General features: G+C 62.0%; 58 protein-coding genes (2 of these 58 cut by a window edge). 29 read left to right on the forward strand and 29 right to left on the reverse strand.

Going from position 1 to position 54802, the window contains the following annotated elements:
• The 3 genes in view from deoC to AC2FNL_RS17360 are tightly spaced (at most 26 nt apart) and all read left to right on the forward strand, a layout consistent with a single transcriptional unit that may run on beyond the window.
• On the forward strand, positions 1–162 hold the final stretch of the coding sequence (gene deoC / locus AC2FNL_RS17350) for a deoxyribose-phosphate aldolase (protein ID WP_496834488.1). The gene continues 837 nt to the left of window position 1, outside the view; 162 of the gene's 999 nt are visible here — the last part of the coding sequence; its start codon lies beyond the left edge, outside the window; it ends in the stop codon at positions 160–162.
• An 11-nt stretch (positions 163–173) separates the two neighbouring features.
• Positions 174–2507: an aldehyde dehydrogenase family protein gene (locus AC2FNL_RS17355; protein ID WP_496834489.1), complete on the forward strand. Its 2334-nt coding sequence runs from the start codon at positions 174–176 to the stop codon at positions 2505–2507.
• Between the two features lie 26 nt (positions 2508–2533).
• Positions 2534–3343, forward strand: coding sequence for an SDR family oxidoreductase (locus tag AC2FNL_RS17360; protein WP_496834490.1), 810 nt, complete (start codon positions 2534–2536; stop codon positions 3341–3343).
• 69 nt (positions 3344–3412) lie between these two features.
• Here the strand turns inward: AC2FNL_RS17360 and AC2FNL_RS17365 are convergent, their stop codons facing one another.
• Positions 3413–5962, reverse strand: coding sequence for an AsmA family protein (locus AC2FNL_RS17365; protein WP_496834491.1), 2550 nt, complete (start codon positions 5960–5962; stop codon positions 3413–3415).
• Positions 5963–6306: 344 nt separating this feature from the next.
• On the opposite strand from AC2FNL_RS17365, the gene AC2FNL_RS17370 reads away from it, so the two are divergent.
• The 4 genes from AC2FNL_RS17370 to AC2FNL_RS17385 all read left to right on the forward strand — a co-directional run bounded on the left by AC2FNL_RS17370 (position 6307) and on the right by AC2FNL_RS17385 (position 9886).
• Positions 6307–6576, forward strand: coding sequence for a potassium channel family protein (locus AC2FNL_RS17370; RefSeq protein WP_315901678.1), 270 nt, complete (start codon positions 6307–6309; stop codon positions 6574–6576).
• Positions 6577–6739: 163 nt separating this feature from the next.
• Positions 6740–7819, forward strand: coding sequence for an AI-2E family transporter (locus AC2FNL_RS17375; protein WP_170600250.1), 1080 nt, complete (start codon positions 6740–6742; stop codon positions 7817–7819).
• The gene (locus AC2FNL_RS17380) at positions 7816–8880 is read left to right on the forward strand and encodes an HlyD family secretion protein (protein ID WP_170369118.1); all 1065 of its coding nucleotides are present in this window, start codon (positions 7816–7818) and stop codon (positions 8878–8880) included. The genes AC2FNL_RS17375 and AC2FNL_RS17380 overlap by 4 nt, the downstream gene beginning before the upstream one ends.
• Positions 8870–9886 (forward strand): DUF2955 domain-containing protein, encoded by a 1017-nt coding sequence (locus tag AC2FNL_RS17385; protein WP_496834492.1) that lies wholly within the window; start codon positions 8870–8872, stop codon positions 9884–9886. The genes AC2FNL_RS17380 and AC2FNL_RS17385 overlap by 11 nt, the downstream gene beginning before the upstream one ends.
• A gap of 42 nt (positions 9887–9928) precedes the next feature.
• On the opposite strand, the gene AC2FNL_RS17390 is transcribed toward AC2FNL_RS17385, so the two are convergent.
• The 8 genes from AC2FNL_RS17390 to AC2FNL_RS17425 all read right to left on the reverse strand — a co-directional run bounded on the left by AC2FNL_RS17390 (position 9929) and on the right by AC2FNL_RS17425 (position 19114).
• Entirely contained in the window at positions 9929–10393 is a 465-nt protein-coding gene (locus AC2FNL_RS17390; protein WP_496834493.1) for a cupin domain-containing protein, read from the reverse strand.
• 252 nt (positions 10394–10645) lie between these two features.
• Positions 10646–11956 carry a M16 family metallopeptidase gene (locus AC2FNL_RS17395; RefSeq protein WP_496834494.1) on the reverse strand — a complete coding sequence of 437 codons (1311 nt, stop codon included), beginning with the start codon at positions 11954–11956 and terminating at the stop codon, positions 10646–10648.
• A complete protein-coding gene (locus AC2FNL_RS17400; protein ID WP_496834495.1) occupies positions 11953–13293 on the reverse strand; it encodes a M16 family metallopeptidase in 1341 nt (446 codons plus the stop codon). The genes AC2FNL_RS17395 and AC2FNL_RS17400 overlap by 4 nt, the downstream gene beginning before the upstream one ends.
• Before the next feature lie 80 nt (positions 13294–13373).
• Entirely contained in the window at positions 13374–13889 is a 516-nt protein-coding gene (locus AC2FNL_RS17405) for a DUF3035 domain-containing protein (protein WP_093964150.1), read from the reverse strand.
• 50 nt (positions 13890–13939) lie between these two features.
• Complete coding sequence (gene lspA, locus AC2FNL_RS17410; RefSeq protein ID WP_222457671.1) at positions 13940–14416, reverse strand: signal peptidase II; 477 nt, start codon at positions 14414–14416, stop codon at positions 13940–13942.
• Positions 14416–16005: a bifunctional phosphoribosylaminoimidazolecarboxamide formyltransferase/IMP cyclohydrolase gene (gene purH / locus AC2FNL_RS17415; RefSeq protein WP_496834496.1), complete on the reverse strand. Its 1590-nt coding sequence runs from the start codon at positions 16003–16005 to the stop codon at positions 14416–14418. The genes lspA and purH overlap by 1 nt, the downstream gene beginning before the upstream one ends.
• A gap of 21 nt (positions 16006–16026) precedes the next feature.
• Positions 16027–17766, reverse strand: a complete 1740-nt coding sequence (locus AC2FNL_RS17420; protein WP_496834497.1) for a heparinase II/III family protein — start codon at positions 17764–17766, stop codon at positions 16027–16029.
• Between the two features lie 88 nt (positions 17767–17854).
• A complete protein-coding gene (locus tag AC2FNL_RS17425; RefSeq protein ID WP_496834498.1) occupies positions 17855–19114 on the reverse strand; it encodes an RsmB/NOP family class I SAM-dependent RNA methyltransferase in 1260 nt (419 codons plus the stop codon).
• A gap of 88 nt (positions 19115–19202) precedes the next feature.
• On the opposite strand from AC2FNL_RS17425, the gene AC2FNL_RS17430 reads away from it, so the two are divergent.
• Positions 19203–19385, forward strand: a complete 183-nt coding sequence (locus tag AC2FNL_RS17430; RefSeq protein ID WP_093964397.1) for a DUF1674 domain-containing protein — start codon at positions 19203–19205, stop codon at positions 19383–19385.
• 4 nt (positions 19386–19389) lie between these two features.
• Here the strand turns inward: AC2FNL_RS17430 and AC2FNL_RS17435 are convergent, their stop codons facing one another.
• A complete protein-coding gene (locus tag AC2FNL_RS17435) occupies positions 19390–20250 on the reverse strand; it encodes a LysR family transcriptional regulator (protein WP_496834499.1) in 861 nt (286 codons plus the stop codon).
• Positions 20251–20348: 98 nt separating this feature from the next.
• Between AC2FNL_RS17435 and tmpA the strand changes: the two genes are divergently transcribed.
• Together tmpA and tmpB are read left to right on the forward strand one after the other, a co-directional pair.
• A complete protein-coding gene (gene tmpA / locus AC2FNL_RS17440; protein WP_496834500.1) occupies positions 20349–21485 on the forward strand; it encodes a 2-trimethylaminoethylphosphonate dioxygenase in 1137 nt (378 codons plus the stop codon).
• Entirely contained in the window at positions 21482–22072 is a 591-nt protein-coding gene (gene tmpB, locus AC2FNL_RS17445; RefSeq protein ID WP_496834501.1) for a (R)-1-hydroxy-2-trimethylaminoethylphosphonate oxygenase, read from the forward strand. Before tmpA ends, tmpB begins: the two co-directional genes overlap by 4 nt.
• Here tmpB and dapB read toward each other — a convergent pair.
• Positions 22069–22878 carry a 4-hydroxy-tetrahydrodipicolinate reductase gene (dapB, locus tag AC2FNL_RS17450; RefSeq protein ID WP_005980258.1) on the reverse strand — a complete coding sequence of 270 codons (810 nt, stop codon included), beginning with the start codon at positions 22876–22878 and terminating at the stop codon, positions 22069–22071. The genes tmpB and dapB overlap by 4 nt on opposite strands.
• Before the next feature lie 92 nt (positions 22879–22970).
• On the opposite strand from dapB, the gene rbfA reads away from it, so the two are divergent.
• From rbfA to rpsO, 6 genes are all read left to right on the forward strand, one after another.
• A complete protein-coding gene (gene rbfA, locus AC2FNL_RS17455) occupies positions 22971–23366 on the forward strand; it encodes a 30S ribosome-binding factor RbfA (RefSeq protein WP_093964142.1) in 396 nt (131 codons plus the stop codon).
• Positions 23363–24106, forward strand: coding sequence for a phosphodiester glycosidase family protein (locus tag AC2FNL_RS17460; protein ID WP_496834502.1), 744 nt, complete (start codon positions 23363–23365; stop codon positions 24104–24106). The genes rbfA and AC2FNL_RS17460 overlap by 4 nt, the downstream gene beginning before the upstream one ends.
• A gap of 54 nt (positions 24107–24160) precedes the next feature.
• The gene (truB, locus tag AC2FNL_RS17465; RefSeq protein WP_496834503.1) at positions 24161–25066 is read left to right on the forward strand and encodes a tRNA pseudouridine(55) synthase TruB; all 906 of its coding nucleotides are present in this window, start codon (positions 24161–24163) and stop codon (positions 25064–25066) included.
• 22 nt (positions 25067–25088) lie between these two features.
• Positions 25089–25598, forward strand: a complete 510-nt coding sequence (locus tag AC2FNL_RS17470; RefSeq protein WP_496834504.1) for a DUF1643 domain-containing protein — start codon at positions 25089–25091, stop codon at positions 25596–25598.
• A gap of 95 nt (positions 25599–25693) precedes the next feature.
• On the forward strand, positions 25694–26707 hold the full coding sequence (locus tag AC2FNL_RS17475; RefSeq protein WP_496834505.1) for a calcium-binding protein: 1014 nt from the start codon (positions 25694–25696) through the stop codon (positions 26705–26707).
• A 144-nt stretch (positions 26708–26851) separates the two neighbouring features.
• On the forward strand, positions 26852–27121 hold the full coding sequence (gene rpsO / locus AC2FNL_RS17480; protein ID WP_005980247.1) for a 30S ribosomal protein S15: 270 nt from the start codon (positions 26852–26854) through the stop codon (positions 27119–27121).
• 224 nt (positions 27122–27345) lie between these two features.
• Here the strand turns inward: rpsO and AC2FNL_RS17485 are convergent, their stop codons facing one another.
• On the reverse strand, positions 27346–27867 hold the full coding sequence (locus AC2FNL_RS17485; RefSeq protein ID WP_496834506.1) for an amidohydrolase family protein: 522 nt from the start codon (positions 27865–27867) through the stop codon (positions 27346–27348).
• 110 nt (positions 27868–27977) lie between these two features.
• Positions 27978–28517: an amidohydrolase family protein gene (locus AC2FNL_RS17490; protein WP_496834507.1), complete on the reverse strand. Its 540-nt coding sequence runs from the start codon at positions 28515–28517 to the stop codon at positions 27978–27980.
• 117 nt (positions 28518–28634) lie between these two features.
• Here AC2FNL_RS17490 and AC2FNL_RS17495 point away from each other — a divergent pair, with 117 nt between their 5' ends.
• A complete protein-coding gene (locus tag AC2FNL_RS17495; protein ID WP_093964136.1) occupies positions 28635–28958 on the forward strand; it encodes a potassium channel family protein in 324 nt (107 codons plus the stop codon).
• 102 nt (positions 28959–29060) lie between these two features.
• Here the strand turns inward: AC2FNL_RS17495 and AC2FNL_RS17500 are convergent, their stop codons facing one another.
• Positions 29061–30662, reverse strand: a complete 1602-nt coding sequence (locus tag AC2FNL_RS17500) for a BCCT family transporter (protein WP_093964135.1) — start codon at positions 30660–30662, stop codon at positions 29061–29063.
• Between the two features lie 610 nt (positions 30663–31272).
• Here AC2FNL_RS17500 and pnp point away from each other — a divergent pair.
• Entirely contained in the window at positions 31273–33423 is a 2151-nt protein-coding gene (gene pnp / locus AC2FNL_RS17505; RefSeq protein WP_496834508.1) for a polyribonucleotide nucleotidyltransferase, read from the forward strand.
• Between the two features lie 91 nt (positions 33424–33514).
• Positions 33515–34246, forward strand: coding sequence for a glycosyltransferase family 25 protein (locus tag AC2FNL_RS17510; RefSeq protein ID WP_496834509.1), 732 nt, complete (start codon positions 33515–33517; stop codon positions 34244–34246).
• Here AC2FNL_RS17510 and AC2FNL_RS17515 read toward each other — a convergent pair.
• Positions 34243–35130 carry a LysR family transcriptional regulator gene (locus AC2FNL_RS17515; RefSeq protein ID WP_496834510.1) on the reverse strand — a complete coding sequence of 296 codons (888 nt, stop codon included), beginning with the start codon at positions 35128–35130 and terminating at the stop codon, positions 34243–34245. The genes AC2FNL_RS17510 and AC2FNL_RS17515 overlap by 4 nt on opposite strands.
• 133 nt (positions 35131–35263) lie before the next feature.
• Here AC2FNL_RS17515 and AC2FNL_RS17520 point away from each other — a divergent pair, with 133 nt between their 5' ends.
• Positions 35264–35959 (forward strand): type 1 glutamine amidotransferase domain-containing protein, encoded by a 696-nt coding sequence (locus tag AC2FNL_RS17520; RefSeq protein WP_496834511.1) that lies wholly within the window; start codon positions 35264–35266, stop codon positions 35957–35959.
• A gap of 54 nt (positions 35960–36013) precedes the next feature.
• Here AC2FNL_RS17520 and AC2FNL_RS17525 read toward each other — a convergent pair whose 3' ends face one another.
• Positions 36014–36664 carry a peroxiredoxin gene (locus AC2FNL_RS17525; protein ID WP_093964131.1) on the reverse strand — a complete coding sequence of 217 codons (651 nt, stop codon included), beginning with the start codon at positions 36662–36664 and terminating at the stop codon, positions 36014–36016.
• Between the two features lie 217 nt (positions 36665–36881).
• Here AC2FNL_RS17525 and AC2FNL_RS17530 point away from each other — a divergent pair, with 217 nt between their 5' ends.
• Positions 36882–38321: an aldehyde dehydrogenase family protein gene (locus tag AC2FNL_RS17530; RefSeq protein ID WP_496834512.1), complete on the forward strand. Its 1440-nt coding sequence runs from the start codon at positions 36882–36884 to the stop codon at positions 38319–38321.
• A gap of 62 nt (positions 38322–38383) precedes the next feature.
• Here AC2FNL_RS17530 and AC2FNL_RS17535 read toward each other — a convergent pair whose 3' ends face one another.
• A complete protein-coding gene (locus AC2FNL_RS17535) occupies positions 38384–38818 on the reverse strand; it encodes a glyoxalase superfamily protein (RefSeq protein WP_496834513.1) in 435 nt (144 codons plus the stop codon).
• Positions 38819–38995: 177 nt separating this feature from the next.
• Positions 38996–39847, reverse strand: a complete 852-nt coding sequence (locus tag AC2FNL_RS17540; RefSeq protein ID WP_496834514.1) for a methylated-DNA--[protein]-cysteine S-methyltransferase — start codon at positions 39845–39847, stop codon at positions 38996–38998.
• Positions 39848–39979: 132 nt separating this feature from the next.
• On the opposite strand from AC2FNL_RS17540, the gene nth reads away from it, so the two are divergent.
• From nth to AC2FNL_RS17560, 4 genes are all read left to right on the forward strand, one after another.
• Positions 39980–40624: an endonuclease III gene (gene nth, locus AC2FNL_RS17545; protein WP_040633580.1), complete on the forward strand. Its 645-nt coding sequence runs from the start codon at positions 39980–39982 to the stop codon at positions 40622–40624.
• A complete protein-coding gene (locus tag AC2FNL_RS17550) occupies positions 40621–41610 on the forward strand; it encodes an adenosine kinase (protein WP_093964127.1) in 990 nt (329 codons plus the stop codon). Before nth ends, AC2FNL_RS17550 begins: the two co-directional genes overlap by 4 nt.
• Before the next feature lie 67 nt (positions 41611–41677).
• Complete coding sequence (locus AC2FNL_RS17555; RefSeq protein WP_496834515.1) at positions 41678–41899, forward strand: hypothetical protein; 222 nt, start codon at positions 41678–41680, stop codon at positions 41897–41899.
• A 108-nt stretch (positions 41900–42007) separates the two neighbouring features.
• Positions 42008–42298 (forward strand): hypothetical protein, encoded by a 291-nt coding sequence (locus AC2FNL_RS17560; RefSeq protein ID WP_496834516.1) that lies wholly within the window; start codon positions 42008–42010, stop codon positions 42296–42298.
• A 248-nt stretch (positions 42299–42546) separates the two neighbouring features.
• On the opposite strand, the gene AC2FNL_RS17565 is transcribed toward AC2FNL_RS17560, so the two are convergent.
• Together AC2FNL_RS17565 and AC2FNL_RS17570 are read right to left on the reverse strand one after the other, a co-directional pair.
• The gene (locus AC2FNL_RS17565; protein WP_093964126.1) at positions 42547–43473 is read right to left on the reverse strand and encodes a DMT family transporter; all 927 of its coding nucleotides are present in this window, start codon (positions 43471–43473) and stop codon (positions 42547–42549) included.
• A gap of 96 nt (positions 43474–43569) precedes the next feature.
• Positions 43570–44055, reverse strand: coding sequence for an RNA pyrophosphohydrolase (locus AC2FNL_RS17570; RefSeq protein ID WP_496834517.1), 486 nt, complete (start codon positions 44053–44055; stop codon positions 43570–43572).
• 135 nt (positions 44056–44190) lie between these two features.
• Between AC2FNL_RS17570 and AC2FNL_RS17575 the strand changes: the two genes are divergently transcribed.
• Complete coding sequence (locus tag AC2FNL_RS17575; RefSeq protein WP_496834518.1) at positions 44191–46218, forward strand: FAD-dependent oxidoreductase; 2028 nt, start codon at positions 44191–44193, stop codon at positions 46216–46218.
• Between the two features lie 108 nt (positions 46219–46326).
• Here AC2FNL_RS17575 and AC2FNL_RS17580 read toward each other — a convergent pair whose 3' ends face one another.
• Together AC2FNL_RS17580 and AC2FNL_RS17585 are read right to left on the reverse strand one after the other, a co-directional pair.
• Positions 46327–47259: a glycosyltransferase family 8 protein gene (locus AC2FNL_RS17580; RefSeq protein ID WP_496834519.1), complete on the reverse strand. Its 933-nt coding sequence runs from the start codon at positions 47257–47259 to the stop codon at positions 46327–46329.
• Between the two features lie 125 nt (positions 47260–47384).
• Positions 47385–47822 (reverse strand): DUF4399 domain-containing protein, encoded by a 438-nt coding sequence (locus tag AC2FNL_RS17585; RefSeq protein ID WP_170341071.1) that lies wholly within the window; start codon positions 47820–47822, stop codon positions 47385–47387.
• Between the two features lie 229 nt (positions 47823–48051).
• Between AC2FNL_RS17585 and AC2FNL_RS17590 the strand changes: the two genes are divergently transcribed.
• The gene (locus AC2FNL_RS17590) at positions 48052–48957 is read left to right on the forward strand and encodes a LysR family transcriptional regulator (protein ID WP_093964122.1); all 906 of its coding nucleotides are present in this window, start codon (positions 48052–48054) and stop codon (positions 48955–48957) included.
• Positions 48958–49013: 56 nt separating this feature from the next.
• Here AC2FNL_RS17590 and AC2FNL_RS17595 read toward each other — a convergent pair whose 3' ends face one another.
• The 4 genes from AC2FNL_RS17595 to AC2FNL_RS17610 are packed head-to-tail and all read right to left on the reverse strand — an operon-like array spanning position 49014 to position 51924.
• Complete coding sequence (locus tag AC2FNL_RS17595) at positions 49014–49913, reverse strand: OmpA family protein (RefSeq protein ID WP_496834520.1); 900 nt, start codon at positions 49911–49913, stop codon at positions 49014–49016.
• Positions 49910–50482 carry a peroxidase-related enzyme gene (locus AC2FNL_RS17600; protein ID WP_170360556.1) on the reverse strand — a complete coding sequence of 191 codons (573 nt, stop codon included), beginning with the start codon at positions 50480–50482 and terminating at the stop codon, positions 49910–49912. The genes AC2FNL_RS17595 and AC2FNL_RS17600 overlap by 4 nt, the downstream gene beginning before the upstream one ends.
• 12 nt (positions 50483–50494) lie before the next feature.
• Positions 50495–51205: a GNAT family N-acetyltransferase gene (locus tag AC2FNL_RS17605; protein ID WP_170405999.1), complete on the reverse strand. Its 711-nt coding sequence runs from the start codon at positions 51203–51205 to the stop codon at positions 50495–50497.
• Complete coding sequence (locus AC2FNL_RS17610) at positions 51202–51924, reverse strand: competence/damage-inducible protein A (RefSeq protein ID WP_496834521.1); 723 nt, start codon at positions 51922–51924, stop codon at positions 51202–51204. The genes AC2FNL_RS17605 and AC2FNL_RS17610 overlap by 4 nt, the downstream gene beginning before the upstream one ends.
• Positions 51925–51974: 50 nt before the next feature.
• Here AC2FNL_RS17610 and sfsA point away from each other — a divergent pair, with 50 nt between their 5' ends.
• Positions 51975–52679 (forward strand): DNA/RNA nuclease SfsA, encoded by a 705-nt coding sequence (sfsA, locus tag AC2FNL_RS17615; protein ID WP_496834522.1) that lies wholly within the window; start codon positions 51975–51977, stop codon positions 52677–52679.
• Positions 52680–52743: 64 nt separating this feature from the next.
• Here the strand turns inward: sfsA and AC2FNL_RS17620 are convergent, their stop codons facing one another.
• Positions 52744–53229 carry a hypothetical protein gene (locus AC2FNL_RS17620; protein ID WP_496834523.1) on the reverse strand — a complete coding sequence of 162 codons (486 nt, stop codon included), beginning with the start codon at positions 53227–53229 and terminating at the stop codon, positions 52744–52746.
• Between the two features lie 228 nt (positions 53230–53457).
• On the opposite strand from AC2FNL_RS17620, the gene map reads away from it, so the two are divergent.
• Positions 53458–54270: a type I methionyl aminopeptidase gene (map, locus tag AC2FNL_RS17625; RefSeq protein WP_496834524.1), complete on the forward strand. Its 813-nt coding sequence runs from the start codon at positions 53458–53460 to the stop codon at positions 54268–54270.
• Here the strand turns inward: map and AC2FNL_RS17630 are convergent.
• Both AC2FNL_RS17630 and AC2FNL_RS17635 read right to left on the reverse strand, forming a co-directional pair.
• On the reverse strand, positions 54258–54437 hold the full coding sequence (locus AC2FNL_RS17630) for a hypothetical protein (RefSeq protein WP_496834525.1): 180 nt from the start codon (positions 54435–54437) through the stop codon (positions 54258–54260). The two genes, map and AC2FNL_RS17630, sit on opposite strands and share 13 nt — an antisense overlap.
• A 23-nt stretch (positions 54438–54460) precedes the next feature.
• Positions 54461–54802, reverse strand: the 3' portion of a protein-coding gene (locus AC2FNL_RS17635; RefSeq protein ID WP_496834526.1) for an HAD family hydrolase. It continues 294 nt past the right edge of the window; only the last 342 of its 636 coding nucleotides appear in the window; its start codon lies off the right edge, out of view; it ends in the stop codon at positions 54461–54463.

Consider the following 54802-nt stretch of genomic DNA (forward strand, 5'->3'; position numbering starts at 1 on the left):
CTGGTCTACCTGTCGCTGATCAAGGACGAGCTGGGCGACCGTTGGCTGCAACCCGACCTGTTCCGCTTTGGCGCATCGTCCCTGCTGGGCGATATCGAGCGGCAGTTGGAACATTTCGTCACCGGAGCATACTCGGCCGGTTACCGGCACCCGATGGGCTGAGGACAGGAACAATGACAGTCAAAGAGATTTTCGAGACCATGGAATACGGACCCGCCCCGGAAAGTGCCGCCGAGGCCCTGGCATGGCTGGTCGATCAGGGCGACAAGTTCGGCCATTTCATCGACGGCGCCTTCACCAAGCCCGGCCAAGGGTTTGAAAGCCGCAACCCGGCCACGGGCGAGGTTCTGGCCAAGCTGACTCAGGCCACCCAAGCCGATGTGGGCGCCGCCGTGGCCGCCGCCCGCAAGGCGCAACCCAAATGGGAAAAGCTGGGCGGCCCGGCCCGCGCCCGTTACCTCTATGCCATCGCGCGGCTGATCCAGAAGCATGCCCGCCTGTTCGCAGTGCTGGAAACGCTGGACAACGGCAAGCCGATCCGGGAATCGCGCGACATCGACGTTCCTCTGGTGCAGCGGCATTTCTACTATCACGCAGGCATGGCCCAGCTGATGGAAGCCGAGCTGCCCGACGCGCAGGCGCTGGGGGTCTGCGGCCAGATCATCCCGTGGAACTTCCCGCTGCTGATGCTGGCGTGGAAGGTGGCCCCGGCGCTGGCCATGGGCAACACGGTGGTTCTGAAGCCGGCCGAATACACCTCGCTGACCGCGCTGCTGTTTGCCGATATCTGCATGCAGGCCGGTCTGCCCAAGGGCGTGGTCAACATCGTCACCGGCGACGGCGCGGTGGGCGAGATGATCGTGGCCGCGGACGTGGACAAGATCGCCTTTACCGGCTCGACGATCGTGGGGCGCCGCATCCGCGAGGCCACCGCCGGGTCTGGCAAGTCCCTGACGCTCGAGCTGGGGGGCAAGTCGCCCTATATCGTCTTTGACGATGCCGATATTGACAGTGCCATCGAAGGTCTGGTCGATGCGATCTGGTTCAACCAGGGCCAGGTCTGCTGCGCCGGTTCGCGCCTGCTGGTGCAGGAGGGCATCGCCGAGCGCTTCTATGCCAAGCTGCGCGCCCGCATGGACACGCTGCGCATCGGCAACCCGCTGGACAAATGTATCGACGTGGGCGCCGTGGTGGACCCGGTACAGCTGCAGACGATCAAGTCGATGGTCGAGGGCAACGCGGTGGGCCAGGTTTACCAGCCCGCCTGTGAGTTGCCCGCCAACGGCTGCTACTATCCGCCGACGCTGATCACCGGACTCGAGACCTCGGACCCCCTGATGCAGGAGGAGATATTCGGCCCGGTTCTGGTCTCGTCGACCTTCCGCACCCCGGCCGAGGCGGTCGAGCTGGCCAACAACACCCGCTACGGACTGGCGGCCACGGTCTGGACCGAGAACGTCAACCTTGCGCTCGACATCGCGCCCAAGCTGGTCGCGGGCGTGGTCTGGGTCAATGCCACCAACCTGTTCGACGCGGCCGCGGGCTTTGGCGGCGTGCGCGAAAGCGGCTTTGGCCGGGAAGGTGGCTGGGAAGGGCTGAGCGCCTATACCAAGCCCAAGGGCAAAGCCAAGCCGGTGGCCAAGATCGAACCTATCGTGGGCGAAGGCGGCCCGGTCGATCCGGTCGACCGCACGGCCAAGCTCTATATCGGCGGCAAGCAGGCCCGGCCTGATGGCGGCTATTCCCGCGCGGTCTGGGGCAAGGCGGGGCTGCTGGGCCATGTGGGTCTGGCCAACCGCAAGGACGTGCGCAACGCGGTCGAGGCCGCAGCAGGCGCGGCGGGCTGGTCGAAAACAACCGGCCATCTGCGCGCGCAGATTCTGTATTACATCGGCGAGAACCTCTCGGCCCGCGCCGACGAGTTCGCGCATCGCATCGACGCAATGACCGGCCGCAAGGACGGCGCGAAAGAAGTCGACGCCGCAATCCAGCGCCTGTTCACTGCAGCCGCCTGGGCCGACAAGTATGACGGCCAGGTGCATAGCGTTCCTATCCGGGGCGTGGCGATTGCAATGAAGGAACCGGTTGGCGTGATCGGCGCGCTTTGCGCTGATGAGGCGCCGCTGCTGGGTCTGGTCTCGGCCATGGCGCCGGCGATCGCGATGGGCAACCGGGTGGTTCTGGTGGCGTCCGAGCCCTATCCGCTGGCCGCCACCGATTTCTATCAGGTGCTGGACACTTCGGACGTGCCCGCAGGCGTGGTCAATATCCTGACGGGCAGCCACGAGGAGCTGGCCAAACCGCTGGCCTCGCATCTGAACGTGGATGCGGTTTGGTCCTTCTCGTCGTCGGACCTGTCAGCACAGATCGAGGTCGTCTCGGCCGGGAACCTGAAACGGACCTGGGTCAATAACGCGACGGCATTCGATTGGGGCATGGACCACACCCGCCGCTTCCTGCAGGCTGCGACCGAGATCAAGAACATCTGGGTGCCCTACGGCGAGTAGGGCCCCTCCAAAGCGGGAGGCTCTACATGGACTTTGCAGGAAAGACGGTCATCGTCATCGGCGGGACCAGCGGTATCAATCGGGGCATCGCCGAGGCCTTCGCGGCCTCGGGCGCCAAACTGGCCGTGGCCAGCCGCTCGCAGGAGAAGGTGGACGACACCATCGCCGCGCTGAAGGCAGCCGGCGCGGCCGAGACCATCGGCGCGGCCTTCGACGTGCGTGATGCCGAGGCGGTCGCCGCGGGGCTGCAACAATTCCACGCTGCGCTCGGTGATTTCGACGTGCTGGTTTCGGGGGCGGCGGGCAACTTTCCCGCGCTGATGGCGGAAATGTCGGTCAACGCCTTCCGCACCGTGGTCGAGATCGACCTGATGGGCACCGTGCATGTTCTGAAGGGCGCCTATCCCTATCTGAAACGGCCCGGCGGCAACATCATCAACATCTCGGCCCCGCAATCCTATCTGCCCTACGAGGGCCAGGCCCATGTCTGTGCGGCCAAGGCGGGGGTCGATCAGATCACCCGCACCCTGTCGATGGAATGGGGCGTGGAAGGCATACGGGTGAACTCGGTCGTGCCGGGTTTTATCGAAGGCACCGAAGGCGCCAAGCGTCTGGCCCCCACCCCCGACGCGGGCGAGCAGCTGCGCCGAGACGTGCCGCTTGGCCGCTGGGGCACCCCGCAAGACGTGGCCAACGCCTGTCTGTTTCTGGCCTCGGACATGGCCAGCTATATCAGCGGTACGGTTCTCGCCGTGGACGGGGCGCTGTATCAGCGCGGTTCGGGTCAGTTCGGCCAGATGATGGGGCAGATGCTGCGTAGCATGAAAAAGGGGTGAACCGCGTCCGACAGGCTCGGCCGGCCTTGCCGAACACAGGCAGGGCCGTGGCCCCTTGGCAAGCCGCGCCTACTGCAACTGCAGTATATCCGGGATGCAGAGTTTTCTTTGTGCAGGCATCTGGTCTGCACCATCCGACCGCTTCAGCCTTTTCGGGCCATCCTTGACTTTGACCTTGGGCTCAGCGAGCGCGCCCCTCAGGGTCACCGGCCACGGGCTGCGCGCAAGTGGCTCGCCAATCTTTCTTGGCTGGATGTTCAGATCCAACACTTTGTCCGTCAGGTCGACAGCGCCAAAGACGACGACCTGAACATGATCTGTTTCCAACGTCGTCTGTTTCGTCTCGATTTTTCCATTCGAAATACTGATCGGCGCGCGCAGGCACACGATTGGCGCAACTTTCTGTTTTTCCTTGGTAAATACCCAGGGAAGAATACCCAGCCCGGCCAGGTCCAGAAGCTGGGTTTCGATCGAACCGTCGCGCATTGAAACCGTGGCATTGCCACTCATGGTGTCGACGAATTGCTTGACGGTATCCGTGCCCCCCGTAACCGAGAAATCTGCGTACACCGTCCCGCTGGCGCCTTTCTTGAAGTTCAGGTTTTGCAGAAGGTCATCCAACTGCCATCCGCCCGCCTTTCCGGTCAGGGTCAGCAAATGCGCCTCATTCGAAAGATCCATTTGCCCGCTTACGTCGAAATGACCACCTCCGTATTCAAACTTCAGAGGTCCGGCCCGAAGCTCGTTTTCGTCCAGGGTCAGTTCGCTCTGCAAGCTGCTGATGCCCTTGGCGCCCTCAATGTGACGCAGGTCTATGTCGACATCTACATTCACACCCGACAGCAAAATGGCCCGCCCGATGGGTTTGAGGGTCACATCCCTCAACGGACCTGTGTCACCGTCGCCTTTCTCCGCATCTTCCTGCTCCGGCGGTGAACCACCTATCTTGCGCAGTTGGGCGGCCGCCTGAACGATGGTCCGGATTTGATCGATTTTTATCAGATCGCTCTCGATCGTCCCCTGCAGCACGGGATCGCTTGTTGCATCATCAAGATCCGCCGCGATTTTCAAGACCGACTCGGAAACCTCGACATTGGCATTGGCATTCCAATCGGTGCCTTCACTTACCAGGTCGATTTCAAGATGGGCCCGCCCGGTGTCCACCGGCTCCAGCGACAAGGCCTTCAGAAGGTCCGCGCCAGACGGAACATCCACGTCGATTGCCAGATCCAGATTCTCGAACTTGAGGACATTTTCTACGGACCCGTGCACCTCCAGGTTCCAGACCTCGGTTTCGCTTGTCTGACCATCCAGATTGGTCAAAGCAAGCTGTTCGATGTTTCCGTCCAAATGAAAGTTTCCCGAAAACCTGCCCAGCTGGTCATCGGGGCCCAGCAGTTCGGGCGAGATCAGACTGCTTGCCGGAATATCAATCAAACCTTCGGCGGATACGCCCTGCAACTGCAACGCATCCTCGACCGAACCGGTCAGAATTATAAACGGATCGGCGGGGTTTCCGATCCTCAAATTGATGTTGCCCACGCTCAGGGCGCCTTCGGGCGTTCTGGCAAGCTCGGAGAATTTGATCGGCGGCGGGCCCTCACCAGAGGTGTCCAAGGTGAAACCGTTCGTCTTGATGACCATCTGCCGTTGCGGGACCTGTCCCGGGACACTGTCGATGACCATATCCACAGCGATAAGCTTGAGGTCATACCGCGAGGCAGCCGGAGCCGGCTCGGCATCCTCTGGATACAGGCGAATGCGGGTCGTCAAAGAAACATCTTCCTGATTGCCTAATTCCCCAATTTGTCCGGTGACGGAAAGGCTTTGGCCACCATCCAGCTCGGCCAGAACAGACAGGTCATCAACCCGTGCGACGCCGTCTGCCAGCTTGAATGATGCACCAACACTGCCCGAACCCTCCAACACGCGGTTGAGTTGCAGGACATCGAGCAGTTGACCCAACTGATCGACCTCGAGGGTCGTCTTGACCTGAAGGCCGGTCTCCACAGGAATCTGTTGGGCTTCGACCGAAATCTGATCAAAGCTCAATGCCACTTGGAACGGGTCCTGGGGCGGGAACGTGCCCTTCAGGTCAAAACTCTGACCGTTGAGCGACCCCGCTCCGACCGCCGAGGCAACATCGGTTTCGGCATCGCGCTGCAAAACCAGTTCTGGAAGCTGCAAGTCCAGTCCAATGCCGTTCAGGTCGTTCTGATAAAGTACAGTGACATCCTTCAGGTCGATCGTGCGATCCGTCAGAATTCCGGCCAAAGGCTGGGTCGGACGTTCCGAAGCCTTTTCGGTTTCGGCCCCGGTGCGCGAAAAGGACTGCCAGTTGGTCACGCCTTCTTCGTCTGTGATCAGGTTCAGATGAACTCCCGACACTGAAAGATTGCTCACCGACAGCTTGCTGTTCCACAGGTCCCGTGCAGATACTTCGAACTCGATCTGATCAATCGCTGCCAGATCCGCCTCGGCCTTCTGCGTTGCGGGCAGAACCAGTCCAGCTGCTGATACCTGCAACTGACGGCCAAGGCCCAAACGCACCTCATCCTCAATCAAGACCTGCTGGCCCAGCTTCCTTGAGATCAGGTTCTCAACGAAACTGGTCCGCACCGACGAGAACAAAGCGGACGACAGAAATAGCCAAGCCGCGGCAAAAACCACAAGCGCGACCGCGCAACAGATCAAGACACCTTTGACAATTATTCCCACGTTATCCCTCAGCGTCCCGATTCAGCATGTGATTACCCTAGAGCATTTATCCATCATGTTAATGGAATACATGTTTCGCACGCCTTCTCAGGCCACGAAATCGCCATTGCCTTGGCCAACTCACCCTTTGGATTCACACAATCATCCAATTACTGCTATACGTGAATTCTTTTGCGAATGAGGGCATGATGAATTCACTGACCAGAATAACGCGTGGGATAGGCGTCGCTTTCAAGGACGGCAGAGTGAAAGGCATACTCGCCTTCACCGTCGGAATGATCCTTTGGGCGTCAGTGTTCTACCATTTTGTCGAGGGGTGGAGCTGGTTGGACTCCGTCTATTTTTCCGTAGTGACGATCTCGACAGTGGGTTTTGGCGACTTTTCTCCTGAAACCGCTGCGGGCAAGATCTTTACGATGGCGTACATAATCGTGGGTCTGGGTATCTTCGTCACCGCCGCCACGACCGTGGCCGACACGATCCTGTCCCAGGAGGATGAGACTCCGAAAAAATAGGCTCTGGCAAGGTGAGCAACAGCGTGCTTTGCACCTCAGGATCCGCTTGCAAATTGGGGGCTGAGTCAACCACCGCACTGCCGGGCACCCCCTAAAAGCTCAAAAAATATACATATTTGTTTTTTTGAGTGTAACATACAAAAAAACATTCCAGGGGGATGGAATGGAAAAGACTCAGGACGCAAAGATTGTCGACCTCGCGATAAGGTTGCTGTTTCTCGGGCTGTTTCTCTACAGCGCCTTGGTCATGGTCGCCCCGCTTGCAAGCGTGGTCATCTGGGCCACAATTCTTTGCGTTGCGCTTTATCCGGCCTTCGATTGGCTTCAGTCCAAGCTGGGGGGACGGAAGAAGCTGGCAACGACGATCCTGGTTTTGCTGGGTCTGGTTCTCACACTGGGGCCGGTCGCAACGGCGGTATCTGGGGCCGCGGAACTGGGGTCCGAGTTTGCCGAGCAAGCTGACAAGGGCGAGTTGAAGATACCTCCGGCGCCGGAAGGCCTGAAGGATCTGCCTCTGGTCGGTGCCAAGCTTGCCGATGCCTGGGGCATGTTCGAACGGAACCTGGATGGTGCGCTTGCAAAATACGGCGCGCAAATCCTCGAGATCACCAAATCGCTCTTTGGCAAAGTTCTGGGGATCGGAATCGGGCTTCTCGGCCTTGCGCTGTCGGTGGTGATCATGGGCGCCCTGTTCAGCCCCGGACCGGATCTGGTGCAGGGCCTTCAGCGCTTTGCCAACCGCGTCTTTGCGCCACGCGGCGGCGAATTCGTCACTCTGGCAGGGGCCACGATCCGGAACGTGACCAAGGGCGTAATCGGCGTTGCCGCCATTCAGGCCGTCGTTGTTTGGGTCTTGTTGGCGCTGTTCGGAATATCCTCGGCTGCGACGCTGGCGTTCATCTGCCTGATCCTCTCGATCATCCAGATCGGCCCCGGCCTCGTTCTTCTGCCGCTGGTCATCTATGCATGGAGTTCCATGTCCGGCGGAGCGGCGCTGATCTTCACCGTTCTGGCCATTCCCGTCAGCATAATGGACAGCTTCCTGCGGCCGGTTTTCATTTCAAAAGGCCTGGAGACACCGATGCTCGTGATCCTCATCGGGGTTCTGGGCGGGATGATGGCCTATGGCCTGATCGGAATCTTCATGGGTCCGGTCTTGTTCGCCGTCTTCTACGAGTTGTTCAAGGTCTGGATCGACGCCTCACCAGCAGCCGATGACACCGCCGAGGGAGCCGCAAAATGAGGAAGACGATCTGGACGACACTGGCCGTCATTCTCATCTTCCTCACCTGGTATCTGGTTGCTGATCGAAAGACACCGTTCACCGGGAATGCGCGGGTAAAAGCCGTGGCGACCCAAATCGTTCCGCAGGTCACGGGAACCGTGATCGAAGTATTGGTGGAAAACGGACAGATCGTTTCGGCCGGCGATATGCTGGTTCGGATCGACCCGAGACCCTACGAGATTGATCGCGACAGAGCCCAGGCCGACCTTGAGGCGGCCACTCAGGAGGTCGGCGCATCCTCGGCCGAGGTAAGTGCGGCGCAAGCCAAGTTGGCCCGCGCGCAGAGCGATCTGGATACGATGCGCATTCAGACGGAACGAGTCTTCGCGCTCGAGAAGAAAGGGCTGATTTCCATCTCGAAAGCCGACGATGCCCGAGGCCAGCTGGCCGAGTCCGAGGCGAACTATGAAAACGCCAAAGCGGATCTGGAGAAGGCCAAGCAAAGGCTTGGGGACGAAGGGAATGAGAATCCCAAAATCCAACGTGCCTTGGCGGCTTTGGCCGATGCAGAGCTCAATCTGGAATGGACCGAACTGCGCGCGCCGGCTACCGGTGTCATATCCAACTTGTTGATTGCGCCCGGCACATACGCCCGGTCCGGCCAGGATCTGCTGACCTTTCTTGATGCGACGGACGTGTGGATCGAGGCGTATTTCACCGAGAACAATCTGGGGCGCGCCACCGTCGGGTCTCCGGTGGATGTCGTGCTGGATATGCACCCCGGTCAGATCATCCCGGGCAAAATCGAAAGCTTCAGCGCTGCCGTCTCGCTGAGTGGCGGCGACACACCCGGACAATTGGCAAGCCCGCCGAGCACCAAAGGCTTTCTGCGTGAACCTGAACGGTTTCCCGTGCGCATCATACTGCCGGGCTACGAGGCCGGAAGCGCAGAGGACGATCTCAGGTTTCAGTTGAACGGTCAGGCGGATGTCATCATGTACCTCAGCGACAACGGGATACTGAACGCGGTCGGTCGGACATACATTCGTTTGGTTTCGATCTTTTCTTATGCGTACTGAGGACAGAAACGCCGTTTACAGACTTGCACTGGGTGTGACCGCCGTCTTTTCCTTGGGGCTTTTCCTTGGGTGGCCATTGGCGGTTGTTGGCGCGGTTTTCACTGCGCTCTTCCTTCAGGCACCCGCGGCACTGCCGCTGGCCGCGTTTGCGAAACTGTTCATCTTCTCGATTGCGTTGATGTTCGTTTCTTTCCTGCTTTCATCGGTTTTCGCGCCCTATCCGGTCGTGTTTCTGATATTGGTGGCGATCGGGATAATCCTGTCCTTCATATGGTCCGTGTCTGGTGCCGGTGTCCTGCCGGGCGTCATCGCCCTGATGGGGGCGCTGATGATCCCCAACCTTGTTCTGCAATCTCGGGATCTGGCGCTGGTGCTTGTATTCTGGATCCCGCTGAATCTGTTGTTTGCCGGTTTCGTATCGACGCTGATGTTCACGCTGATTCCGGCCGCCCCCCAGAACGCCACGCAGGCCAAAGCCGCATCCGTCGCTGACTTTGACAAGCATCGGCGTATCGTCAGAATGTCGCTTGTCACGGTTCCTTTCGCCCTGGCATTTTTTGTGTCTGGTGCGTCTGCCCTGTTGGTTCTGTTCTTTGTGGCCCTTCTCAGCCAGCAACTCGCTGCGATGCCTGCTGCCGGCAAAGCCGTGGCCAAGGCGATGCTGACGGCAAACCTGCTTGGCGCAGCGGCGTCCATCATCTGCTACGAAGTCAACGTCATCGCGCCGGTCATTCTCACGCCGATCCTTCTGTGCTTTTTCGCCTGCGTGACGCTGGGCGCGCTCGGCAAATCCCAGATCCCGCTGGCCGCCGCCGCCGGATCGGCCCTGACGACAGTCCTGATTGTCTACGGCGGGTCGATTTCACCGTTTTCGGACGAGGCCGATGTCAAAAGCATCACTCGCGTTCTGCAAGTCGCCAGCGCGGCCCTGTTCGTCATCATAGCCTACGTGGTCGTGGATGAGTTCTGGCCGGAAAAGAAACGCGAAAACCCGGTGAATGCTTGACGCAACCGCCAACTTTGGCGCCCGAGGCAAATTGGACTGACGTCAAAGCTGCAGGGGCGGCCCCAGAAACTCGATCTGCCATTTCTCGGAGAATGCATTCAGCACGTCCCGGTCGGGAACTTCGTCTGCCATGATGTCTCCCAGCCCGTTGAAAAAGGCGACCGTGTCGAAGGATGGCAGTATCATGACCAGTTGCCGCGCCGGCCCGTCGGAAAGGTTGCGAAACGCATGCGCGGCGCCCGCGGGGATCGTTACGACATCCCCCGTTTCTGCAACAAAGCGCTTACCATCGCACTCATAGAGATACTGCCCGTCCAAAACGCGAAAGATTTCAGTTTGTGGGTGACGGTGCAGAGGCGGGCCAAACCCCGGTTCGTTGATTGTCTCTATGACCGATTTATTCTCGTCGGTGGTGTCGTGCGGTATCCGGACAAACAACTGCAGTCCAATCGCCGGGACGTGGATGGGAGGGTCGGTCAACTTCGAATGCCAGAACTGATAGGGCATCGATGACCCCTCCCTCCTTTCCCGCGAAAATAGTTCCGCTTCATGATGACATCTGTCCATCAAATGAAACAAGCCAGTCGGCGGAATCGCATGACCGCGAACACCGTAGAGGTTTCGTGGAACGGGCGCCGGAAACGTGGACGATCCAGAGGTTGCGGACGCATCCGGATCACGGGGTCCCGAGGCGAGCGGCGCTGAATGACCGCTCGTCGGGAATTCTGCAAAAGGCCTGCCGACTGCCGACCCTTCGCGTCAGTTCGTGGTCTCAAGCCCCGCGGGTTTGCCTACAACCACGAAATGCAGCCCGTCCGGGTCCAGCAGCTCAGCCGCGACGCGGTTCACCTCGTCCAGCGTCACCGCGTTCACCTTGTCGTTTCGGGTCGCGATGTAGTCGATCGGCAGATCTTCCATCTGCATGCCCACCATGATGCCCGCGATCTGGGCATTGCCGTCAAAGCGCAACGGATAGGCACCGGTCAGATAGGTCTTGGCGTCGTCCAACTCTTTCTGGGTTACACCTTCGGTCGCGGCGCGCCGCCATTCGTCGCCAATTACCTCGATAGCCTGCGCGATCCGGTCATTGGCCGAGGATACCGACCCCAGATAGACCGAGGCCAGATCCTTGGGCACCAGATAGGTCCCGACGCCATAGGTCAGGCCGCGTTTTTCGCGCACTTCCTGCATCAGGCGGCTTTCAAAGCCGCCGCCGCCGATGATGTGGTTCAGGATGTAGGCTGCAAAGAAATCCGGATCGTCGCGGTCGATACCCTTCTGGCCGAACAGCGCCACTGATTGCGGCGTGTCAAACTCGACCACCGTGACGCCACCGGGGATCGTTACCTCTGCATTCCCGGGAATCGGTTTGCCCGTTTCGGGAAGGTCCGACAACAGATTGTCCAGCAAAGCGCCCAACTCTTCGGGTGTGATGTCGCCCACCGCGCCCACATACAGACGGTCCTTGGCGAAGACGCCTTTGTAGGCGTCGATGATGTCGTCCCGGGTCAGGGCCGATACGCTGTCGATCGAGCCTTTGCCGTTGGATCCATAAGGATGATCGCCATAGGCCATTTTGGCGAATGTCTCACCCGCGATGTCATTGGGGTCGGTCTGTTCCGAGCGCAGCCCGGACAGGACCTGCGCCCGAACCCGGTCGATCGCATCCTGATCAAAGCGTGGTTGCTGGATGGTGGTGCGCAGCAGGTCAACGGCGTCGTCCCGGTTTTCGGTCAGGAACTGGGCCGAGATCGCAACACTGTCATCGGTGGCCCTGTATCCGATCGACGCCGCCAGGGATTCCAGCGCCCGCGCGTAGGTGCGGGAATCCATGTCGCCCGCGCCTTCTTCGAGGAGGCCGCTCATCAGATAGACCGCGCCGCGTTTGTCGGGATCGTCCAGTGACGTGCCCCCGCGGAACCGCAGCTCCAGCGCAGTGAAGGGGATCGAGTGATCCTCGACCAGCCAGGCCCGGATGCCGCCGGGCGAGGTGACCTCCTGAATCTTGATCTCGGCCCAGGCAGGCAGCGCGATCAGCAGGGCGATCAAAGGGGCAAGGAAACGGATCATTGGGTCACCTCGTCATCACGCATCAGCCAACCGGTGACCGACGCTTCGGGCTGAAGCACCTCGCGCGCGGCGGCGATGATTTCTTCGCCGGTGACGGCCTGCAGGATGTCGGACCAGGCCTGCACGTCCTCGACCGTCAGTCCGCTGGTCAGCGCCCGGCCATAGCGGTTGCCGATTCCATCGACATTGTCTCGGGCATAGACCTGTGCGGCGCGCAGCTGCATCTTGATCCGGTCCAGATCCTCCGAGTTGACGCCTTCGGCGATGAAATCGGCCACCGCCTGATCCATCGCATCCTCGGCCTCTTGCAGCGACACGCCTTCAGCCGGAACAACGATCAGGTCAAAGGTCGTGTCATCCAGCGACACCCCACGGTAAAACGCCCCGGCATAAACAGCCAGCTGCTGCTCAAGCTGGAGTTTCTCGTTCAGGTAGGACGTGGTGCTGCCGCCCAGAAGCTCGGCCAACAGGAACAACGCCGCAGCCTTTTCCTGCGCACCGGCATCACGCTCGGGCGCGAGGTAGCTGCGCTGAACATATGGTTGCGACACCCGCGCATCCTTGAAGGTCAGACGCCGCTCGGCGGTCTGAGGCGGTTCCTGCGATCGGACCCGTTCAGGCAGGTCCGGGTTGGCGGGGATCACGCCATAATAGGTGTCGGCCAAGGCTTTGACCTCGTCCGGGTCCACATCGCCGGTCACCACGAGGATCGCATTGTTGGGCGCGTAATAGGTCTGGTAGAAGGACAGGGCGTCCTCCATGTCCAATGTCTCCATCTCGTGCTTCCAGCCGATCACCGGAACGCCGTAGCGGTGGTTGAGATACTGCGCCGCGCTCATCTGTTCGCCGAACAGGGCACGGGGGTTGTTCTCGGTACGCTGGTTGCGTTCCTCCAGGATAACGTCGCGCTCGGTTGCGATGTCGCTCTCGGTCAGCCGGATGTTGCGCATCCGGTCGGCCTCCATCTTCATCATCAACTCCAGCCGGTCGGCGGCCACGCGCTGGAAATAGGCCGTGTAGTCATACGAGGTGAAGGCGTTGTCGTTGCCCCCATTGGCCGCAACGGTGGCCGAAAGCTCGCCCGCTTCCATCGTATCGGTGGCCTTGAACAGAAGATGTTCGAGGAAATGCGCCACACCTGACGATCCGATCGGTTCGTCCGCTGATCCGGCCCGATACCAGACCATATGCTGAACCACGGGCGCGCGGTGATCTTCGACCACGACGACATCCATGCCGTTATCCAGAGTAAAGGTGGTGACGGCCTCGTGCCCGGTTTCAGCCAAAACCGGGGTTGCGATCATCAAAGCGGCGCAAAACGCCAAGGCCCGAGCCATGGGGCATCCTCCGTTTCGTTACGGTGTTCAAACTACGGTGACGCCGAACGGGTTCAAGAGCGATGACGGAAAGTTAAGAATTATTCATCCGGCGGCGACGAGGGTGTTTCCACGCCCTGTCTGCGCAAAGCTTCGGTCTGCACCTGGGGATCGATGGCATTGCGCTTGTAGACCTGCGAATAGCGGTCCACCTTGAACAGGCGCAACCGCGTCCAGCGGCTTTGACGCTTGCGGAAATCCGCATCTTCCTGTGCCAGAACCTGGCGGGTGTTGGGGGAAACGCCATAGCGGCTGGAAGCCGTCACCAGCGCCCCGTCCGACGACGGGATACCGGTGCCGGGGTTCAGCGCCCCGGGATTGCCACCCAAGGCAGCCACGGCATCGGCATTCGGGTTCGGGTCGGTCAGGTTCGCGCCACCCGGCGTCGGCGCGGGCAGGAAGGCATAATCTTTGGGCTGGGTCAGTGGCTTGACCGGCATGACCGAAAACTCGTCAGGCCCGGGCCCTGGCGCTTCGAGATGGCGCAGGCCGATATCGGAACATCCTGCGACCGCAGCAGCAAGTGTCAGAGCAATAATGGCGCGCGGCATCCGCATCTTGGTCTCCAGCCTGTTTCAGGCGCTTTTATCGCATAACATCCGGCGCGTCACGAGGGCTTTTTGCCTTCGAACAGCACCAACCCGAGGGCACCCGCGAAAATGAATACGTCGGCGAGGTTGAAGACGAACGGGTTGTTGATGCCACAGCAGGACATGTTCAGGAAATCCAGAACGTATCCATACAGCACCCGGTCAACCACGTTCCCCAACGCTCCGCCGATCAGCAATCCACCGAAAACCAGCATCCGCCGCGATGCGGCCGTGCGCCAGAGCCAGACGAAAACGCCGATGCTGATGGCCAGCGAAATAGCGATGAGAAACCAGCGCGCAGCTTCGGAATTGCCCTGGAACAGGCCAAAATTGATGCCGCGGTTCTCGCCGTAGCGAAAGGTCAGCAGCGGCGGCAGTACGTCGATGCCGCCGGGCCGGTCGGCCACGCGCAACATGTGGACCACCAGGTACTTGCTGAGCTGGTCGATCACAAATGCGGCCAGCCCGGCCCAGAGCAGAACCCGGACCCGCATCAGTGACGAAAATGCCGCATGCCGGTGAACACCATGGCCAGACCGGCTTCGTCGGCGGCAGCGATCACCTCGTCATCGCGCATTGATCCGCCCGGCTGGATCACGCAGGTCGCGCCTGCGGCGGCGGCCTCCATCAGCCCGTCGGGGAAGGGAAAGAACGCGTCCGAGGCTACGGCCGAGCCGATGGTCAGCGGTTCAGGCAGGCCCAGACTTTCAGCCATGCGCTCGGCCTTCTTCGCGGCGATCAGGGCCGAATCCACCCGGCTCATCTGACCGGCGCCAACGCCCACCGTGGCCTCGTTCTTGACGTAGACGATGGCGTTCGACTTGACATGCTTGGCCACTTTCCAGGCAAACAGCAGATCGCGCATCTGCTCGGGCGTGGGGGCCAGCTTGGTCACGACCTTCAGGTCATCCATCTCGATATGCCCGTTGTCCTTGTCCTGCACCAGCAGCCCGCCGGCCACCTGGCGCACGGTCTTGCCGCCGGCGCGCACGCCGGGCAGAGCCTCGGTGGTCAGCAGGCGCAGGTTCTTTTTGGCGGCAAAGATCGCCTTGGCCTCGTCGGTGGCGCCGGGGGCGATCACGACCTCGGTGAAGATGCCGGTGATTTCGCGCGCGGTTTCCGCGTCCAGCGGCCGGTTCAGCGCCACGATCCCGCCAAAGGCCGAGGTCCGGTCGCAGTCGAACGCGGCTTTGTATGCCTCGAGCAACGTGGCGCCCGTTGCAACGCCGCAAGGGTTGGCATGTTTGATGATGGCGCAGGCGGCGCTGTCGCGCGGGTCGAACTCGGCCACCAGTTCAAAGGCGGCGTCGGTGTCGTTGATGTTGTTGTAGCTCAATTCTTTGCCCTGATGCTGCACGGCGGTAGCGACGCCGGGACGGCCCGAGCCATCGACATAGAACGCCGCCTGTTGGTGGCTGTTCTCGCCATAGCGCAGGGGCTGTTTCAGCTCGCCGGCGAACACGCGGCGCTTGGGGGTGTCGATCTGCAGTGCATCTGCCAGCCAGCTGGACACGGCCGCGTCATAGGCTCCGGTGCGGGCATAGGCCTTCTGCGCCAGCCACTGGCGGAAGCCCAGCGACGTCTTGCCGTAGTTTTCCTCGAGCTGATCCAGCAGGGCCGAGTAATCCTCAACATCGACCACCACGTTGACAAAGGCGTGGTTCTTGGCCGCGGCGCGGATCATCGCGGGACCGCCGATGTCGATGTTTTCGATGCATTCGTCATAGCCCGCGCCCTTGGCCACCGTTTCCTCGAACGGGTAGAGATTGACCACCAGCAGGTCGATCGGGCCGATGCCATGCTCCTGCATCGCTGCCACATGAGCGTCATTGTCGCGCAGCGCCAGCAGGCCACCATGCACCATCGGGTGCAGCGTCTTGACCCGGCCATCCATCATCTCGGGGAATCCCGTGACCTCGCTGACATCCTTGACCGCAAGCCCCGCATCACGCAGCGCCTTGGCGGTGCCGCCGGTCGACAGCAGCTCGACCCCACGGTCGGCCAGGGCCTTGCCCAGATCGATCAATCCGATCTTGTCGGAAACGGAAAGCAACGCGCGGCGCACGGGGTGAAGGTCGGTCATGGGTCCAAAGGTCCTTTTGGCTCAGTCGAAATCGGGCTCGTCCCGGTGCACGTCGCGCACGGCATAGGCTGTATCCTGCGCCTTGCTCAGCGTCCACCGGATGCGCGTCGCATACTCGATTGCGCGGCCGGATAGAACGATCTGTTTTGTCGCGCGGGGCTTCAGACGGCCTTTTTCCAGGTAAACGCTTGGCTCAAGAGACAATTTTCCGGCGCCGTCATGGCGGAAAACCCAGATCTCGCCGCTTTTGAGCGCCATCGACACCGCAGACCCGCCCAGATCCAGCGCGGCGTCCACATCCGGATGAAGGTGAAACCGGATGTCAAAACCGATCCCTGACAGCTTGGATGCGTCCACCGCCCGGTCAAACTGGCGTTTTGCCTTGTCGGTTGCCGTCAAAAGGATGTCTTCACCAGTTACCTCGCGCCCGTCAAAGCGCAGCTCGATCGTACGGGCATGGGTAAGTCCGAACACCTTGGCGTACCCATCATGGCCCGCCATCACGCGCGCGCCTTCGAACGAATCCTCGAACTCCACCGGCACCTCGCTCGGGCCGTCCACCATTGCTTCGTTCGCGGTTCCCTTGGCCGGAGCGGCCAAGCGGGCGCTGGAGTATCCATCCAGGCAAAGGGTCGAATGCGAAGGCGTGGCCCGCCCGGCCCGGCGCCACTCCAACCCGAAGCTTTCGCCCGAACCGCAATTGACGATCAATGGCCGCCGCCCCGAGGTCAGCTCGAAAGCCAGTGTCGAGGCGTGCGCCATGTACGAGGCCGCCCCTTTGGCCGGGGGTGCTGCGTCGATGATCACCGTGGTGCGGGCGGCGGCCAGACGGGCATAGCCCATGGTCAGGCCTTTGGCGGGTTTGGGCTTGACGCCGCTTTGGGCCAGCGCCTGTTCCAACCGGCCCTCTATGCCGCGGCCACCGCCGTGAAACCGGGCCAGCCCGCCGTCGGCATGACGCAGGCTGCGCAGGGTCGGGGCAATCCGTTTGATTGCTGCCGTCTGAGCGGCGGGCGTGCCGCGCCCCACTTCGCTGAGCGCAGCGGATGTCCAGGCCAGCAGGGTAAAGACCTCAAGCAATTCTTCCGGATTCCGCGTGGGAATGCCACCTTGGGCGTCGATCTGGGCCTCACATTCCCGCGCCAGGGCCCGAACGGCCGGGTCCGAGATGTCTTCCATCCCCTCCAGTGCCAAACCGGCCTGAACCAAACCTGCCAAGGCCTCGAACCGCGGCAGACCCGGTGTCGCGGCGTGCCAGCGTTTGGACAGGAACCAGGTCTGCTGTGACAGAGACCGAAAAAACAGCCGGCTATGGGCCTCGTCCATACCGCGCAGCAGGAACAGCGCGTGATTGATCCAGCGGATCAGGCGGCGTCCGGTCAGGTCTGGGGCCCAGCCCGGACCCTGCCCCTTGCCGTGGGTCTCGATCCAGCCCCAGACCCAGCGTTGCGCCTTTTCCCGTGCCGCGGCATCACCCACCGCGGCCAGATCGTCCAGCCAGGCAAATCCATGCCGTTCATCGTCGAATGCGGCGTTGGGGGCCACGACCTCCCATAAGCCCGTGTCCGGAGCTTCGACCAGATAACCCGCAAACAAAAGATTTCCCGCCACCAGTTGCCGCCCGCGCGCAAATGAACCAACGGTGCGCGGCTCGGGCTGACCGACAAAGCCGCTGACGGGCTTGCGGCGCTGGCTGAGGCGCGCGTAGAGACGGTTCTGAAACCGCACCCATCGGTTGGCCATGGTGTCCGAATTCGACATGACGTGTGTTGCTCTGCCCCTGCCGCTCTGCTGGCGTTTGAACCAACGATAGCCGGGCCGGTTCGTCAAGTCATCGAAAAGCGACCGGTCAGGCCGATTTGTTCAGGCAGGCGATGTAGAACCCATCCATGCCGCCCAGTTCGGGCCAACAATCGGGACGCAGGCGCAGCCCGCCTTCCTCGGTCAGCCAGTCGGGCTGAACGCCGGGTACCTGTAGCGCGGCGCGGTCCACCTGCATGTCGGGATGGTGCGGCAAAGCCTCTTCGATCTGCACCTCGCCCTCGTCGGGCAACAGCGAACAGGTGCAATAGACCAGCCGTCCGCCGGGTTTCAGCAAGGTCCAGGCATGGGCCAGCATCCGGGCCTGCAACGCGATCAGGCCGCCGAACTCGGAGCCGTCCTTGGCAAAGGGCAGATCCGGGTGACGCCGGATGGTGCCGGTTGCCGAACAGGGCGCGTCCAGCAGGATCGCATCGTACTGGCCCTGATGGTCCAGCGCGTCGCCGGCGACCACCCGGGCCGACAGCCCGGTCCGTTCGAGATTTTCCCGCACCCGCGCCAGCCGGCCTTCGGAAATGTCCAGCGCGGTGACCTCTGCCCCCGCCGCCGCAAGTTGCAGCGTCTTGCCGCCGGGCGCGGCGCACATGTCCAGAACCCGCTCACCGGGCCGGGGCGCCAGAATCCGCGCCGGCAGGGCGGCGGCGGCATCCTGCACCCACCAGTCTCCGCTGGCATAGCCCGGCAGGGCCGAGACCTGACCCGCGTCAGTAACCCGCACCGAGCCGGTCGGCAGTTCGGTCCCCACGGGGATCGTTGCGCCGGGCTTTGGCGTCAGGTCCAGCGGCGCGCCGGCGAAATGGGCCTGCTCCATACCCTTGACCGCATCCGCACCCCACGCCGCGATCAGCGGTTCGCGCAGCCAGTCCGGCAGGCGGGGCACCCGCATCTTCGGCCAGGCCTCGGCGCCTTCGGCGGCGATCTTACGCAGAACCGCGTTGACCAGCCCCTTGAGCCGCCCGTGCTTGCGCGAGCGGCCGATGATCTCGACCATGGCGTTCACGACACCATGCGCAGCCTCGCCCTGGCACAGTTCGACCGTTCCCAGACGCAGCGCGTTCTGAACGGTCAGCGCCGGTGTGCGCCGCAGATGTCCCTCCAGCAGGCGGTCGGCGCGTTCAAGCCCGCGCAAGGTCTCCAGCGTCAAGCGCTGCGCCCGCGCGCGGTCTTCGGGGGCTAGGCGATCCAGCGCCCCGGCCGCCAGGCATTCGGACAACAGGCGCCCCTCGCCCAAGATCTGATCCAGCAGATAGATGGCGCTGCGCCGCGCCGCCGTCGGGGTGTTGGTCATGAAACCGCCTTTGCAAGGTTTTCGCCCGCATTGCCATCAGCGGACGAGGGCGTATATCAAGGCCATGCACGGAAAGGAACCCGATGTCATGAGCGACGACCGCACAGACCTGCCGCCCGCCGCCCAGCGCGCCCTGGCCGAGGCCGAAGAGCGCCGGCGCAAGGCCGAAGCCGAGGCCAAACCCCTGCCCAAGGAACTGGGTGGACGCGACGGCCCCGATCCCGCGCGCTATGGCGATTGGGAGAAGAAGGGCATCGCGATCGACTTCTGACCGCTCAGACCGCCGCGCGCAGGGCCTGCAGGAAATCGCCGATCAACCCCTGCTGCTTTTTCGACTGCGCCCGGTCCCGCGGCCAGGTCAGCCAGTAACCGTCGCGGGTTTTCAAATCGGGACGCCCCAGCCGGATCAGGCGGCCGGAGGCTAGATCCGCCGAGGCCAGGGCGACCGACCCCAAAGCAACCCCCAGCCCCTGCCGCGCCGCGCCCAGGGCATGTTCCATCGAATCAAAGCTCAGACCGGCGCGAGGCAGATCCGTGTCGCCCGTCTTCTGCATCCAGTCCTGCCAGCCGGGCCGTTCGCCGCGCAGCTCGATCACCGGCGCGCCCCAGTCGACGCCCGGTGCCGCCATCGGGGTCAGGACCTCGGGCGCGATCAGGTCGGCGGCGCGCCCCGGCCAGTTGCCGCGCCCATAGCGGATCTGAAGCCAAGTCCGCTCGTCCTCCAGCGAGGACCGCCGGGCCACCGAATCCGTGGTGACCTGCACCTCGGGCCGCAGGGCGCGAAAGCCCCCTAGGCTGGGCAGCACCAGCGCCTGGATATGCGAGGACAGCCCGGCCACCCGCAACGCGCGCGGGGCGGTGCCGAACAGATCCTCGGTGTTGCGTTCCAACGCCCGCAGACTGTCCTGCACCAGCGGCAGATAGCTTTCACCCTCGACCGTCAGCGACACGCCGCGCGCCTCGCGCACGAACAGGGACCGGCCCAGCCAGGATTCCAGATTGGCGATGCGCTGGCTGACCGCCGCCTGAGTCAGGCCGAACTCGCGCGCAGCGGCCGAGAATCCGCCCAGCCGCCCGGCCGCCTCGAACACGCGCAGCCAGTCCAGCGGGGGCAAGCCGACCTTTTTCTTGCTCATTAGATTTTCCAACCCTCAGAGGAAACAAGCCTTAATTGTCGTAATGCCATATCCCGCGTATCTCCTCAATCAAAGCCCGCGCTGAACAGGAGAGCCCCATGCTGCGCCACGCCACCCATGACCCGGCGGTCGTTTCGGTTGAGTTCGAAGACGGCACCCGCGCCCGTTTCCACGCCATCTGGCTGCGCGACAATGCGCTGGACCCGCAGACGCGCGACCCCGGCAACGGCCAGCGCCTGATCACGATCGGCGACATTCCGGCAGAGATCGCGATACAGGCGGCCGAGGTGGCGGGCGGTGACCTGCAGGTGACCTTCGCCCCCGAAGACAAGACCGTCACCTTCCCCGCAATCTGGCTGGCCGCGCATGTCTATGATCGGGACCAGAACCGCCCGATGGGCTGGCTGTCGCCCGGAATCACCACCTGGGACGGCGGGTTCGCGGCCCCGGCCGGCGACTGGACGCAGGTGCATGAAAGCCCCGCCGCCAAGCGCGACTGGCTGGCGGCGGTCGCCGAATACGGCTTTGCCAAGCTGACCGACGGCCCGACCGCGCCCGGTTCGCTGCTGAAGGTCGCCGATCTGTTCGGCTATGTGCGCGAGACCAACTATGGCCCCTATTTCGAGGTGCGGACCGAGGTGAACCCGACCAACCTGGCCTATACCGGCCTTGGCCTGCAGGCGCATACCGACAACCCCTATCGCGACCCGGTGCCCACGCTGCAGATCCTCTATTGCCTGGAAAACAGCGCCGAGGGCGGGGAGTCGATCGTGGTCGACGGTTTTCGCGCGGCTCAGAGCCTGCGCAATGAAAACCCCGAAGGCTTTGCGCTGCTGGCCGGCTATCCCGCGCGGTTCGAATACCGCGGTTCAGACGGGGTCTGCCTGCGCGCGCGCCGCCCGATGATCGAACTGTCGCCCGATGGCGAATTGATCGGCATCCGCTTCAACAACCGGTCCTCGGCCCCGTTCGTGGATGTGCCCTTCGACCGGATGGAGGCCTATTACACCGCCTACCGCCGTTTGGGCGAGATCATCGACGACCCGGCAATGGGCGTCGCGTTCAAGCTGGAACCGGGCGAGAGCTTCATCGTCGACAACACCCGCGTGCTACACGCGCGTCTGGGATATTCAGGTGCCGGGTCGCGCTGGCTGCAGGGATGCTATGCCGACAAGGACGGGCTGCTGTCGACCCTCGCCGCGATGCGGGTGGCGCAACCGGAGGCGGCGGAATGAAATCCGATTTCCAGACCCTGACCCGCGACAACATCGTGGCCTTCATCGCCGATATCTTCGACCGGCGCGGGGGCGAGGAATATCTGGGCGAGCCGGTCACCATGGCCCAGCACATGCTGCAGGGCGCCACCATCGCCGAGCAGAACGGCATGCCCGAAGAGATCATCGTGGGCGCCCTGCTGCACGATATCGGGCATTTCACCTCGGAATTCGGCACCTACCACCCCGACGACACCGAGGACCGCCACCACGAGGATGCCGGCGCCGAGGTGCTGGAGCGGTTCTTTCCGTCGGTCATCACCGATTGCTGCCGCTATCACGTCGCGGCCAAGCGATATCTGTGTGCAACCAGGCCCGAGTATTTCAACCGCCTGTCGGCGGCCTCGGTCCATACGCTGGAATTGCAGGGCGGCCCGATGAGCGCCGAGGAAGTCGCCGCATTCGAGGCCAACCCGAACCTGAAGGAAATCATCCAGGTCCGGTATCTGGACGAGGCCGGCAAACGGCCCGACATGGACACCCCCGGCTTCGACCACTTCGCGCCGATGGTTCAGCGCATGGTCGACCGGCATCTGGGCGAGGGTTAAAGCCCCAGCACATCCACCATGTCATATTGGCCGGGGGCCTTGCCCTGCCCCCACAGCGCCGCCTTCAGCGCGCCTCGGGCAAAGATCGCCCGGTCGGTCGCCACGTGGCGCAGCACAATCCGTTCGCCCGGCGCCGCGAACAGCACGTCATGTTCGCCGACGATGTCGCCACCGCGGATGGCGTGGAAGCCAATATGGCCCCTCTGCCGGGCGCCGGTGATCCCGTCGCGGCCCCGGTCGGCGACCTCGGCAAGGTTCACGCCCCGCCCCTCGGCCGCGGCCTCGCCCAGCATCAGTGCCGTCCCCGAGGGCGCATCGACCTTGTGATGGTGATGGGCCTCGATCACCTCGATGTCGAAATCCTCGTCCAGCGCGGCGGCGACCTTTTTGGTCAGCTGCACCAGCAGGTTCACGCCCAGGCTCATGTTGCCCGCCCGCACGATCACCGCATGGCGCGCGGCGGGTTCCAGCGCGGCGATCTGTTCGTCGCTCATGCCGGTGGTGCCGATCACATGCACGCAGCGCGCCTGCGCCGCCAGCGCAGCGAATTCCAGCGTCGCCTCGGGCGCCGTAAAGTCGATCACCGCCTGGGCCTGGGCAAAGGCCTCGAGCGGGTCGTCGGTGACGGTCACGCCCAGCGGCTGGCCGCCCATCGCGGTACCCACGTCCTGACCGATCCAGTCATGGCCTGTGCGCTCGACCGCGCCGACCAGCCGCGCCTGATCGCTGTCGGTGATGGTCTTGATGAGCATCTGCCCCATCCGGCCCGAAGCCCCGGTCACGACGATTCCCGGAATATGCGTCATTGCGCTGGTCCTTCTTCTGAAATTCGGCTCAAAGCCTCCTACCCGGTTCGGGGCCGCTTGGCAAAGCCCCGCTTTGCGCTTAGATCGGGGACATGGCTAAGAACAAATTCCACGACGGCCCCGGCCCCTCGCAACGGCAGCTTCGCGTCGGCGAACTGATCCGCCGCACCCTGTCCGAGGTGCTGGCGCGCGGCGACGTGCACGACCCCGACCTGAACCGCCTGTCGATCACCGTGGGCGAAGTGCGCACCTCGCCCGATCTCAAGATCGCCACCGCCTATGTGCTGCCGCTGGGCGGCAAGGGGCAGGACACCGTGATCGAGCTGCTGGCCCGCAACAAGGGCGAGCTGCGCCGCATGGTCGGCAAGAAGGTCGGCCTGAAGTTCGCCCCCGACCTGCGCTTCCGGCTGGACGAAACGTTCGACCGCATGGACGACACGCGCCGGATGTTCGAACAGGACGCCGTGCGCCGGGATCTGGACGAGTGATCCGCAGGGCGGCCGCTCTGCTCGCGCTGCTCTGGGCCGGACAGGCCGGTGCGGTCACGTGCGAGCGTGTGGCCCACGAAGACCGGCGCTATACCGTGTGCGAGGTGGACGCCACCGCCGAGGACCTGCGCCTGTTCCTGTATGACGACGCAGGTCAGGTGCTGGGCCATTTCTCGTCGGTGAACGAGGAACTGGCCGGTTCGGGCCAGCGCTTGAGTTTTGCGATGAATGCGGGCATGTATCACGAGGACCGCTCGCCCGTGGGCCACTATGTCGAAGACGGGCAGGAAGTCATGCGCGTGATTCCCAACGCCGGCCCCGGCAATTTCGGCCTGCTGCCCAACGGGGTGTTCTGCATCCGCGAAGGCCGCGCCGACGTGTTCGAGACGCTGGACTATCTTGATCGCAAACCCGATTGCCGCTTTGCCACCCAATCCGGGCCGATGCTGGTGATCGACGGCGAATTGCATCCACGGTTTCTCGAGGATTCGACCTCGCGCTATGTGCGCAACGGGGTGGGCACCAGCGCCGATGGCAGCCGCGCGGTGTTCGTGATCTCCGAAGATTACGTCACCTTCCATGAATTCGGCCGCCTGTTCCGCGACGTGCTGAACACGCCCAACGCTCTGTTTTTCGACGGCAACATCTCGCGCATGTATGACCGGGCGGCGAGCCGGTCCGACGTGGGTTTCTCGCTGGGGCCGATCGTCGGCGTGGTCGAGGACATCCCGGCAAATTGACAGAGCCGGACCGATCCGCTAGGTCGCGCGCCTTAGCAGACGGCAAGGTGCATCATGGGACGCAAACGCAAGGGTCGTGACATTTCCGGTTGGCTGGTGGTCGACAAGCCGGCAGGCATGACCTCGACCGCCGTGGTCAACAAGGTCCGCTGGGCACTGGATGCCAGGAAGGCGGGCCATGCCGGCACGCTCGACCCCGAGGCCACCGGCGTTCTGGCCGTCGCTTTGGGCGAGGCCACCAAGACCGTTCCCTACATCACCGATGCGCTCAAGGCCTATACCTTTACCGTGCGGCTGGGTCAGGCCACCAATACCGACGATGCCGAGGGCGAAGTGATCGCGGAAAGCGACCTGCGCCCCACCGATGACGAGATCAAGCAGGCCCTGCTGCCCTTCGTGGGCGAGATCATGCAGGTGCCGCCCAAGTTCTCGGCGGTCAAGATCGACGGCCAGCGCGCCTATAAGCTGGCCCGCGACGGCGAGGATGTGGAACTGGCCGCCCGACCCCTGTGGGTCGAGGAACTGGTGCTGGTCGATCGTCCCGATCCCGACTATGTCGTGCTGGAAATGACCTGCGGCAAGGGCGGCTATGTCCGCTCGATCGCCCGCGACCTGGGTGAGGCGTTGGGCTGTTATGGCCACGTCAAGGAGCTGCGTCGGATCTGGTCCGGCCCGTTCGAGGCCGAGGACGGGCTGAGCATCGAGCAGATCGACGCGATGGCGAAAACCCCGGCGCTGTATGACTACCTGCGCCCGCTGGAACAAGGGCTGGCCGACCTGCCCGAGCTGAAATGCACCCCCGAAGGCGCCACCCGCCTGCGCAACGGCAACCCCGGCATGGTTCTGGCCAGCGATGTGGAATACGGCGACGAGGCCTGGGCTTCGTTCGACGGCAAGGCCGTGGCGGTGGGGGTCTACAAATCCGGTGAGTTGCACCCCAGCCGGGTGTTCGCCGGCTAGGTCCCGTGCTAAGCGAAGGCGCATGATCACCCGGTCCCACACCAAGGGCGACGCCCCCTCGACAGCCGTCTATTCCGACTGCGAACGCTATCGCTACAGCCTGACCCGCATCTGGGATCCGGCCGGGCGCCGGGCGCTGTTCGTGATGCTGAACCCCTCGACCGCGACCGAGGTTCAGAATGACCCGACCGTCGAGCGCTGCGAGCGGCGCGCGCGGGCTTTGGGCTTCGGGGCGTTCCAGGTGACCAACATCTTTGCCTGGCGCGACACCGACCCGCGCAAGATGCGTGCCGCAGTCGATCCGGTGGGGCCGGAAAACGACGCCGCCATCCTGGCCGGCGTGGACTGGGCCGATCAGGTGATCGCCGCCTGGGGCACCCATGGCGCGCATCTGGATCGCGGTCCGGCGGTCGAGAGTCTGCTGCGCGGCACCGGCCAGCCGCTGTTCCACCTTGGGCTCAGCAAGGCAGGCCATCCCAAGCATCCGCTCTACATCGCGTATACCCAGCAACCCGAACCGTGGAACCGGTGACAAAGGGTTAACCACAGACTCAGGTTGGCTTTGACCAACCCTTTGGCAGCATGGGATATTTCACACTCGGGGCGGCACGCTTTCGGAGGGTTCCCATGTTTCTGCTCGGATTGTTCGGCCTGGCCGCAATGGGCGGCGCAGCATACGCGATCAGCGACGTATTCTCGGGGGATGAGGACGAGGACAACGACGATGTCATCGAAGAAGATGCCGTCGAAGACATTCCCGAAGGAAATCTGTTTGAGATTGACGATTCTTTCGAAGACCCGGCCGAGGGTGCGTCCCACGGAACCATACTGTCGGATGTGGACGGAAACTTGGTCATCGCCGGCGGACCGGGTGTGGATGTTCTGAGCGGGGCCGAGGGCAACGATCAGATCAACGGCTATGATGGCGATGACATTATCGATGGTGGCGCCGGAGATGATACGTTGTTCGGCGCTGACGGGGATGACACGCTAAACGGAAACACTGGCGATGATGTTCTGAACGGTGGCAACGGTCACGATGATCTCTCGGGGTATGCCGGTGACGACATCTTGTACGGTCATGCCGGCGACGACCGGCTGGTTGGCGGCGAAGGCGATGACGATCTGTTCGGCGGTCAGGGCAACGATGACCTTGCCGGAGGTGAGGGCGAAGACGCGCTGCAAGGCGGCGACGGCGAAGACATGCTCGCCGGCGGCGCAGGGGCAGACACGCTGTTCGGCGGTGATGGCGACGACACTCTGACCGGTCGGGACGATGGCGACACGCCCGCCAGCGATTTTCTGAACGGCGGCGCGGGGGACGACACGATCCTAGCAGGTGCCGGAGATGTCGTCACCGGTGGTCAGGGAGCGGACCAGATCGCCATCGACAGAACGGCCACAGGTAAGGAAGTCAGCGTCGTGGATTTCACCCCCGGAGAAGACAAGCTGCTGATCGAATGGAACGGCCTTGACGCGCCCGAAATCGGGATTGAACAAGATGCGGACAACGCCGATTTGACGCGCGTTCTGGTCAACGGGCGTGAGGTGGCCCATCTATTTGGCGCCCAAGGTCTTGGGCCCGAGGATATCCAACTGACCCCGGGTCTGGACCCGACCCTGACCAGCCCCTCGGGCTGAGATACGCAGAATCCCTTTGCCATTTATTCCGATTGCGCCTATACGCGCCCATCCGCATCGGAATCGGTGCGGTTTTCTCCATGGGCCTGTGCTGGACGACATCCCGGCCTGCGCCATCAACTTTAACCTTCGAAGGAGACCCCGATGTCGATCACTGCTGAAGAAAAAGCACGCGTCATGAAAGAATTCGCAACCAAGGACGGCGACACCGGTTCGCCGGAAGTCCAGGTTGCAATCCTGACCTCGCGCATCAACACCCTGACCGAGCACTTCAAGACCCACAAGAAAGACAACCACGGCCGCCGTGGTCTGTTGAAGATGGTTGCCCAGCGCCGCAAGCTGCTGGACTACCTGAAGGGCAAGGAAGAAGCGCGCTACCAGGACCTGATCAAAAAGCTGGGCATCCGCCGCTAAGCACGGAATACACCGCTTTCAAGTTCGAGACGCCCGCCATTTGGCGGGCGTTTTTTGTCAGAGGAGCGCGGGATTCAGTCCAGCGTGTTCTTGTAGACCACACCGTCTTTCATGATCAGGTCGAAGTTTTCGTGTGGGTTTGCAACCAGATCGATGTCTTCCAGCGGGTTGCCATCCACAAGGATCAAATCGGCATAAGCGCCTTCTGTAATCTGGCCCAGCGGTCATTGCTGATAGGGATGCCGGGGGCCGGACAATTCCAGCAGTTCGGCATTGGTCGAAGTGGCCATCTGCGAAACCTCGTTAGGAAAATACCACCGCTGCAGCTTGGCAAGAAACGCGCCCTGCCGCTCGGCCAATTTCGGGTCGAACAGGATGTCGGTCTCGCAGGCGGTTTTGACCCCCACTTCCTTTGCGGTCTTGTAGGTGAAATCGGTGCCGTCGGTCACGTCGATCCACTTCTGTTGGCTGACGGGGTCATCAAAGGAAAACCCGTCTTCGTCATCCAGTAGCGGTAGCACGGACAGCCACACGTCATTCTCACGCATCATTTCCATCGTCTCACGGCTCATGAGGAAGCCATGTTCAATGGATTTCACCCCGGCCTCAATCGCGATGCGCGCAGCATCGTCGGTGAAAAGATGAGAGGCAACATAGGTGTTGTAGGTGTCGGCCACTTTGAAAAAGGCTTCGATTTCATCCTTTTTGTATTGGCGAACGTCCAGGGGGTCGTATGTGGACGACACACCGCCCCCGCCCGCAATCTTTAGCTGCGTGGCCCCATACGCATGACTTCCCGGGCCCGCTAGGTCACTTCTGGGACGCCGTCGGCCTGCATCATCAGACCAACGCTTTACTAATACCACAAAGCATCGCCTTCGTTTGTCGGCACGGCCTGATAGGGGCGGTAATCAAAATGCCCGCCCGTCTGCGTGATCGGCGGACCGGATGGCAGGATACGCGGACCGGGGATTTCGCCGGCGTCGATCATCTTCTTGATGGCGAAGGAATTGCCTCCAACATCACGGACGCTGGTAAAACCCCGCATCAGAGTGCCTTCGGACCCCAAAGCGCCACGGATCGCGACACCCAAGATATCATCGGTCACAACCGAGCTTTGCGGGCTGCAACAATAAAGGGTGTGCCAGTGCACATCGATCAGGCCCGGGATCAGGGTGCGCCCACCACCGTCAGTCACCGTTGCACCTTCGGCCGAGATCGGGTCTGTCGAAACAGCCGCAATCAGGTTGCCCTCGATCAGAACATTCGCGTTTTCGATGCCCCCGTCGTTGACGCCATCAAATACATCCACATTGGTAATCATGGTCTGAGCCGGGTCTTGCTGCGCGGAAACCGAGGTGGCGGCAAGCAGCGCGGCCAAAAGATGAATACGCATGAAGTATCTCCTGTCAAACACCGCCAACTTAGCGAATAATCCGATTTGTATTTGCGGAATTTCACTCGAGAACATGCATCCTGAACGTATCCTCGAAACTGCCCAAAGGCGTATAGAATGATAGCTCTGATCCTAAATGCCTACCGTCTGCTGAAGGCGATCGTCCGATCCTGGGATGATCCACATTTTCGGGGTGGTTTGCTGCTGTGTGTGCTTATTCTTCTGTCCGGCACGTTGTTCTACAGCAGCGTCGAGGGATGGCATTGGGTGGACGCGCTGTATTTCAGCGCAACCACATTATCGACGGTCGGGTTCGGCGATCTGTCCCCGGCGACCAAGATCGGCAAGGTCTTCACCGTGATCTACATTTTCGTTGGGGTCGGCGTGTTCATCGCAATGTTCATTCAATTTGCGAAGGCTTTGTTGCGAGATCCTGAATAAACAATTCCGAACCAGATCAAACCCTTGGAACTATAACCGGGCCCGGTTTAACCGAAAGAACGCCCGCCATTTGGCGGGCGTTCATTGGTCGATGAAGTCGGTTCAGATCTTGGCGCGTTCAGACTTCAGCGCCAGCCACAGGCAGTAGCACATGATCAGCACCACCAGCGTGAACGGGATGCCGGTTGACACCGCCGCCCCTTGCAGCGCGGCAAGTCCGCCACCCAGCAGCAGCGCGATCGCGACCAGACCTTCCAGCGTGCACCAGAACACACGCTGCACCACCGGGGCGTCCATCTTGCCGCCTGCGGTGATCGTATCGATCACCAGAGACCCCGAGTCGGACGAGGTGACAAAGAAGACCACGATCAAAATCAGCGCGATCGGGGCCACGATGCCGTAGAGCGGAAGCTCTTTCAGGAAGCCGAACAGCGCGCCTTCGGGGGCATAGCTGTCGATCACCGTGGCCTTGACGCCCTCGGCGCCGCCTACGTTCAGCATGTCTATGGCCGCGCCACCAAAGGTGGACATCCACAGCGCACAGACCGCCGTCGGCGCCAGCAGCGCACAAATCACGAATTCACGCACCGTGCGCCCCTTGGAGATGCGGGCAATGAACATGCCCACGAAAGGCGACCACGCGATCCACCAGGCCCAGTAGAAGGTTGTCCAACCGTGGAAAAAACTGGTGTCTTCGCGCCCGAACGGGTTCGACAATGCCGGCAGCAGCCTGACGTAATCGGTCATCACGCTGAAATAGCGCGAGATTGCCGTGCCGATCCCGGTCACTGCGATCACGAACAGGAACAGGCCCACGGCCATGACCATGTTGATCTCGCTGAGCCGCTTCACACCTGCGTCCATGCCCATCAGCACCGAACCCAGCGCGATCATCGTGATACCGATGATCAGCAAGACGACGACGGTGGGGCTGGGTTCGATGCCGAACACCTCGTAGAGACCGGCGGCAACCTGTTGCGCGCCCAGCCCCAGCGATGTGGTCAGGCCGAACAGGGTGGCAAACACCGCCAGCGTGTCGATCGCATGGCCCCACCAGCCCCAGACACGCTCGCCCAGCAGCGGATAGAAGGCCGAACGCAGGGTCAGCGGCAGACCGAGATTGTAGCTGAAGATCGCGAGGCTCAGGCCCACGGCGGCGTAGACCGCCCAGCCCTCCAGCCCCCAGTGGTGGATGGTACCTACAACACCAATGTATTCATTGCCCGGCACCGCGATGTCGATGCCCAAAGGACGGGCACCGCCATCCTCGGCGAAATTGTAGTAAACCGGCTCTAACACGCCGAAAAACAGCAATCCGATGCCGATCCCGGCCGCGAACATCATCGCAATCCAGCCGGCATAGGAGTAATCCGGCTTGGCGTCTTTGCCGCCGATGCGCACCTTGCCCACCGGCAGAACGATCAGGGCCAGGCAGAACAACGTGATTGCATCCACGGACAGGACGAGGAACCAGTCGAAGGTGCTGGTCAGCCACGGCCGCAGCCAACCGAAGAACGTCGCTGCGGCCTCTTGATTGGCGAGGGCGATCAGCACGAAGGCAAAGATCAGGATGCTTGAGATGAGAAAAACCGGGTTGTGAATATCCAGCCCGAATGGGCGAACATTGTCCTGCCCCAGTTCATACTCCGTTTCAAAATCATAGATCCGCGGATCCGGATCCAGCATTTTCTTGGTCTGAGACATGTGACCGTCCCTTTCGTTCGCGCGAATTGCAAACGCCAAGGTATTCGGCCTTCGGACGACAGTGAGTAGTCTTACCCCCTTGGCGCCTTTTCGTCGTCTGGACCGCGGGTTCCGTGGTAAGAGGCTACACTGCAATCACTTTTCCACAAAATGCATTCGCCTACGGGAATATGTCTGCACATCGCCAGCCATATCCTGACCGAGGTCGAGCGGACGGGGTCGCACATGTTCCGCGGCTTTCTACCGCCGTTGCGGCCCGAAATCTCTCACCAGCCTCGGCTGCATCGATTTCCGATCTGCCTAACCAGGATGGTGAGCGATCGTCGTGTTTGCGAGCGGGTGCACGCGAGATTTTATGCGGGCTTACGCATCGGAACGTTCGCGGTGTCGGCTGACGCAAAGGCGAACCACGACAGATGCAGGACCGTGTGCCTTCTGCGGGCTTATCCCTTTCAATCCGGCGCAATCTCATGTATGCGCGCGGTATCTGAGACGTTGTGCCCTGACCCCGGCACTCGAATGGAAGATAAATTGGGGTCGGCGGCAATGGGGCCGCCACGCAAAACGGGAGACCCGCAGGGGCGGGAGTGCTCCCATCTAGGATACGCTTATGTTTGATGTAACGAAAAAATCAATTCAGTGGGGCGAAGAGACGCTGACACTGGAAACCGGCAAGGTTGCCCGTCAGGCCGACGGCAGCGTGATTGCCACGCTGGGCGAAACCAGCGTCATGGCCAACGTGACCTTTGCCCGGGAGCAGAAGCCCGGTCAGGACTTTTTCCCGCTGACCGTGCACTATCAGGAAAAATACTATGCCGCCGGCAAGGTGCCGGGTGGCTTCTTCAAGCGCGAGGCCCGTCCGACCGAGAAAGAGACGCTGACCGCGCGCCTGATCGACCGTCCGATCCGTCCGCTGTTCGTGGACGGGTTCAAGAACGAAGTTCTGGTGATGTGCACCGTGCTGAGCCACGATCTGGTCAACGACCCCGACATCGTGGCGATGATCGCCGCATCGGCGGCCCTGACCATCTCGGGCGCGCCCTTCCGCGGACCGATCGCCGGTGCCCGCGTTGGTTTCGTGGATGGCGAGTACGTCCTGAACCCGACCGTCGACGACATGCAGGACCTTCGCCTGAACCCTGAACAGCGTCTGGATCTGGTTGTTGCCGGCACCAAAGACGCCGTGATGATGGTGGAATCGGAAGCCTACGAGCTGACCGAAGCCGAGATGCTGGGTGCCGTGACCTTCGCGCACGAACAGATTCAGCCAGTGATCGACCTGATCATCTCGCTGGCCGAAGACGCCGCGAAAGAGCCCTTTGCGTTTGAAGCCCCCGACTACTCGGAGCTGTACGCTGCCGTGAAAGCTGCCGGTGAAGAGCAGATGCGTGCCGCATTCGCAATCACCGACAAGCAAGAGCGCACCGCAGCGGTCGCCGCTGCGCGCGAGGCCATCAAGGCCGCTCTGACCGAAGAGCAGCTTGAGGACTCGAACCTGGGTTCGGCGATGAAAAAGCTCGAAGCCGGCATCCTGCGCGGCGACGTGGTGAAGGGCGGCAAGCGGATCGACGGTCGTTCGACCACCGACGTGCGCCCGATCGTGGCCGAAACCGGCCTGCTGCCGCGGACCCATGGTTCGGCCCTGTTCACCCGTGGTGAAACCCAGGCGCTGGCCGTGACCACGCTGGGCACCGGTGACGATGAGCAGTTCATCGACGCGCTGCACGGAAACTTCAAATCGAACTTCCTGCTGCACTACAACTTCCCGCCCTACTCGGTCGGCGAAGTGGGTCGCGTCGGTTCGCCCGGTCGCCGCGAAATCGGCCACGGCAAACTGGCATGGCGCGCCCTGCAAGCGGTTCTGCCGGCTCCGACCGACTTCCCCTACACCATTCGTGTGGTGTCCGAGATCACCGAGTCGAACGGCTCGTCCTCGATGGCATCGGTCTGCGGCGGTTCGCTGTCGATGATGGATGCGGGCGTTCCGCTCAAGGCTCCGGTGGCCGGTGTGGCCATGGGTCTGATCCTGGAAGACGACGGGGACTATGCCGTTCTGACCGACATCCTGGGTGACGAAGACCACCTGGGCGACATGGACTTCAAGGTTGCGGGTACCGAAAACGGCATCACCTCGCTGCAGATGGACATCAAGGTCGCCGGCATCACGCCCGAGATCATGGAGAAAGCCCTGGCTCAGGCCAAGGACGGCCGTCTGCACATCCTGAACGAGATGAGCAAGGCGCTGAGCGAGACCGCCGAGTTCTCGGTCCACGCCCCGCGCATCGAGACCATGCAGATCCCGACCGACAAGATCCGCGAAGTGATCGGCTCGGGCGGCAAGGTGATCCGCGAGATCGTGGAAACCAGCGGCGCCAAGGTCGACATCAACGATGACGGCATCATCAAGATTGCATCGCCCGATGGTGAGTCGATCAAGAAAGCCTACGAGATGATCCACTCGATCGTGGCCGAGCCGGAAGAAGGTCAGGTCTACACCGGTAAAGTCGTTAAGATCGTCGATTTCGGCGCCTTCGTGAACTTCTTCGGCAAACGTGACGGTCTGGTCCACGTGTCCCAGATCGAAAACCGTCGCCTGAACCACCCTTCGGACGTTTTGAAGGAAGGCCAGGAAGTGAAGGTCAAGCTCTTGGGCTTCGACGATCGCGGCAAGGTCCGCCTGTCGATGAAATGCGTCGATCAGGAAACCGGCGAAGAGATCGTGCCCGAGAAGAAAGAAAAGAAAGAGGAAGGCGCGGAATAACCCGCCCTACCCTTTGCGAAATCCAAGACCCCGGTTCCGGCCGGGGTCTTTTTGTTTTCCCTGGGCCTTTCCCGGGCCGCAGCCCTGTTCTATGCACGACACCATGCGATCCTTCATCATCCATATGTCCTCCAGCACCGCGCGCCGCCCCAATGCCGAGCAGCTCTGCGCCGACCTGCCCAGTGCCGAGCTGATCGAAGCGGTCAATGGGCGCGATCCGGCGCAGATTGCCGGGGTCACGCTGCATCCGGGCAACCTGCACCGCCCGCACTACCCCTTCGCGCTGCGCCCGGCCGAGATCGGCGTCTTCGAAAGCCACCGTCGGATCTGGCGCAAAATGGTCGACGAGGGGATCGATCTGGCCATCACCGCCGAGGATGATCTGCGCGTCGATCCCGACCGGATGAACGCTGCACTGGATCTATTGCGCCCGATCGCGACCCCTGATCACTACATCCGCATCCCAGTCAAGCAGCGCGAAACCGCAGCCCAGACCCTAGCTGAGCGCGACGGCCTTCGTCTGATCCTGCCCAAGGTCATAGGGTTGCAATGCGTCTGTCAGGTGGTGGGACGGAAGGCGGCGGAACGTCTGCTGGCGGCCACCGACCACATTGACCGCCCGGTGGACACGTTCCTGCAGATGCACTGGATCACGGGCCAGCCCGTCCACGCGCTGTTGGGCAGCGGCAATCAGGAAGTGGCCCGTGAAATCGGCGGCTCGACGATCCAGACGAAACCGCCGTTGACCGACAAGCTGACCCGCGAATTCAAGCGGGCTGCCTATCGCGCGCAACTGCACCTGCATCCGCAGCGTCCCGCCTAGTCGGGCACCGCGTCGCCCAGTTCCTCGACCAGGAAATCCATCGCTCGGCGCACCCGCAGCGGCAGATGACGACGCTCAGGATAGACGATCCAACTCGCACGGCTTGGGTCTTCGTACCCCTGCAGTATCGGCTCTAGCTCAGGGGGGCGTTTCGCGCCCAAAAAAATCTCGGGCGCGTACATGACCCCCAGACCTTGCCGCGCGGCAGAAAGAACGGCGTGCGGGTTGTTGGCCTGCCACCGGCCATGCACCCGAACCTCGATCGGGTCGCCCGAGCCGGGGTCGCGGAATACCCACCGGTCATTGTTGGTGATCAGGCACTGATGATGCCGCAGGTCGGCCGGATGGGTTGGCCTTCCGTGCCGGTCGAGATAGCCGCGCGCGGCAACGCAGACCATCCGTCGGGTTGCAAACCGCCGCGCGATCAACCCGCTCTCCGTTAGCTGGCCATAGCGGATGGCAAAGTCGAAGCCTTCTTCGGTCAGGTTCAGAAGGCGCGAATTGAAGTCGATCGTGACCGAGAGGTTGGGGTGCAGGCTTGCGAACCGTGCCAATGCCGGTGCCACGAACTGTTCCGCAAATGGCCCGGCGGCCGACACGCGAATGCGCCCCGCGATCTGGGCCCGATCCCCTGCCGCCGACTGGTTCGCCTCTTCCAGACCCGCCACAAGCCCGGTCACCCGCGCGTGATAGTCGCGTCCGGCGTCGGTCAGGCGCACCACGCGGGTCGAACGCGCCAAAAGCTTGACGCCCAAACGATCCTCAAGCCGGGCGACCTGGCGCGAGACATGACTGGCCGAAACCCCAAGTCGCCGGGCCGCAGCGGTGAAGCCGCCCGTCTCGACCACCATCAGGAATTCTTCCAGCCCGTCCCAATGCGCCATTTCGCAACCTCATTATTACATGTCAGCAATAATGCTTTGCCAAATTCGACACTAATCAACAAGCGGCAACAGCCATATATCCCGATCACACAAGACACGGGCCGGGCGTACCGGCCGAACTAGGAGAAAACACATGGCTTCGACTGCAAAGAACATTCTGATCGTCCTGACATCGCATGACCAGCTGGGCGACACCGGAGAAAAGACCGGGTTCTGGCTCGAGGAGTTGGCCGCTCCGTATTACGTGTTCAAGGATGCCGAGGCGGAACTGACGCTGGCCTCGCCCAAAGGCGGGCAGCCGCCGCTGGACCCCAAAAGCAGCGCACCCGACAGCCAGACCGACGATACCCGCCGGTTCGAGGCCGACCCCGAAGCGACGGCAGCATTGGCCAACACGGTCAAACTGTCCGAGGTGAACGCCCAGGACTATGATGCGATCTTCTATCCCGGTGGGCACGGGCCGCTGTGGGACCTTGTGTCGGATGAGAAATCGATTGATCTGATCGAGACGTTCTGGTCAGCGGGGAAACCGGTCAGCGCCGTGTGTCACGCCCCGATCGTTCTGGCGCACACCAAGGCCGCGGACGGGTCGCCGCTGGTCAAGGGTCGTACCGTCACCGGCTTCACGAATGAAGAAGAAGACGCCGTCGGCCTGACGAATATCGTGCCTTTGCTGGTCGAGGATACGATGAAGGACCGGGGCGCACAGTTCAGCAAGGTGGAGCCGTTCCAACCTCACGCGGTGCAGGACGGCAAACTGATCACCGGGCAGAACCCGGCTTCGTCCGCTGCGGTTGCGAGGAAAGTGCTTGAGGCGTTTGAGGCCTGAGGACGTTCAATGCGGAACAGGGCGGGGCGTGATGCGCCCCGCCCCTTCTTTGCGTCAGCTCGGCGCTTTGGTCTTGCGCAGATAGGGGAAGATCGTCTCGAACTCGCCGAACTTCTCCTTGGCTTCGTCATTCGAAACCGACGGCGGGATGATTACGTCTTCGCCCGGCACCCAGTTGGCCGGAGTGGCCACGCCCTTGGCGCTCATTTGCAGGCCGTCCAGCGCGCGCAGGATCTCGGCAAAGTTTCGGCCCACGGTCATCGGATAGGTCATCGACAGTTTCAGCTGCTTGTCCGGCCCGATGATGAAGACCGAGCGCACCGTGGCGCTGTCTGCCGGGGTTCGGCCGTCGGGCAGATATGCCTCGGCCGGCAGCATGTCGAAGGCTTTGGACACTGCCAGTCCGTCATCGGCGATGATCGGAAAGCCGGGGTTGGCCTTGCCATAGGCCTCGATGTCCTTCTTCCACTTCTTGTGGTCCTCGACTCCATCGACCGAAACACCGATCACCTTGGTGTTGCGCTTGGCCCATTCGTCGTTCAACTGCGCCACGGCCGAAAACTCGGTGGTGCAGACCGGAGTGAAATCCTTGGGGTGCGAGAACAGGATCGCCCAGCTGTCGCCGATCCAGTCGTGGAACTGGATGGTGCCCTGGTCCGTTTCAGCGGTGAAATTAGGGACGGTATCGTTGATGCGCAAACCCATGATGCATCTCCTTTCCTGTGAAAACCCGAGTCGGTTGGTGCAAACCTAATCACTTTGCCCTCAGGTTAAACCATTGATGTGGTACAGGGGCAAAAAACGTGCGATCAATAATTTGATCAAATTTCCAGAATTGCCTTGCCCCAAGGGGGCCGCAGTGACAGAGTGCCCCAGAAAACCGACCGCGCGGTCGAATGAATGCGGATCAAGAGGACACGCCATGATCGAGAAACGCGACTTTTACATCAACGGCCAGTGGGTCGCCCCCAGCCAGCCCAATGATTTTCAAGTGATCGACCCCTCGACCGAGGAGCCCTGCACGGTGATCTCGCTGGGCGGTCAGGCCGATACCGACGCGGCCGTGGCGGCGGCCAAGGCGGCGCTGCCGGGCTGGATGGCCACGCCGGTCGAAGAGCGCATCGCGCTGGTGGAAAAGCTGATCGAGATCTATCCCACCCGTGCCGAAGACCTCGCGCAGGCGATGTCGATGGAGATGGGCGCGCCGATCGACATGTCGCGCACCCAGCAGGTGGGCGCCGGCATCTGGCACCTGAAGAATTTCGTGCGTGCGGCCAAGAACTTCCAGTTCGAACGCCCCTTGGGCGATCACGCCCCCAATGACCGGATCATCTACGAGGCGGTCGGCGTCGCCGCGCTGATCACCCCTTGGAACTGGCCGATGAACCAGATCACGCTCAAGGTGGGCGCGGCGGCCATCGCGGGCTGCACCATGGTTCTGAAACCGTCCGAGCAAAGCCCGCTGAACGCGATGATCTTTGCCGAGATGATGCACGACGCGGGCTTCCCCGCCGGTGTCTTCAACCTTGTGAACGGGGACGGGGCCGGCGTGGGCACTCAGCTTTCGGGCCACCCCGACGTCGACATGGTCAGCTTCACCGGCTCGACCCGTGCGGGCACGGCGATCTCCAAGAACGCCGCCGACACGCTGAAGAAGGTGCATCTGGAGCTAGGCGGCAAGGGCGCCAACGTGATCTTTGCCGATGCCGATGACAAGGCGGTCAAGCGTGGCGTGCTGCACATGATGAACAACACCGGTCAGAGCTGCAACGCGCCCAGCCGGATGCTGGTGCAGCGTCCGATCTATGACCAAACGGTGGAAACCGCGGCCGAGGTGGCCAACAAGGTCACCGTGGGCCCGGCGAAGCAGGAAGGCCGCCATATCGGCCCCGTCGTGAACGAGCTGCAATGGACCAAGATTCAAGCCCTGATCCAGAAAGGCATCGACGAGGGTGCGCGCCTGGTCGCCGGCGGTCCCGGTCGGCCCGAAGGGTTCAACAAAGGCTATTTCGTGCGCCCCACCGTATTTGCCGACGCCAACAACCAGATGACCATCGCGCGCGAGGAAATCTTTGGCCCGGTCCTGACGATGATCCCCTTTGACACCGAGGAAGAGGCCATCGAGATCGCCAATGACACGCCCTATGGCCTGACCAACTATGTTCAGACGCAGGACGGTGCCCGCGCCAACCGCATGGCGCAGCACTTGCGCTCGGGCATGGTCGAGATGAACGGCCAATCGCGCGCTGCCGGTTCGCCCTTTGGCGGCATGAAACAGTCCGGCAACGGGCGTGAAGGCGGTGTCTGGGGACTTGAGGACTTCCTCGAGGTCAAAGCCGTCAGCGGCTGGACCCCGGAATAAACCCGGCACGGGAACGCAAAAATGCGGGGCAAGGCGCGGACAGGCGCCTTGCCCCGTTTGCGTCAGGCCGGGCGCACCACCAGTTGTGGTTCGCCGTTCGACGTGTGACGGGCCGACCGTCCGTCCCAGCCGATCTGACCGCTGACGCGCTGCCTGAATGAGGAGAAGCTGTCAAAGGTAACCACGTCGACCGGGGTGTCGAACTGCAGGGTGATCCGCCGCTGCGCACCGTCGCCCAGCATCGTCAGGCCGCGGATTTCCCCGGTAAAGGGCTGGCCCAGATAGGTGCCCCGCACGCGGTCTCCGACCTTCAGGTGCAGCCGGTTTCCGGCCATCGCGTGCAACGTGTTCCAGTCACGCGCGCCGTGTTGATGGGCGATCATCTCAAGCGATTGCGCATGGCTCAGGGCCACGCCAGCGCCACGCAGTTTCTCGCGCAGGCGTTTGGCCTGCACTTTCAGCTCGCCCACGGGGGCGATGTTTTGGGTCTGTGTCATGTCTTGCCTCGTTTCCATGAACGGGCGCGAGTATTGGACGGGGCTCGCCTTGCCATCCGCGCGCCGGGAAAGGGCAACAGATGTGGTTTGAACCGGGTTTCACCAAAGCCATAAGGCCGCGAGCGGCAGGAGACCCGAACCTGCGCGCCTTGTGGCAGGCGCGCGGGCCTTAGTCAATCAGGCATCGGCCTGCGCCGCCTCATAGGCCAGCATGGCGCGTTTGACGGGCAACCCCCAGTGATAGCCGCCCAGCCCCCCCGATTTGCGCAGCGCACGGTGGCAGGGGATCAGCCAGCTGACCGGGTTGCGGCCCACCGCCGTGCCCACCGCCCGCACCGCCTGCGGCGTGCCCACGGCCTGCGCGATCTGGGAATAGGTCGTCACCTGGCCCGAAGGGATCTGCATCAGCGCCTCCCACACCTTGATCTGCAAGGGTGAGCCGATCAGGTACAACGGCGTAGGCTCCAGCCGGTCGCTGGCCGCGCCGAAGGCCGACAGAACCCACGGGCGCAGGCGCATCGGATCCTCGACATAGTCGGCCAGGGGCCAGCGCGACAGCATGTCCTGCATCGCGGCCTCTTCGCCGGTCTCGGCGGCAAAGGCCATGCCGCAGATGCCCTTGGCCGTGCCCATCACCAGCGCCGGGCCAAAAGGGCTTTCGAACCAGCCCCAATAGATGGTCAGCCCCGCGCCCTTGCGGGCGAATTCGCCGGGGCTCATCGCCTCCCATTTCAGAAACAGGTCGTACAGGCGGCCGCTGCCGGACAGACCGACGCTGTGCGCGGTCTCCAGCATGGTGAAGCGCTCGCGCAGCAGCGCCTTGGCATGGCCCAGCGTCAGATATTGCTGGTAGCGTTTCGGCGACACGCCTGTCCAGCGCGAGAACAGGCGCTGGAAATGAGCGGGGCTCATGTCCATCTGGCGGGCCAGCTCTTCCAGCGGCAGCGACTCGCCGCCCTGGTCGATCAGCTCGATCGCGCGCCGCATCACGTTGTAGTGGTAACCGGATTCGGATGTCTGGACGTTCATGGCATTCACCTTGCTGTGGCTTGCCCCATCCTAGCCGGGCCGGGCCCGACGGTGCGACCCGAAACTTGCGCATTGCCGGTGCAGCGGGCTTTGGGCTTGTCACCCGGCACCGCGGGCGGCATTAAGGCCCGGATGGCAAAGCAGCTTGATTATCACACGATCCGCGAGATCTTTACCCGGTTCCAGCAGGCCGACCCCGAACCCAAGGGCGAGCTTGAGCATGTGAACGTGTATACGTTGGTCGTCGCCGTGGCGCTGTCGGCGCAGGCAACCGATGCAGGCGTCAACAAGGCTACCCGCGCGCTCTTCAAGATCGCCGATACCCCGCAGAAGATGCTCGACCTCGGCGAAGAGGGGCTGATCGAGCACATCAAGACCATCGGCCTGTTCCGCCAGAAGGCCAAGAACGTCATAAAAATGTCGCGCATTCTGGTCGAGGAATACGGCGGCGAGGTCCCCAACTCGCGCGCCGCGCTGCAGTCGCTGCCGGGCGTCGGGCGCAAGACCGCGAACGTGGTGCTGAACATGTGGTGGCGATACCCGGCGCAGGCGGTCGACACGCATATCTTTCGCGTCGGCAACCGCACCGGCATCTGCCCCGGCAAGGACGTGGACGCCGTGGAACGCGCCATCGAAGACAATATCCCTGTGGACTTTCAGCTTCACGCCCATCACTGGCTGATCCTGCACGGCCGGTACCACTGCAAGGCGCGCAAACCGCAATGCGGCACCTGCCTGATCCGCGACCTGTGCCAATTCGAGGACAAGACCCTATGAAAACCTATCACCTGACCGGCATCGGCAACGCCGTTGTGGACGTCATCTCTCAGGCCGACGACAGCTTTCTCGAGATGATGGGGATCGAGAAGGGCATCATGCAGCTGATCGAGCGGGAACGCGGCGAGGTGCTGTATGCGGCCATGGAAAACCGGGTGCAGACCCCGGGCGGTTCGGTGGCCAACACCATCGCGGGCGCGGGTGCTCTGGGACTGGACGCGGCCTTCATCGGGCGAGTGCACGATGATGCGCTGGGCCGGTTCTACGCCGATGCGATGAACGAGGACGGCGTGGATTTCGTGAACCCGCCGGTGCCTGGGGGCGAGCTGCCGACCTCGCGCTCGATGATCTTCGTGTCGCCCGATGGCGAACGGTCGATGAACACCTATTTGGGGATTTCGTCCGAACTGTCCTCGACGGACGTGCCGGCCGAGGTGGCGGGCAACAGCCAGATCATGTTCCTCGAGGGGTATCTGTTCGACAAGGAGAAGGGCAAGACCGCCTTCCTCGAGGCCGCGCGCGACTGCCGCAACGGCGGCGGCAAGACCGGCATCGCCATTTCCGACCCGTTCTGCGTCGAGCGTCACCGCACCGATTTCCTGCTGCTGATCGAACACGAACTGGATTTCGTGATCGGCAACGAGGCCGAGATAAAATCGCTGTTCGAGACCGATGACCTGGAAGAGGCGCTGGCCAAGACCGCTGCAATCTGCCCGTTAGTAGTCTGCACCCGTTCGGGCGATGGAGTGACGGTTCTGCACGACGGCACGCGCATCGATGTACCGGTCGAGAAAGTTGTGCCGGTGGACGCCACCGGCGCGGGCGACCAGTTCGCCGCCGGGTTCCTTTTCGGCATGGCGACGGGCCGCGACTATGAAACCTGCGCCAGAATAGGCAACGTCTGCGCCCGAGAAGTGATCAGCCATATCGGCCCGCGGCCGGATACCAACGTGCTGGAGTTGTTGCGGGAAGAAGGGTTGGTGTGATTGCTATGTAAGCAATAAGTTGCCACGAGCCATTCACAAGTCTTAGCTAAAGAAGTGAGAATCTAAGTTGACCAACCCAGACGACTCTGAGGAGCTCTGCCGCTGGGCGCGGATCATGAACAAATCACATGGCTATGGCGGAGTTTTTAATCATGAAACGCCTGAAGACAAAGCCATAGTGGAAGTGAGTACTGCAAACGAATGGCGACGAGCGGTCGCCTCCGAATTTGGATTAGCTGTTGGCGAGCCAGAGCAAAATCCACATGACCCGCCCGATTGCTTCGTTTAATTTTCGGGCCGTCGCCTGAGTGTTGAACTGGTCCAGCTTATTAACCCCAATCATAAGCGGCGCGCCTCAAACGGTGAGTCACCATACATGCGGCCATTGTTTGAGGACATGCAGTGGACGAAGTGTCGACTTATCTCCGAACTTAACGAACTCATCCGCAACAAGGGGGAAAAATACCAACAACGTGGAATTCAAATTGACGTTTTGTTGATTCACACCGCAGAAACTTGGCTGCGTTTCGATACGGCGAAAGAATGGCTCGATACGATTTCTATTCGACCGCACCGGAATATTGCCAACGCTTTCCTTCTATTTGAATATGAGCCGGGAAGAGGCACCAAATGCTGGCCAGTGTCTTTTCTCTATGGTGACTTAATTTCGGAAAAGAACGCAGGCTAAAATCCTACGTCAATGGTTTCCCGGCACTGAGCAAAACAAGACTTTTCACCCCCAGTACCGCCAAAACGCCTCCCTCACCCGCTCGTAGACCGCGCGCTTGAAGGGCACGATCTCGGCGATCAGGCGGTTGGGGTCCTGCCATGTCCAGCGGTTGAACTCGCGGCCGTTTCGATGTCGGTCTGATCGTCGCGGCCGGATACCAACGTGCTGGAGATGTTGCAGAAAGAAGGGTTGGTCTGAGGTCAAACCTACTTTTTAGGTTCGTTCGCGATCACGGTGGTCAAGGTGCGTGTCGTTCGGCTTCGGGTGATTGCGATCGCTCCAAGAACCAAAGCGCAGGCTATGGCTTGGGGCGCCGTGATTGCTTCGCCAAAAGCAACAAATCCGACCACGAACATCGTTGGCAATTCTATGCTTCCGACGACCGCGGTTTTAGAGGCGCCGATCAACGGCGAGCAGATCGTGTAGATGAGCTGCGGCACAAGCGCCGTGACCAGGCCGATCCCGACGATCAAGATCCAGTCGGATTGCCCCTCCGGGAGCAACTGTTGCACATCGGCACTCAGCATCAGCGGCAGGAGCCCAAGAACCGATCCCAAGGAAACCGAGGCTATGCGCGCAAGCGGCGCGATGCGGGACAGCCTGTGGACCAAAACACAAATACCGAAACCAAAGCCGAACGGGGCCGCCAGTGCCACTAAAAGAGTAGGTATGTGTTGTGGGGACACGGATGCGGGCGAACCAGCAATGATTGCCGCCAGAACGATAAGGCCAGAAGCGAGCAAGGCGCGCCGCGTGGCTGGATCAGAGAAAAGCGCCCAGGCAATGACCAATGTAAAAACCGGATAGGTCATGTAGAGCACGCCCACGGTTGACGCGGGCAAGGCCTCCAAAGCGGTTACGTATCCAATCCACCCAAGTCCCATCACGGCTCCTGCCGAAAGGCCCCAACAAATCTCGCGCCAAGCTTTGCGGTGCATGACGAGAACGGGCAGCAGCAGAATTGCCGCGACGATGTAGCGGTAGAATGCGACGGCATAGGGTGCGACGCCCTGCTGCGTCAGCCCTCTGCTGAAATAGGGCACCAGCCCAAAGCAGATCGACGCGAAAAGAACGCCTGCAACCGCAAGCGCATAGGGAATAGCCGGTCCGGTTTGTGTTGAGGTCTTTGCCATGAACAAGGGCTAGCACAGGTTCGCGAAATCCATAACAGAGTTCCATGGACTAGGCACCTTGTCCGCAACCCGGAACCCGCTTGACCGAGTTCTAGTTCACCCCAAATACCTCCGAAACGCCTCCATTACCCGCTCATAGACCTCGCGCTTGAAGGGCACGATCTCGGCGATCAGACGGTCGGGGTCCTGCCATTTCCAGCGGGTGAATTCAGGGTGGTCTGTCTGAATATTGATCTGGTCGTCTTCCCCCAGGAACCGCAACAGGAACCATTTCTGCTCTTGCCCCCGGAAGCGGCCCTTCCAGATCTTGGGTACGATGTCATGCGGCAGGTCGTAGGGCAGCCAGTCGTCGGTCTCGGCCACGATTTCCACGAGGTCGGGGGTGACGCCGATTTCCTCCTGCAACTCGCGTAGCGCCGCCGCGCGCGGGGTCTCGCCTTCGTCCACGCCACCTTGGGGCATCTGCCAGGCGTCCTCGAACCGGTCATTGCGCTGGCCGACGAAAATCTGACCCTGATCGTTCATCAGCATCAGGCCGACGCAGGGGCGATAGGGCAGTTTGGCGATCTGTTCTGGGGTCATGGGCGGGCCTCGTAATGTGGTTGGCCAAGCTGTAGCAACTGGCAAAGCGGCGGCAAAGGGGGTGACGTCAGGTTTCGCGTGACACCGGCGCGGTGCGGCGCGATTGTCGGGCCCGAATTGAGGGAGAGTTTCAAGATGACTGCGTACCCGAACCTGCTGGCCCCTCTGGATCTGGGCTTTACCACGTTGAAGAACCGGGTCCTGATGGGCTCGATGCATACCGGGCTGGAAGAAACCGGCGACTGGAACCGGGTGGCCGAGTTCTATGCCTCGCGCGCACGTGGTGGCGTGGCGCTGATGGTGACGGGCGGCATCGGGCCGAACCTCGAAGGCTCGGTCCTGCCGGGGGCGGCGATGATGGCCAGCGACAAGGATGTGGCCAATCATTCCGTCGTCACCGACCGGGTGCATCAGGCGGGCGGCAAGATCGCCATGCAGATCCTGCATGCAGGCCGCTATGCCTATGGCCCGAAATGCGTGGCCCCCAGTCCGGTGAAGTCGCCAATCTCGCCCTTCCCCCCCAACGAGCTGGACGAAGAGGGCATCGAGAAGCAGATCAGCGACATCGTGAACGCCGCCGTGCTGGCCCAGAAGGCGGGCTATGACGGGGTCGAGATCATGGGGTCCGAGGGGTATTTCATCAACCAGTTCCTGGTGACCCATACCAACAAGCGCACCGACCGCTGGGGCGGATCCTATGAGAACCGCATGCGCCTGCCGCTGGAAATCGTGCGCCGCACCCGCGCGGCGGTGGGGACCGATTTCATCATCATCTACCGGCTGTCGATGATCGACCTTGTGCCGAATGGTTCGACCCATGAAGAGGTGGTGGAACTTGCGCAGCGGATCGAAGAGGCCGGGGCGACGATCATCAACACCGGCATCGGCTGGCACGAGGCGCGGATTCCGACCATCGCCACCTCGGTGCCGCGCGCGGCCTTTGCCTGGGTGACGAAGAAGCTGATGGGCAAGGTGGGGATTCCGGTCATCACCTCGAACCGGATCAACACGCCGGAAGTGGCCGAGCAGGTGCTGGCCGAGGGCTGCGCCGACATGGTCTCGCTGGCGCGGCCGATGCTGGCTGATGCGGATTTCGTGGCCAAGGCGATAGCCGGCGATTCGGCCACGATCGCGCCTTGCATCGCCTGCAACCAGGCCTGCCTGGATCACACCTTCAGCGGCAAGCTGACCTCCTGCCTTGTGAACCCGCGCGCCTGCCACGAGACCGAGCTGGTGATCGAGAAAACCGACACGCCCAAGCGCGTGGCCGTCGTGGGTGCGGGTCCGGCGGGCCTGTCCACCGCGATGACGGCGGCGGATCGCGGCCATGACGTGACCGTGTTTGACAAGGCCGACGAGATCGGCGGCCAGTTGAACATGGCCAAGCAGGTGCCCGGCAAGGAAGAATTCTGGGGGCTGGTGGACTGGTATCGCACCATGCTGGACACGCTAGGCGTCAAGGTGGAACTGGGCCGCGAGGTTGGTGCCGATGATCTGGCCGGGTTCGACGAGGTGGTGATCGCCACCGGCGTCAACCCGCGCGACCCGCAGATCCCCGGCCAGGATCGCGACAATGTCGTGAACTATATCGACGTGCTGCGCGACAAGGCCCCGGTGGGCAAGTCGGCGGCGGTGATCGGCGCGGGCGGCATCGGCTTTGACGTGTCGGAATACCTGCTGGAAGAAGGCCATTCGCCCACCACCGACCTGCCGCTGTGGATGAAGGAGTGGGGCGTCGCCGACCCTGAACAGCACCGCTCTGGCCTCGCGCCCGAAGGCCCCCAGCCCGAGGCGCCCAAGCGGCAGGTCACGCTGCTGCAGCGCAAGAAACAGGCGCATGGCAAGGGGCTTGGCAAGACCACCGGCTGGATCCACCGCGCGACACTGAAGATGAAGGATGTGAACTTCGTGGGCGGCGTGAACTATGAGCGCATCGACGACGAGGGGCTGCATGTCTCGTTCGGAGAAGAGCGCGCCGACCCGACCGTCATCAAGGCGGACACGATCGTTCTGTGCGCCGGACAGGTGCCCGAGCGGTCGCTGGCCGATGCGCTGATCGAACGCGGGATCACCCCGCATGTGATCGGCGGCGCGGATGTGGCGGCCGAACTGGACGCCAAGCGGGCGATCAATCAAGGCACAAGGCTCGCGGCCGCACTGTAGGGAAGGCCCGTTCCGTCCACTGCCGCCAACGCGCGGGCGCTAAGACACAAGAAAGCCACCCGAGCGATGCCCTGGCGGCTTTCTTGTGAGTTAAGCCAGTTCCGCGCCTTATACGGAAAAAGTTAGACCTGTCTCGTCCTCGAACCGTACCAGGTATTCCTGGTAATCCCGAAAGGCGCGGCGCAGCAGAATCTGTGACGCCGGCTTCGCGCGCCAGGGCTTCTTGCCTCCGATATAGTGCCACATCTTCGGGTTCCGGCTTGCCTGTTTCAGTTGGTTTCGAAATTCGGCAGAGGTATGCCGGAATTTCGGACTGTGCGCGTCGTACCAAATCTGCGGTCGCGTGTTCCATTGCTGAGGGAGTCTGAGCCACTGGCCCGCGAAAATCTGGTTCATCCGATCCTGCTCGGGCAGATCGTGGATATGCGGGATCAGCTTGTCGAAATTGCCCAGCTCCTTGCCCGCGGGTGAATTCCGGATCGCTTCGCAATCCATCAGAAGGATGCCCGCGTTGAAGTAGTTCTCGCCGGGCAGAAAGCCCAACCGGATGCTGCGCAAAACGCGTGTGACCGACTTTTGGTGTTCGTGCCCCGGTCTCAGAACACTCTGCAGGGATGGGCGCAGAAAGCGGCCTTCGCCCAACGTGACCAATCCCATGTCGACGCAGGCCCCGATCCCGTGGCCACTCATGTCGAGCTCCTGCAACTCGCAGACGTCGCCCAGCACAAGAGTGTCGGCGTCAATGAACAGACACCGGCCCGAAAAGAATTCGGGCAGAAACAACGGCAGCAGCGTGATTTTCGGGTATTTCGTCTTGAACTCAGAAAACCGGCCGAGCGTTTCGGACTGGAACTCCCGGTAACAAACCGTGCCGTTGTCGACCGCACGATCCAGCTGGTCGACGGCTGCGATGTCTTGTGCGGTAAAATCCTGACCGAAAACGGTAACGTCAACAGGCCGGCTGGCGTTCTTGACCACGGAATAGGCCGACAGCAATGCGGGATACAGAAAGTTCCGGTCGACCCCAAAAACAACGTTCATTCAAATACCATGGCTCCGCCCCCGATCAGAATCGTGTATAGGCGACGCAAGCACATGTAATCAAACCGAAACCGTCCCGCCGCTCTCGGCGGGTTGGTCCCGGCGCTGCGGTTGACCGGTCCGGGTTATTCCACAGTGATCGTTATCACCTCGGAAACGATCGGCGTCGCGTGAGGCACATGACCCGCATCGCCCAGGACCAGTTGCAACGTGTGCGTCCCGGGGGCAAGCTCCAACGTGACTTCGGTCTGACCACCACCGAAATGCAGGTGGTTGTCATCGGCCGGCAGCCCATATGCCAGTTCGTCGGCCCCGTCCTCACCCTGACCCAATGGGGGGCGATCGATCAGCAAATGGTGATGGCCGGTGTTTTCCTTTTCGGTCCCGGCTGGCGCAACGCCCATACCGCGGAGTCCAAATACCACCGTCACCGGTGACGTTACCGTGTCGCCGTCCGACAGGTTGACGAAATAGACCTCGGCATCGGGGTTCGAAGGTGTCTCCCCTCCGGCCCAGGCCAAGGGGGCAAACAGGCAAAAAATAGTTGCTAGAATGGCTTTCATGATCTCCTCCCTGGTCACAAAAATGCCATTCTGACTTTAGCACGTTGCGAGAGATAACCAGAAAAGAACACGCAAACAGGGGGCGGATGCAGGCGGGAAACCACTGTTTCCGCGTTTCCGAAGCGCAAACGATCCGATTCAAAACCCTGATATTATCCCATGTCTGCCCAGTTTCCGCCCAGATTGGAGGCGATGGTCGGTCAACGAACAGACGACCTGGGGAACGAGAATGGACCGACTGACAGAAATGGAGGCCTTCGCCAACGTGGTGGACCAAGGCGGTTTCACCGACGCGGCCAAAAAGATGGGCATTTCCAAATCAGCCGTGTCAAAGCACGTGTCGAGCTTGGAGGCCCGCTTGGGCGCGCGTTTGCTGAACCGCACGACGCGCCGCGTGTCGCCGACCGAGATCGGGCTGGCCTATTACGACCGCGCACGCCGTGTGCTGAATGATGCGGGCGAAGCCGACGCGCTGGTGACGTCGATGCAATCGGCGCCTTCAGGTCTGCTGCGCATCAGTGTGGCCACTGACTTCGGGGTGAACCACCTGTCGCCCGTGCTGTCCGGTTTCCTGGCGGCCTATCCCGACATCACCGTGAACATGGTCTTGAACAATCGCTATGTCGAGCTGATTTCCGAAGGGTTCGACGTGGCCGTGCGCATCGGCGAGCTGGAAGACAGCACCCTGCGCGCGCGCAAGCTGACCGAGACGGTCAAGCGTATGGTTGCGGCCCCCAGCTATATCGAGAAGTTCGGGCGGCCGGCAAAGATCGATGACCTCAACGAACACAAGCTGCTGCATTACTCCAGCCAGTCCTCGGGCAACGTCTGGAAGTTGACCGCGCCCTCGGGCGAGAAGAGGCAGGTGCGCACGGCCGGTTGGCTGAGCGTGAACGACGGTCAATCCCTGTTGAATGCGGCCATCTCGGGCCTCGGAATCGCTTATCTGCCCAGCTATCTCTACGCGGACGCGCTGAAATCCGGCCAGGTGGTCGACGCGATGCCGTCGCTGCCGGACGAAGTCCAGGGTGTCTATGCGGTGTACCCGCCGGGCCGGTTCACCCAGCCAAAGGTGCGAGCGTTCATTGATTTCCTTGTCGAGTCCTTTGCCGAAAAAGGTCCGATGGATTGGTAAGACCTCCCAGTGAAGACTGACCGGCCCGCGCAAATTGCGCGGGCTTTTTTTCGTAGTCAGTTCAACAGCAGAACAGCCTCGACCCGGCGGTTCTGTTCGCGCCCTTCCGGGGTGGCGTTCGAAACGATCGGGGCGAGGTAGCCGACACCCTGCGCCTGCACGCGGTCTTCGGCCACTCCATGTGCCTCGATCAATCGCGCACGGACAGCCTGGGCGCGGCGTGTGCTGACCTCGATATTGGCCTGCAGGTCGCCGGTGTCGTCGGTGTGCCCAACCAGCGCCAGCCGCGCGCCGGGGGTCTCGGCCAGGTAGCCGGCCAGCAGGCCCAGCGACTCAAACGGCCCGGCCCCCAAGGCGACCTCGCCCGTCTCAAAGCTGAGATCGCCGAGTATCACGTGACCATCCCGCACTAGGCTGGCAACCAGCCCGTCGCTGCCAATCACCGTTTCCTCGACCACCAGCGGCGGTGGGGTCTGACCCTTCGGAGTGACGCGGATCATCTGCACATACCCGTCGGGCTGGTTTCGGCTGATCAGCAAGGTCAGGGCTTCGGCTCCGCGAGTGGCTGACAGAAATCGATAATCATTGATTGCCACATACATGTCGGGCGTCGGCACCACCTCGGTTCCAAAACGGAAGTCGAACCCACCGCAAGTGCGGGCCTCACATTCGAAAGCGATCTCAAAACCCTGCGCCTTGAGCTGATCCCGCAGCGGGTCGAGGATCTGCAGCGTCGTGCTGGAACCGGCCTGCAGCCGCCATGTGGTGCGCTCGATCCGGCCTTCGACCGTGCGCGCGGGAACGGCGTTGTCTGCAAACGGGCCGGTCGGCACTTGGTAGCTGTCCAACGGGCTGACGCGCTGGCTGATTTGTCGCGCACTCGCCGGCAGCGACAGGTCCTGCGCCGCCACAGGACCCGCGATCAGACAGAAAAGAAGGACAGTAAATCGGATCATCGAAACTGCGCGTGATACTCGTCATTGGGCACCATCGCCGTGGCACTGGCGACCCGGTTGGACATGTTGAAGAAGCCCGCAACGTTTGCGATGTCCCAGATGTCGCGGTCGGTGAACCCCGCATCGCGCAGGCGCTGTCGGTCCGGTTCCTCGATCTCGGCGCTGGCTGTGGTCATCTTGGCAGCGAAGTCCAGCATCGCGCGCTGACGGGCATCCAGAGGCGCCACACGGTAGTTCATCACCAGCATTTCACCCAGCTTGGGATCACCTGACAGCTGACGCACGGCGGCACCATGGGCAACCAGGCAATAGAAGCACCGGTTGATCGACGAGACCACGACCGCGATCATCTCACGTTCCAGCTTGCTGAGCCCGCTGTCCGCCAGCATCAGGTCATTGTACATGCCCGTGAACGCGTTCAGCTTGTCGATGTCAAAGGCGTTTGCCTTCAGCACGTTGGGGACCATGCCCAGCTTCTCGACGCAGATATCGAAGTATTTCTGAGTCTCGGGCGGCAGCGGATCCACCATTGGCAGGTCAAGCGCGGTGGGCATGTCTCGATCGGTCACGTCTGTCTCCTCTCAGACCAGCTGGCGATAGTGATACTCTCCGACGCGTTCCATCCCCAGAGAGTGGTAGAGCGCGTTGGCGCCGGTATTGGCCTTGGTGCAGATCACGCTAAGGGTATGCGCGCCATTGTCCAGCGCCCAAAAGGCCGCGGCGCGCATCGCCCAGCGGCCCAGCCCCTGTCGGCGGTGCGCCGGCACGATCTCGAGCGCATGCAGCATGGCGGTGCCGTCGTGGATGGCCACGAAACCGGTGCCGGCCGGTTGATCGCGGTGACGCAGCAACAGTCCGGTTTTCGGACCTGTTGCCCGTTCCATCACGGCCAGCCGGGCAGGCCCGATGCCACCTTGGGCCCAGATCTCGCGCATGATCGCCAACGGCTCCCACAGGGTAAACACGGTGACCGGTGGCACCGGCTGGTCGGTCAGCCGCGCGACCGGGCAGGCATAGATGTTGACCGGATCGAGGATATCATAGCCCCGCGCGGCCAGCATTTCATCCAGTGCCTCATCACCCGGGCGCAGGCAAAAGATGCGTTTCTGGCCCATCGCCTGCATGGCCGCCTCGGCCGCGTCGATATCCGGCGGGGTGACCGGGCCGATACGGCTGGCCGCCGACACGCGCGAGCCGCCCCCCTGCCCTTCGCGCAGCAGGAACGGACCCAACTGCATGTACCGCGCGGCGGGCCATGTGCCATCGACCACTGCCGCCCAGTCTACCGTCACAGGCCAAGCTCCTTGGCCAGTCGCGTTGTGACCGCATCGATACGCGACCCGTCAGTACCCCGAACAACCACATTGGCCCCGAAGGCGCCGTTGACCTGGAACGGGTAACACCCGATCGACACGTCGCCGAATTCCTCGGCCACCGCGGCCAGGGTCGCCGCGATGTCACCTTCTCCCCGGTTGACCCGCAAGGTCTGAGACAACAACGGTTTTCCTCCGGTCAGGGTGGGCAACACGCTGGCCACCATCGCCTGGAAAACCAATGGGACGCCGGCCATCACATGGACATTTCCCAGTGTGAAACCTGGCGCGGTGGAAACCGGGTTTTCGATAAGCGCTGCCCCGTCAGGGATGCGCGCCATGCGCAGGCGCGCTTCGTTCAACTCCAACCCCGATTGGTCGTAATGCGCCTGCAGCAGGGTGCGGGCATCGTCGCGCACATCGATATGCGCCCCGAACGCGCGGGCGATGCAATCGGCGGTGATGTCGTCATGAGTGGGGCCGATGCCCCCGCTGGTGAACACATGGTCATAGCCCTGCGACAGCGCCTTGACGGCGGCCTCGATTGCGGGTGCGTCATCGCTGACGATGCGGACCTCTTTCAGATCGATGCCGTGTTTGGTCAGCTCTTGCGCCAGAAAATGCATGTTGGCGTCGCGGGTTCGGCCGGACAGGATTTCATCCCCGATCACCAGCATTGCGGCGGTTGGGTTGGGCATGGCACGCTCTCCTCTTGATCGACCTTTGCGGCAGGTATAGGCCCGGAACCATGCGCTTTCAAACCCCTCTTGTGCCCGCCCGCCTGATCTGCCGATACAAACGCTTTCTGGCCGACTGCAGGCTTGATGACGGGCGCGAGGTAACGGCCCATTGCGCCAACCCCGGTTCGATGATGGGTCTGGCCGAACCGGGCGAAAAGATCTGGCTTGAGCCCAATGACGACCCGAGGAAAAAGCTCAAATTCGGCTGGCGGCTGGTCGATCATGAAAACGGCCATTTCACCGGGGTCGATACCTCGTTGCCCAACCGGGCGCTGCGGGCGGCGCTCGAAGCCCGGGAAATCCCTGCATTGGCCGCCTATGAAACCGTGAGGCCCGAGGTCAGATACGGCCAGAACAGCCGCATCGACTTTTTGCTGACGCAACCCGGTCTGCCAGACGCCTATGTCGAGGTCAAAAGCGTGACCCTGTCGCGCGAACCGGGGCTGGCCGAATTCCCCGACAGCGTCACCGCACGGGGCACCAAGCATCTGGGGGAACTGGCCGAAATGGCGGCGCAAGGACACCGGGCCATCATGCTCTACCTTGTTCAGCGCACGGATTGCCGCAAATTCGCGTTGGCCGCCGATATCGACCCGGCCTATGCGGCAAATTTCGAAATCGCTCAAGCAAAGGGAGTAGAGAGACTAGTATATGGGACTCGGATTTCGCCGGAAGGGGTTACTTTGGACAAAGCATTTTCCCATAGAGCTTAAGCTGCGCTGATTTCTCGCTGCAACTGCGCAACCCTGACTATCGACAATGTGTGAACTTCGTTGACTACGGGCACGCACCAATCCAAGTGCAAATAGCCTTTGCAACTGCCAGAATTCCGCCTCCGATGGTTGCACCGAGTGATTGAATGAACACCAGCGCAGCTAAGGCCGAAGTCCCGACAAAACTCGCCAACGCTATGACAGGCGCAGACGTCAAAGTAAGAGTTGCGACTCCGGCTGCGACAACGGCGACGATTATGGCGGCCACCGTCCAGGCCGCTACTGTACAGGCCGCGCAGGAAAAACTTGGTAGGTTTTTGACGGACAGCGGCATATTGGCCTGCAGAATTCGTTGTGCCTCCGCCAAAAGTGGATCAACACGATTCCGGAAAACCTCATTGAATTCTCCAATCGAGTAATTAGGGACACACATTCCAACGCTATTCATTGTTGAACTGGGGTTATCCAATAATCTGGCTCTAAACTCTTCGTCCAGCACTGCAGCTTCGACAACATTCGCAAATAATTCGCGATTAACGTGATAGGCCATTGCATTCTCCAAATTTGCTTTGATCAATACTGATACCCTAGCAAAAACGTGGGCATTTTTAAACGGCTATGGAATTTCCCGCTGCGTGCATGAAGAACCTGCTGCATTGATCTGTCGAAAAGAGTTGTACTTGCCCCGGCAGGCACCCGCGACCCTGCGCCCTCTGGTACTTTCTGCACAAGCAGCGTAGAAGGGATGCTGCGCAGAATTTTTTGGAGCCCCGCACGAATGAAAGAGCATCGTGGCCGTCTGACGAAGGACGGTATCCGCATCTACGAACAGGCTGACTTTGCCGGCATGCACGCGGCAGGGGCTCTGGCGGCGCGCATCCTCGATGACATTGCCGAGCATGTCTTTCCCGGCCAGACCACCGGCGAGATCGACCGGATCATCACCCAGATGGTCGAGGACGCCGGCGCAAAATCGGCCACTATCGGTTATAAAGGCTATAAGCACGCCAGCTGCATCAGCGTGAACCACGTGGTCTGCCACGGGATTCCCGGGGACAAGAAGCTCAAGGATGGCGACATCCTGAATATCGACGTGACCGTGATCGTCGACGCCTGGTTCGGCGACACGTCGCGCATGTACGTGGCCGGAAAGCTGCCGCGCAAGGCCGAGCGGCTGATCCAGGTGACCCACGACGCCCTGTTCAAAGGCATTGAGATGGTCAAGCCGGGCAACACCTTCGGTGACATCGGCCACGCGATCCAGTCTTATGTCGAAGCCCACCGCATGAGCGTGGTGCGCGATTTCTGCGGGCACGGGCTTGGCCGCGTGTTCCACGCGCCGCCCAACGTGCTGCACTATGGCCGTCCGGGCACCGGCGCGGTTCTGGAAGAGGGCATGTTCTTCACCATCGAGCCGATGGTGAATCTGGGCCGCCCCGAGACCAAGACGCTGGCCGATGACTGGACCGCCGTGACCCGCGACAAGTCGCTGTCGGCGCAGTTTGAGCACTCTGTAGGTGTGACGGCGGACGGGGTAGATATCTTTACCCTGTCACCGGGCGGCAAGTTCCACCCGACCTACTCCTCCTGATCGGCGGCCTGATCGCGCAGAAGCTTCAGCAGCAGGGTGTCCGGGCCCCAAGGCGTCACCGCGTCCTGAATGAACACGGGTGCGGGCAGAGGCTGTGGCTCGGGTCCTGAGGTGGCCTGCGCCTCGAACCGGGCGGGCCAGAGCGGGCGTGAGAGTGCGCGATCCATGACCGCAGTCTAGCACAGGCCGGTCAATGACCCAAAAGCCGCGGCACGTCCTTCATGTGACGGATGACTTCGGCCCCAAGCCCGGCCATGCGCGCGCCGTCATCGTGCGGCGCATAGGCAAGGCACCTCATCTGGGCCCGGATCGCGGCGGTCACACCGTTCGCACTGTCCTCGATGACGACGGGCGACTTCGCACCGAAATGTCGGGCTGCGGTCTGGAACAACCCCGGCTCGGGCTTGGCGCTGCCGACCTCATGGGCCGAGAAGACCACGTCCTGGAACATGTTCCACAGCCCGTTCTGCCCCAAGGTGATCTGCATCTTCTCGCGACGCCCGTTCGAGGCCACACAGAAAGGGGTGCCCTG

Source organism: Ruegeria sp. CRTD044 (assembly GCF_059613485.1).

Excerpts from the sequence above, each read along its gene's own strand:
- AC2FNL_RS17355 (WP_496834489.1), top strand. The coding sequence starts at position 174 with ATGACAGTCAAAGAGATTTTCGAGACCATGGAATACGGACCCGCCCCG.
- AC2FNL_RS17360 (WP_496834490.1), top strand. The coding sequence starts at position 2,534 with ATGGACTTTGCAGGAAAGACGGTCATCGTCATCGGCGGGACCAGCGGT.
- AC2FNL_RS17375 (WP_170600250.1), top strand. The coding sequence starts at position 6,740 with ATGGAAAAGACTCAGGACGCAAAGATTGTCGACCTCGCGATAAGGTTG.
- AC2FNL_RS17380 (WP_170369118.1), top strand. The coding sequence starts at position 7,816 with ATGAGGAAGACGATCTGGACGACACTGGCCGTCATTCTCATCTTCCTC.
- AC2FNL_RS17385 (WP_496834492.1), top strand. The coding sequence starts at position 8,870 with ATGCGTACTGAGGACAGAAACGCCGTTTACAGACTTGCACTGGGTGTG.
- AC2FNL_RS17390 (WP_496834493.1), bottom strand. The coding sequence starts at position 10,393 with ATGCCCTATCAGTTCTGGCATTCGAAGTTGACCGACCCTCCCATCCAC.
- AC2FNL_RS17395 (WP_496834494.1), bottom strand. The coding sequence starts at position 11,956 with ATGATCCGTTTCCTTGCCCCTTTGATCGCCCTGCTGATCGCGCTGCCT.
- AC2FNL_RS17400 (WP_496834495.1), bottom strand. The coding sequence starts at position 13,293 with ATGGCTCGGGCCTTGGCGTTTTGCGCCGCTTTGATGATCGCAACCCCG.
- AC2FNL_RS17405 (WP_093964150.1), bottom strand. The coding sequence starts at position 13,889 with ATGCGGATGCCGCGCGCCATTATTGCTCTGACACTTGCTGCTGCGGTC.
- lspA (WP_222457671.1), bottom strand. The coding sequence starts at position 14,416 with ATGCGGGTCCGGGTTCTGCTCTGGGCCGGGCTGGCCGCATTTGTGATC.
- purH (WP_496834496.1), bottom strand. The coding sequence starts at position 16,005 with ATGACCGACCTTCACCCCGTGCGCCGCGCGTTGCTTTCCGTTTCCGAC.
- AC2FNL_RS17420 (WP_496834497.1), bottom strand. The coding sequence starts at position 17,766 with ATGTCGAATTCGGACACCATGGCCAACCGATGGGTGCGGTTTCAGAAC.
- AC2FNL_RS17425 (WP_496834498.1), bottom strand. The coding sequence starts at position 19,114 with ATGACCAACACCCCGACGGCGGCGCGGCGCAGCGCCATCTATCTGCTG.
- AC2FNL_RS17430 (WP_093964397.1), top strand. The coding sequence starts at position 19,203 with ATGAGCGACGACCGCACAGACCTGCCGCCCGCCGCCCAGCGCGCCCTG.
- AC2FNL_RS17435 (WP_496834499.1), bottom strand. The coding sequence starts at position 20,250 with ATGAGCAAGAAAAAGGTCGGCTTGCCCCCGCTGGACTGGCTGCGCGTG.
- tmpA (WP_496834500.1), top strand. The coding sequence starts at position 20,349 with ATGCTGCGCCACGCCACCCATGACCCGGCGGTCGTTTCGGTTGAGTTC.
- tmpB (WP_496834501.1), top strand. The coding sequence starts at position 21,482 with ATGAAATCCGATTTCCAGACCCTGACCCGCGACAACATCGTGGCCTTC.
- dapB (WP_005980258.1), bottom strand. The coding sequence starts at position 22,878 with ATGACGCATATTCCGGGAATCGTCGTGACCGGGGCTTCGGGCCGGATG.
- rbfA (WP_093964142.1), top strand. The coding sequence starts at position 22,971 with ATGGCTAAGAACAAATTCCACGACGGCCCCGGCCCCTCGCAACGGCAG.
- truB (WP_496834503.1), top strand. The coding sequence starts at position 24,161 with ATGGGACGCAAACGCAAGGGTCGTGACATTTCCGGTTGGCTGGTGGTC.
- AC2FNL_RS17470 (WP_496834504.1), top strand. The coding sequence starts at position 25,089 with ATGATCACCCGGTCCCACACCAAGGGCGACGCCCCCTCGACAGCCGTC.
- AC2FNL_RS17475 (WP_496834505.1), top strand. The coding sequence starts at position 25,694 with ATGTTTCTGCTCGGATTGTTCGGCCTGGCCGCAATGGGCGGCGCAGCA.
- rpsO (WP_005980247.1), top strand. The coding sequence starts at position 26,852 with ATGTCGATCACTGCTGAAGAAAAAGCACGCGTCATGAAAGAATTCGCA.
- AC2FNL_RS17490 (WP_496834507.1), bottom strand. The coding sequence starts at position 28,517 with ATGCGTATTCATCTTTTGGCCGCGCTGCTTGCCGCCACCTCGGTTTCC.
- AC2FNL_RS17495 (WP_093964136.1), top strand. The coding sequence starts at position 28,635 with ATGATAGCTCTGATCCTAAATGCCTACCGTCTGCTGAAGGCGATCGTC.
- AC2FNL_RS17500 (WP_093964135.1), bottom strand. The coding sequence starts at position 30,662 with ATGTCTCAGACCAAGAAAATGCTGGATCCGGATCCGCGGATCTATGAT.
- pnp (WP_496834508.1), top strand. The coding sequence starts at position 31,273 with ATGTTTGATGTAACGAAAAAATCAATTCAGTGGGGCGAAGAGACGCTG.
- AC2FNL_RS17510 (WP_496834509.1), top strand. The coding sequence starts at position 33,515 with ATGCACGACACCATGCGATCCTTCATCATCCATATGTCCTCCAGCACC.
- AC2FNL_RS17515 (WP_496834510.1), bottom strand. The coding sequence starts at position 35,130 with ATGGCGCATTGGGACGGGCTGGAAGAATTCCTGATGGTGGTCGAGACG.
- AC2FNL_RS17520 (WP_496834511.1), top strand. The coding sequence starts at position 35,264 with ATGGCTTCGACTGCAAAGAACATTCTGATCGTCCTGACATCGCATGAC.
- AC2FNL_RS17525 (WP_093964131.1), bottom strand. The coding sequence starts at position 36,664 with ATGGGTTTGCGCATCAACGATACCGTCCCTAATTTCACCGCTGAAACG.
- AC2FNL_RS17530 (WP_496834512.1), top strand. The coding sequence starts at position 36,882 with ATGATCGAGAAACGCGACTTTTACATCAACGGCCAGTGGGTCGCCCCC.
- AC2FNL_RS17535 (WP_496834513.1), bottom strand. The coding sequence starts at position 38,818 with ATGACACAGACCCAAAACATCGCCCCCGTGGGCGAGCTGAAAGTGCAG.
- AC2FNL_RS17540 (WP_496834514.1), bottom strand. The coding sequence starts at position 39,847 with ATGAACGTCCAGACATCCGAATCCGGTTACCACTACAACGTGATGCGG.
- nth (WP_040633580.1), top strand. The coding sequence starts at position 39,980 with ATGGCAAAGCAGCTTGATTATCACACGATCCGCGAGATCTTTACCCGG.
- AC2FNL_RS17550 (WP_093964127.1), top strand. The coding sequence starts at position 40,621 with ATGAAAACCTATCACCTGACCGGCATCGGCAACGCCGTTGTGGACGTC.
- AC2FNL_RS17560 (WP_496834516.1), top strand. The coding sequence starts at position 42,008 with ATGCAGTGGACGAAGTGTCGACTTATCTCCGAACTTAACGAACTCATC.
- AC2FNL_RS17565 (WP_093964126.1), bottom strand. The coding sequence starts at position 43,473 with ATGGCAAAGACCTCAACACAAACCGGACCGGCTATTCCCTATGCGCTT.
- AC2FNL_RS17570 (WP_496834517.1), bottom strand. The coding sequence starts at position 44,055 with ATGACCCCAGAACAGATCGCCAAACTGCCCTATCGCCCCTGCGTCGGC.
- AC2FNL_RS17575 (WP_496834518.1), top strand. The coding sequence starts at position 44,191 with ATGACTGCGTACCCGAACCTGCTGGCCCCTCTGGATCTGGGCTTTACC.
- AC2FNL_RS17580 (WP_496834519.1), bottom strand. The coding sequence starts at position 47,259 with ATGAACGTTGTTTTTGGGGTCGACCGGAACTTTCTGTATCCCGCATTG.
- AC2FNL_RS17585 (WP_170341071.1), bottom strand. The coding sequence starts at position 47,822 with ATGAAAGCCATTCTAGCAACTATTTTTTGCCTGTTTGCCCCCTTGGCC.
- AC2FNL_RS17590 (WP_093964122.1), top strand. The coding sequence starts at position 48,052 with ATGGACCGACTGACAGAAATGGAGGCCTTCGCCAACGTGGTGGACCAA.
- AC2FNL_RS17595 (WP_496834520.1), bottom strand. The coding sequence starts at position 49,913 with ATGATCCGATTTACTGTCCTTCTTTTCTGTCTGATCGCGGGTCCTGTG.
- AC2FNL_RS17610 (WP_496834521.1), bottom strand. The coding sequence starts at position 51,924 with ATGCCCAACCCAACCGCCGCAATGCTGGTGATCGGGGATGAAATCCTG.
- sfsA (WP_496834522.1), top strand. The coding sequence starts at position 51,975 with ATGCGCTTTCAAACCCCTCTTGTGCCCGCCCGCCTGATCTGCCGATAC.
- AC2FNL_RS17620 (WP_496834523.1), bottom strand. The coding sequence starts at position 53,229 with ATGGCCTATCACGTTAATCGCGAATTATTTGCGAATGTTGTCGAAGCT.
- map (WP_496834524.1), top strand. The coding sequence starts at position 53,458 with ATGAAAGAGCATCGTGGCCGTCTGACGAAGGACGGTATCCGCATCTAC.
- AC2FNL_RS17630 (WP_496834525.1), bottom strand. The coding sequence starts at position 54,437 with ATGGATCGCGCACTCTCACGCCCGCTCTGGCCCGCCCGGTTCGAGGCG.